Source organism: Agromyces sp. NPDC057679 (assembly GCF_042799635.1).
Taxonomy (GTDB): domain Bacteria; phylum Actinomycetota; class Actinomycetes; order Actinomycetales; family Microbacteriaceae; genus Agromyces.
Map to the genome: position 1 here is coordinate 162487 of NZ_JBHVIK010000001.1, position 57014 is coordinate 219500.

49 protein-coding genes and 1 pseudogene (1 of these 50 running past the window's edge) are annotated in these 57014 nt (G+C 72.2%); 9 read left to right on the top strand and 41 right to left on the bottom strand.

Features of this window, described 5'->3' with window-relative positions; genetic code table 11:
• The 3 genes and pseudogenes from ACFVAJ_RS00785 to ACFVAJ_RS00795 all read right to left on the bottom strand — a co-directional run.
• Positions 1-1378: pseudogene (locus ACFVAJ_RS00785) on the bottom strand (hypothetical protein); the annotation flags it as partial.
• Between the two features lie 417 nt (positions 1379-1795).
• A complete protein-coding gene (locus tag ACFVAJ_RS00790) occupies positions 1796-3523 on the bottom strand; it encodes a hypothetical protein (protein ID WP_376940900.1) in 1728 nt (575 codons plus the stop codon).
• 328 nt (positions 3524-3851) lie between these two features.
• A complete protein-coding gene (locus ACFVAJ_RS00795; protein ID WP_376940901.1) occupies positions 3852-4433 on the bottom strand; it encodes a hypothetical protein in 582 nt (193 codons plus the stop codon).
• A gap of 47 nt (positions 4434-4480) precedes the next feature.
• Between ACFVAJ_RS00795 and ACFVAJ_RS00800 the strand changes: the two genes are divergently transcribed.
• Positions 4481-5368: an A/G-specific adenine glycosylase gene (locus ACFVAJ_RS00800; RefSeq protein ID WP_376940902.1), complete on the top strand. Its 888-nt coding sequence runs from the start codon at positions 4481-4483 to the stop codon at positions 5366-5368.
• A 73-nt stretch (positions 5369-5441) separates the two neighbouring features.
• On the opposite strand, the gene rbfA is transcribed toward ACFVAJ_RS00800, so the two are convergent.
• The 7 genes from rbfA to ACFVAJ_RS00835 all read right to left on the bottom strand — a co-directional run bounded on the left by rbfA (position 5442) and on the right by ACFVAJ_RS00835 (position 15466).
• On the bottom strand, positions 5442-5906 hold the full coding sequence (gene rbfA, locus ACFVAJ_RS00805; protein ID WP_376940903.1) for a 30S ribosome-binding factor RbfA: 465 nt from the start codon (positions 5904-5906) through the stop codon (positions 5442-5444).
• A gap of 60 nt (positions 5907-5966) precedes the next feature.
• Positions 5967-8741, bottom strand: a complete 2775-nt coding sequence (gene infB / locus ACFVAJ_RS00810) for a translation initiation factor IF-2 (protein WP_376940904.1) — start codon at positions 8739-8741, stop codon at positions 5967-5969.
• An 83-nt stretch (positions 8742-8824) separates the two neighbouring features.
• The gene (locus tag ACFVAJ_RS00815; protein ID WP_376940905.1) at positions 8825-9106 is read right to left on the bottom strand and encodes a YlxR family protein; all 282 of its coding nucleotides are present in this window, start codon (positions 9104-9106) and stop codon (positions 8825-8827) included.
• Between the two features lie 46 nt (positions 9107-9152).
• On the bottom strand, positions 9153-10151 hold the full coding sequence (gene nusA / locus ACFVAJ_RS00820; protein ID WP_376940906.1) for a transcription termination factor NusA: 999 nt from the start codon (positions 10149-10151) through the stop codon (positions 9153-9155).
• Positions 10152-10250: 99 nt separating this feature from the next.
• Positions 10251-11342, bottom strand: coding sequence for a TIGR00730 family Rossman fold protein (locus ACFVAJ_RS00825; protein WP_376940907.1), 1092 nt, complete (start codon positions 11340-11342; stop codon positions 10251-10253).
• A gap of 167 nt (positions 11343-11509) precedes the next feature.
• On the bottom strand, positions 11510-13579 hold the full coding sequence (locus tag ACFVAJ_RS00830) for a PhoX family protein (RefSeq protein WP_376940908.1): 2070 nt from the start codon (positions 13577-13579) through the stop codon (positions 11510-11512).
• A 123-nt stretch (positions 13580-13702) separates the two neighbouring features.
• Positions 13703-15466 carry a proline--tRNA ligase gene (locus tag ACFVAJ_RS00835; RefSeq protein WP_376940909.1) on the bottom strand — a complete coding sequence of 588 codons (1764 nt, stop codon included), beginning with the start codon at positions 15464-15466 and terminating at the stop codon, positions 13703-13705.
• Between the two features lie 50 nt (positions 15467-15516).
• Between ACFVAJ_RS00835 and ACFVAJ_RS00840 the strand changes: the two genes are divergently transcribed.
• Both ACFVAJ_RS00840 and ACFVAJ_RS00845 read left to right on the top strand, forming a co-directional pair.
• Complete coding sequence (locus ACFVAJ_RS00840; protein ID WP_376940910.1) at positions 15517-16533, top strand: phosphotransferase family protein; 1017 nt, start codon at positions 15517-15519, stop codon at positions 16531-16533.
• 47 nt (positions 16534-16580) lie between these two features.
• The gene (locus ACFVAJ_RS00845) at positions 16581-18002 is read left to right on the top strand and encodes an RNB domain-containing ribonuclease (protein ID WP_376940911.1); all 1422 of its coding nucleotides are present in this window, start codon (positions 16581-16583) and stop codon (positions 18000-18002) included.
• 52 nt (positions 18003-18054) lie between these two features.
• Here the strand turns inward: ACFVAJ_RS00845 and ACFVAJ_RS00850 are convergent, their stop codons facing one another.
• The 15 genes from ACFVAJ_RS00850 to ACFVAJ_RS00920 form a co-directional block, all read right to left on the bottom strand.
• Positions 18055-18219, bottom strand: coding sequence for a hypothetical protein (locus ACFVAJ_RS00850; protein ID WP_376940912.1), 165 nt, complete (start codon positions 18217-18219; stop codon positions 18055-18057).
• 74 nt (positions 18220-18293) lie between these two features.
• Complete coding sequence (gene ispG, locus ACFVAJ_RS00855; protein WP_376940913.1) at positions 18294-19424, bottom strand: flavodoxin-dependent (E)-4-hydroxy-3-methylbut-2-enyl-diphosphate synthase; 1131 nt, start codon at positions 19422-19424, stop codon at positions 18294-18296.
• 73 nt (positions 19425-19497) lie between these two features.
• Positions 19498-19950: a GNAT family N-acetyltransferase gene (locus ACFVAJ_RS00860; protein WP_376940914.1), complete on the bottom strand. Its 453-nt coding sequence runs from the start codon at positions 19948-19950 to the stop codon at positions 19498-19500.
• Between the two features lie 98 nt (positions 19951-20048).
• Complete coding sequence (locus tag ACFVAJ_RS00865) at positions 20049-21101, bottom strand: alpha/beta fold hydrolase (RefSeq protein WP_376940915.1); 1053 nt, start codon at positions 21099-21101, stop codon at positions 20049-20051.
• Between the two features lie 90 nt (positions 21102-21191).
• On the bottom strand, positions 21192-21833 hold the full coding sequence (locus ACFVAJ_RS00870) for a CoA transferase subunit B (protein WP_376940916.1): 642 nt from the start codon (positions 21831-21833) through the stop codon (positions 21192-21194).
• Between the two features lies 1 nt (position 21834).
• The gene (locus ACFVAJ_RS00875; RefSeq protein WP_376940917.1) at positions 21835-22608 is read right to left on the bottom strand and encodes a CoA transferase subunit A; all 774 of its coding nucleotides are present in this window, start codon (positions 22606-22608) and stop codon (positions 21835-21837) included.
• Entirely contained in the window at positions 22605-23519 is a 915-nt protein-coding gene (locus tag ACFVAJ_RS00880) for an alpha/beta fold hydrolase (protein WP_376940918.1), read from the bottom strand. The genes ACFVAJ_RS00875 and ACFVAJ_RS00880 overlap by 4 nt, the downstream gene beginning before the upstream one ends.
• Positions 23516-24262, bottom strand: coding sequence for a 3-hydroxybutyrate dehydrogenase (locus tag ACFVAJ_RS00885; RefSeq protein WP_376940919.1), 747 nt, complete (start codon positions 24260-24262; stop codon positions 23516-23518). Before ACFVAJ_RS00885 ends, ACFVAJ_RS00880 begins: the two co-directional genes overlap by 4 nt.
• Positions 24259-25002: a TetR/AcrR family transcriptional regulator gene (locus ACFVAJ_RS00890; protein ID WP_376940920.1), complete on the bottom strand. Its 744-nt coding sequence runs from the start codon at positions 25000-25002 to the stop codon at positions 24259-24261. The genes ACFVAJ_RS00885 and ACFVAJ_RS00890 overlap by 4 nt, the downstream gene beginning before the upstream one ends.
• Complete coding sequence (locus ACFVAJ_RS00895) at positions 24999-26573, bottom strand: class I adenylate-forming enzyme family protein (RefSeq protein ID WP_376940921.1); 1575 nt, start codon at positions 26571-26573, stop codon at positions 24999-25001. Before ACFVAJ_RS00895 ends, ACFVAJ_RS00890 begins: the two co-directional genes overlap by 4 nt.
• Positions 26566-27657, bottom strand: coding sequence for a branched-chain amino acid ABC transporter permease (locus ACFVAJ_RS00900; protein WP_376940922.1), 1092 nt, complete (start codon positions 27655-27657; stop codon positions 26566-26568). Before ACFVAJ_RS00900 ends, ACFVAJ_RS00895 begins: the two co-directional genes overlap by 8 nt.
• Positions 27654-28529 carry a branched-chain amino acid ABC transporter permease gene (locus ACFVAJ_RS00905; protein WP_376940923.1) on the bottom strand — a complete coding sequence of 292 codons (876 nt, stop codon included), beginning with the start codon at positions 28527-28529 and terminating at the stop codon, positions 27654-27656. The genes ACFVAJ_RS00900 and ACFVAJ_RS00905 overlap by 4 nt, the downstream gene beginning before the upstream one ends.
• Positions 28529-29272, bottom strand: a complete 744-nt coding sequence (locus ACFVAJ_RS00910) for an ABC transporter ATP-binding protein (RefSeq protein ID WP_376940924.1) — start codon at positions 29270-29272, stop codon at positions 28529-28531. Before ACFVAJ_RS00910 ends, ACFVAJ_RS00905 begins: the two co-directional genes overlap by 1 nt.
• Positions 29269-30024: an ABC transporter ATP-binding protein gene (locus tag ACFVAJ_RS00915; RefSeq protein WP_376940925.1), complete on the bottom strand. Its 756-nt coding sequence runs from the start codon at positions 30022-30024 to the stop codon at positions 29269-29271. The genes ACFVAJ_RS00910 and ACFVAJ_RS00915 overlap by 4 nt, the downstream gene beginning before the upstream one ends.
• Before the next feature lie 77 nt (positions 30025-30101).
• Complete coding sequence (locus ACFVAJ_RS00920) at positions 30102-31298, bottom strand: substrate-binding domain-containing protein (RefSeq protein WP_376940926.1); 1197 nt, start codon at positions 31296-31298, stop codon at positions 30102-30104.
• 136 nt (positions 31299-31434) lie between these two features.
• Between ACFVAJ_RS00920 and ACFVAJ_RS00925 the strand changes: the two genes are divergently transcribed.
• Both ACFVAJ_RS00925 and ACFVAJ_RS00930 read left to right on the top strand, forming a co-directional pair.
• Positions 31435-32619, top strand: a complete 1185-nt coding sequence (locus tag ACFVAJ_RS00925) for an acetyl-CoA C-acetyltransferase (RefSeq protein ID WP_376940927.1) — start codon at positions 31435-31437, stop codon at positions 32617-32619.
• A 133-nt stretch (positions 32620-32752) separates the two neighbouring features.
• A complete protein-coding gene (locus ACFVAJ_RS00930; protein WP_376940928.1) occupies positions 32753-34003 on the top strand; it encodes a low temperature requirement protein A in 1251 nt (416 codons plus the stop codon).
• Positions 34004-34061: 58 nt separating this feature from the next.
• On the opposite strand, the gene ACFVAJ_RS00935 is transcribed toward ACFVAJ_RS00930, so the two are convergent.
• The 6 genes from ACFVAJ_RS00935 to ACFVAJ_RS00960 all read right to left on the bottom strand — a co-directional run bounded on the left by ACFVAJ_RS00935 (position 34062) and on the right by ACFVAJ_RS00960 (position 39708).
• Complete coding sequence (locus ACFVAJ_RS00935; RefSeq protein ID WP_376940929.1) at positions 34062-34364, bottom strand: SHOCT domain-containing protein; 303 nt, start codon at positions 34362-34364, stop codon at positions 34062-34064.
• A 231-nt stretch (positions 34365-34595) separates the two neighbouring features.
• Positions 34596-35261, bottom strand: a complete 666-nt coding sequence (locus tag ACFVAJ_RS00940) for a response regulator (protein ID WP_376942442.1) — start codon at positions 35259-35261, stop codon at positions 34596-34598.
• The gene (locus ACFVAJ_RS00945; protein WP_376940930.1) at positions 35258-36475 is read right to left on the bottom strand and encodes a sensor histidine kinase; all 1218 of its coding nucleotides are present in this window, start codon (positions 36473-36475) and stop codon (positions 35258-35260) included. Before ACFVAJ_RS00945 ends, ACFVAJ_RS00940 begins: the two co-directional genes overlap by 4 nt.
• A 91-nt stretch (positions 36476-36566) precedes the next feature.
• Positions 36567-37892 carry a M50 family metallopeptidase gene (locus ACFVAJ_RS00950; RefSeq protein WP_376940931.1) on the bottom strand — a complete coding sequence of 442 codons (1326 nt, stop codon included), beginning with the start codon at positions 37890-37892 and terminating at the stop codon, positions 36567-36569.
• A 45-nt stretch (positions 37893-37937) separates the two neighbouring features.
• Positions 37938-39032 (bottom strand): 1-deoxy-D-xylulose-5-phosphate reductoisomerase, encoded by a 1095-nt coding sequence (gene dxr, locus ACFVAJ_RS00955; RefSeq protein ID WP_376940932.1) that lies wholly within the window; start codon positions 39030-39032, stop codon positions 37938-37940.
• 37 nt (positions 39033-39069) lie between these two features.
• Positions 39070-39708, bottom strand: coding sequence for a 4'-phosphopantetheinyl transferase family protein (locus tag ACFVAJ_RS00960; protein WP_376940933.1), 639 nt, complete (start codon positions 39706-39708; stop codon positions 39070-39072).
• A gap of 85 nt (positions 39709-39793) precedes the next feature.
• Here ACFVAJ_RS00960 and ACFVAJ_RS00965 point away from each other — a divergent pair, with 85 nt between their 5' ends.
• Positions 39794-40555 carry a lysophospholipid acyltransferase family protein gene (locus tag ACFVAJ_RS00965; RefSeq protein ID WP_376940934.1) on the top strand — a complete coding sequence of 254 codons (762 nt, stop codon included), beginning with the start codon at positions 39794-39796 and terminating at the stop codon, positions 40553-40555.
• A gap of 46 nt (positions 40556-40601) precedes the next feature.
• Positions 40602-41543, top strand: a complete 942-nt coding sequence (locus ACFVAJ_RS00970; protein WP_376940935.1) for a hypothetical protein — start codon at positions 40602-40604, stop codon at positions 41541-41543.
• 1 nt (position 41544) lies between these two features.
• On the opposite strand, the gene ACFVAJ_RS00975 is transcribed toward ACFVAJ_RS00970, so the two are convergent.
• Entirely contained in the window at positions 41545-42024 is a 480-nt protein-coding gene (locus tag ACFVAJ_RS00975) for an OsmC family protein (protein ID WP_376940936.1), read from the bottom strand.
• Positions 42025-42149: 125 nt separating this feature from the next.
• On the opposite strand from ACFVAJ_RS00975, the gene gabT reads away from it, so the two are divergent.
• Positions 42150-43523, top strand: a complete 1374-nt coding sequence (gabT, locus tag ACFVAJ_RS00980) for a 4-aminobutyrate--2-oxoglutarate transaminase (RefSeq protein WP_376940937.1) — start codon at positions 42150-42152, stop codon at positions 43521-43523.
• A gap of 3 nt (positions 43524-43526) precedes the next feature.
• A complete protein-coding gene (locus ACFVAJ_RS00985; RefSeq protein WP_376940938.1) occupies positions 43527-44516 on the top strand; it encodes an asparaginase in 990 nt (329 codons plus the stop codon).
• Positions 44517-44594: 78 nt separating this feature from the next.
• Here the strand turns inward: ACFVAJ_RS00985 and ACFVAJ_RS00990 are convergent, their stop codons facing one another.
• The 9 genes from ACFVAJ_RS00990 to ACFVAJ_RS01030 form a co-directional block, all read right to left on the bottom strand.
• The gene (locus ACFVAJ_RS00990; RefSeq protein ID WP_376942444.1) at positions 44595-45377 is read right to left on the bottom strand and encodes an ABC transporter permease; all 783 of its coding nucleotides are present in this window, start codon (positions 45375-45377) and stop codon (positions 44595-44597) included.
• A gap of 113 nt (positions 45378-45490) precedes the next feature.
• Positions 45491-46402 (bottom strand): ABC transporter permease, encoded by a 912-nt coding sequence (locus tag ACFVAJ_RS00995; RefSeq protein WP_376940939.1) that lies wholly within the window; start codon positions 46400-46402, stop codon positions 45491-45493.
• A 2-nt stretch (positions 46403-46404) separates the two neighbouring features.
• Positions 46405-47604, bottom strand: a complete 1200-nt coding sequence (locus tag ACFVAJ_RS01000) for an ABC transporter ATP-binding protein (protein ID WP_376940940.1) — start codon at positions 47602-47604, stop codon at positions 46405-46407.
• A 2-nt stretch (positions 47605-47606) separates the two neighbouring features.
• Positions 47607-48821: a PotD/PotF family extracellular solute-binding protein gene (locus ACFVAJ_RS01005; protein WP_376940941.1), complete on the bottom strand. Its 1215-nt coding sequence runs from the start codon at positions 48819-48821 to the stop codon at positions 47607-47609.
• Between the two features lie 136 nt (positions 48822-48957).
• The gene (locus ACFVAJ_RS01010; RefSeq protein ID WP_376940942.1) at positions 48958-52020 is read right to left on the bottom strand and encodes an FtsK/SpoIIIE domain-containing protein; all 3063 of its coding nucleotides are present in this window, start codon (positions 52018-52020) and stop codon (positions 48958-48960) included.
• 93 nt (positions 52021-52113) lie between these two features.
• Complete coding sequence (locus ACFVAJ_RS01015) at positions 52114-52713, bottom strand: hypothetical protein (protein ID WP_376940943.1); 600 nt, start codon at positions 52711-52713, stop codon at positions 52114-52116.
• The gene (locus ACFVAJ_RS01020; RefSeq protein WP_376940944.1) at positions 52710-55007 is read right to left on the bottom strand and encodes a transglutaminaseTgpA domain-containing protein; all 2298 of its coding nucleotides are present in this window, start codon (positions 55005-55007) and stop codon (positions 52710-52712) included. The genes ACFVAJ_RS01015 and ACFVAJ_RS01020 overlap by 4 nt, the downstream gene beginning before the upstream one ends.
• Positions 55004-56317 carry a DUF58 domain-containing protein gene (locus tag ACFVAJ_RS01025; RefSeq protein ID WP_376940945.1) on the bottom strand — a complete coding sequence of 438 codons (1314 nt, stop codon included), beginning with the start codon at positions 56315-56317 and terminating at the stop codon, positions 55004-55006. Before ACFVAJ_RS01025 ends, ACFVAJ_RS01020 begins: the two co-directional genes overlap by 4 nt.
• Positions 56314-57014: the 3' portion of an AAA family ATPase gene (locus ACFVAJ_RS01030; RefSeq protein ID WP_376940946.1), read on the bottom strand. 271 nt of this gene lie beyond the right edge of the window; only the last 701 of its 972 coding nucleotides appear in the window; the start codon falls outside the window, past its right edge; the stop codon is at positions 56314-56316. The genes ACFVAJ_RS01025 and ACFVAJ_RS01030 overlap by 4 nt, the downstream gene beginning before the upstream one ends.

The following is a 57014-nucleotide window of genomic DNA, read 5'->3' on the forward strand; positions in this document are numbered from 1 at the left end:
GGCCGAACACGACCTCCGTCTTGCCGCCCTCGAACACGTAGCCCTTCGCCGGCTTCGCCGTCAGGGTGACCTTGCCGTCGGCGACCGACTCGGTCCACACGACGCCGGTGAGCTCCTCGTCGTAGCTCAGCACGTAGTTGTCGACACCGCACTCATCCGCGAAGGAGGCCTGGGTCGGCACCGGGATCAGGACATCGCACCGCGTCTGGTTGAGCGTCCACGGGCCGAACACGACCTCCGTCTTGCCGCCCTCGAACACGTAGCCCTTCGCCGGCTTCGCCGTCAGGGTGACCTTGCCGTCGGCGACCGACTCGGTCCAGACGACGCCGGTGAGCTCCTCGTCGTAGCTCAGCACGTAGTTGTCGACACCGCACTCATCCGCGAACGACGCGGTCGGGACCGGGATCTTCACGTCGCACGGAGCCTGGTTGAGCGTCCACGGGCCGAACACGACCTCCGTCTTGCCGCCCTCGAACACGTAGCCCTTCGCCGGCTTCGCCGTCAGGGTGACCTTGCCGCCCGCGACCGACTCGGTCCAGACGACGCCCTCGAGCTTCTTGTCGTAGCTCAGCACGTAGTTGTCGACACCGCACTCATCCGCGAACGAGGCCGTCGGGACGGCGATCTTCGTGGGCGGCTTGGTGCAGTCCCCGAATTCCAGCAGGCTCTGGTCGCCCTGCGCGGGCACCGAGATGAGCTGACCGTTCTTGCCGGGCTTCTTGTAGGTGAAGGCGGGGTAGATGTCACCGCGGTTCTGGTGGTCGATGTGCCCGGCGTTCAGGAACGCACTCACCGACGTGGTGAGCCGGACGTACGGGTTCGTGGCGCTGCCCGTCGCGTGGCAGAAGGTGATCTTCTTGACGGTGGTCTCGTTGCCGCAGTCGCCCTTCAGGCCTTCGATGCGACCGTCGGAACCCTTCTTGTTGTTCTTGTCCCAGCTCGTGAAGGCGTAGACCCAGGGGCCGTTGCCCACGGTGTCGCCGGGCAGGCTCTCGGTGCCGAGCACGAGGGTCGTGTTGCCCTTCGACGGGAGGGGGCCGCGGTCCATGCCGTCGGCGCTCGTCGGCGTGCCGTCGAACTTCGAGGTGCCGACCTTCCACATCGTGGTGCCGGCCTTGTCCTTGGGCACGTTCGAGAGCTTCAGCGTGTAGGTGACGTCGTACTCGCCGGTCTCGACGTTGCACACCGCGGAGGCCTTGAGGTCGCCCGTGTGGGCCGACGCGGGGGCCGCGATGCCGACGACGGCGAGACCGGCGCCCAACGCGAGCGCGGCGACCGCCGCCGCGAAGCGGCGGATCGGGCTCGAAATCGATGATCGGCTGCGCGGACGGGCATCGCCGTGGGCAGCGTGCGCCAGGCCGGCGCGGGGCTTGCTCATTCGGGTTCTCTCCAGAGATCGGCCCGGCACGGCGGCGGAACGGAGAACTCGAACGCGCGGCGAAGGCGCGCACGATGGCGGGACTTCGCCGGGGCGCTCGCCCCCGCCTCACGGGTGCGCAGGTGCGCACCTGCGTGGCCAGGTCGAGCGCACACAGCGGTGATCGTCACGGACGGGTGTCCGTGACGATCAACTTCGGGTTTCGGGTGTTGCGGGTGTTGCTTCGGGTTCCGCTACTGCCGGGGGCTTTGGCAATGTCCCCCATTATGTCCTCGAAATGGGGGACTTGTCAGCCCCTTTTCGCGACGAGGTACGAGATGTCCCCCGAAATGGGGGACAGAGTCTCTTTTTCGAGCCGCAGTGGAGCCCTCGAGCACGAGAGGAGCCCGGTGGACCGGGCCCCTCTCATGTGCTGCGTCAGGACTGCTTGCGACGCAGGCGGGCGACCACGAGGAACGCGATTCCTGCGAGGGCCACGACGCCCGCGACGATCGCGATCGTCGAGCCGGCGAAGCCGGTGTCCGCGAGCCCGTCACCGGCGCCGGCCGGCGCCGACGGCGATTCGCCGCCGCCACCGCCGGGCTCACCAGGCGTCTCGGGCGCGGGCGGCGCCGCGATGCAGTCGGGCGTGGCCGGCGGGTACGCCAGCTCGACCTGGAGCTCGGGGTTCACGACGAACGTGGCGCTCGTGAGGTCGCGGGTCCAGGCGAAGTTCTCCTCGGTCTCGACCCACGTGCCGTCGTCGAGTTGCTTCCAACCGGGCCACGCGATGGCGTTGCCCTCGTCATCGACCGCCGCACCGGGCCAGAGCACCTCGTCCTCGAGCACCCCCTCGTCGTTCAGCGTGCCGAGCTCGATCGTCTCGGTGTGCTCGCCGTCGCTCAGGACGAGCGAGACCTCGCGCGACACGACGGTGCCTGCGGGGTCGGTCAAGGCGACGTGGAAGAAGATCCACGGTGCGTTCGCGAGGCAGACGCCGGCGGCGATGCTGCCGTCGAGGGTCGGCTGGGCCAGTTCGGTGGGCTTCAGGCCGAAGGTGTACTCCACGCAGCCGAGCGTGATCTTGGTGATGACGCCGTCGCCGTGCACGCCCGAGCCGAGCGAGTAGCCGACCGCCTCGACGATCGCGTCGGGGAACGCCGCGACCCATTCCGCGGCCGTGCCGAACCACTCGGAGCCGTTGCCGCCGCCCGTGTTCGGCGCGCCGTCCTTGAGCGACTGCGTCGATCCGCCGCTCAGCCACCAGTTCTCGCCGTAGACGGCCTCACCGACGAGGGTGCCGTCGCCCTCGCCGTCGCCGTCGACGTCGATGACGAGCTGCAGGCCGGGCTCGGGGCCGGTGGTCGCCGTGTACTCGAGCGCATCGGCGATGGAGGTGACGCCGACGGCGCTCAGCGGGAAGTTGGTGTCGTAGTAGCCGGCGGCCTTGTCGGTCGAGCTCGCGCCCTCGGTCCAGACGCGGAGGCCGCTCGCGACGAGCTCGTTATGACCGGTCGATCGGGTCTGGCCGAGATCCCACTTCGAGAGATCGGTCGAGTGGTTCGCCGAGAACGTCTCGCACTGCGCGAGTTGCGGGGTCTCGCACTCCTCGTCCGTGAAGACGTGCGAGAACTCGACCGTCGACCCACCGCCGACGAAGGTCCTCTCGTTCTGCGCGGTCGCCGTGACCGTCTCCCGCCCCTCGGCGTTGCGACCGCTCGTGGTCCAGACGACGTCGGCGGTGTCGTCGGGCAGCACGTAGCCGTCGCCCTCCACCCCGCACTCGTCGACCCATGCGGGCTCGGCCGGGACCGGCAGACCCTCGGGGTCCTCGGGCTCGTTCGGCACATCGACGTAGCTCACGGAGTAGTGGCTCACCGAGTCCTTCGTCGGGTGGTCGATCACGACGGTCGCCTGGGGCGGCTCGACCGGGACGAAGTACTTCGTCGTGCCGGCCTTGACGCAGTAGCCGTCGATGAGCCGGCCCTCGGGAGCCGTCACCGTCACGGTGGCGGGGCTGCCGCTCGTGTCGATCTTGCCCGAGTCGAGCGGTTCGCAGATGAACGACGGCTGCGTCGCCTGCGCGGGCAGCGCACCGGCGCCGAGCGTCAGCGCGAGCGCGCCCACGACGGTCGCCGCGATGCGGAGTGCACGGGTGGTCCTCATCGGATGGGTCTCCTGGGGTCGGGTCGGCCGGTCGAGCACGAGACCGTGTGCTCGCGCGCACACGCGAACACCGACCTGCGGCCCCCGATCGAGCGATGCTCGAACCGGGCGCCGTCGGGCGTCGCCGACGGACGCGGGGCGGGTGGTCCGCGTCGATCGACTTCAGGCTGTTCGTGGTGCGGGTGATGCGTCGGGTGTCGCTACTGCCGGGGGCTGGCAATCAGCCAATTATGGAGAGCGATCAGGCCCCTCACCGGGCGATTCTGCCGAATGGGGTACAAAATGACCCTCGGAATGGGGAGTCCGACCGGGGTACAAACGCCGGGATTCAGCGCGGTGCCGAGGGATCCTCGAGGTCGACGATGGCATCGGCAACGCTCCGCGGGTCGCGCTCGGCGTAGGCGAGTCGATCGGCCGGGTCCACGGGCTCGCCGTCGATCGCGATGCGGTAGTCCCAGAGCTCGTCGAGGCGCTCGCGGAGCACGAAGCGCCCGTCCAGCACGAGGATCGCATCGGCCGGGCCGGTGATCCACTTGGGCTCGACCCATGCGTCGCGCGCAGGGTCGAACACACGGATGACGAACGCGGTGGACCCGCCGAGGCGGAACGGCTCGACCAGCACGCGTCGGAGGGCGGACTCGTCGAAGCCGTATCGGTAGTAGCGCTCGGCGGTGTCGTCGCCGAACACCGCCTGCGCCGAGCGGGAACGGTGGAAGTCCTCCATGCTCGCCCGGAACACCGTGCAGCCCGCCTCCCCGAGCACCGCCGCGAGATCGTCGGCGAACGCCGTCTTGCCGCTCCGCACGGGTCCGTCGACCGCGACGATCATGCGCCCGCGCCCGGAGTGGGCGATGACCTCGCCCGAGAGCTCGCGGAGGAACGTGACCCGAGGCGTCGTGACGAGGCGCATGCTGCGAGCATAACCCCGGGCCGTCCGCGGCGGCCTAGGCTGGTCGGATGCCTCGTCCGGCCGCTCACGACCTCGCCACCGCCGTCAACGCATGGTTCGCGGATGCCGCACGGCCGCTGCCCTGGCGCGCCGCCGAGGTGTCGCCGTGGGCGGTGCTCGTGAGCGAGTTCATGCTGCAGCAGACGCAGGTCGATCGGGTGATCCCGCGGTGGGAGGCCTGGATCCGCCGCTGGCCGACTCCGGCGAGCCTCGCTGCCGAACCGGCCGCCGAGGCGGTGCGCGCCTGGGACCGGCTGGGCTACCCGCGCCGTGCACTCTGGCTGCATCGCGCCGCCGTCGAAATCGTCGAACGTCACGGCGGCGAGGTGCCGCACGAGCTCGACGAACTGCTCGCCCTGCAGGGGGTCGGCCCGTACACCGCACGCGCCGTCGCGGCATTCGCGTTCGGCGCGCGCGTGCCCGTCGTCGACACCAACACCCGGCGGGTGATCGCCCGGGCGGTCGACGGCAACGCCGAGCCCGCTCCCCCGTCGACCGCGCGGGATCTCGCCGCGATGTCGGCGCTCCTGCCGGAGTCGCCGCACGAGGCGCGCGTCTTCAACGCCGGTGCGATGGAGCTCGGGGCGATCGTCTGCACCGCGCGCGCCCCGCGGTGCGCCGCGTGCCCGGTCAATGATCGGTGCGCCTGGCTCCTCGCGGGCTCGCCCGCCTACGACGGGCCGCGCAAGTCGAAGCAGGCGCGGTTCGAGGGCTCCGACCGGCAGGTGCGCGGACTCGTCATGCGCGAGCTCAGAGCCGCCCACCGCCCCGTGACCCGGGCCGAGATCGTGCGCGTCTGGGCCGACGCCGGTCAGCTCGAACGCGCGATCTCAGGACTCGTCGCCGACGGCCTCGCGGTCGAGACGCCGGAGGGAATGACGCTGCCCGAGGCCTGACGGCCCCGGGCAGCGGTGGATCGATCTGCTCGATCGATGCTGGTGCGGAGTGCTTCGCGAGACGGCTCGCGACTCAGCGGACCTCGACGTCGTCGAAGTCGTCCTCGTCGTCGTCGAGCTCGCGCGGCTTCACGTACGGGTCGGGATCGCCGGCGTACTCGGCGTTCGCCGCCAGCGCGACCGTCTCCGCGTCGCGCGTCCGGGCCTCGTGCAGCAGATCTGCGATGTGCTGCGCGTTCTCGGGCACCGCGTCCGCGATGAACTCGAGGCTCGGCGTGAGCCGGGCCGTGATGTTGCGGCCGACCTCGCTGCGAAGCATCCCGGTCGCGGCCTTGAGCGCGAGCGCCGAATCGCGACGCTCCTCGTCGGTGCCGTAGACCGTGTAGAAGATGCTCGCGTGCTGGAGGTCGCCCGTGACGCGCACATCGGTGATCGTCACGAAGCCGAGACGCGGGTCGCGAAGGCCCTTGTCGAGGCGCCGGGCGACGATCTCCTTGATGCGGTCGGCCATCTTCCTGGCGCGTGCCGGATCAGCCATGGGTAGTCAGTGCTCCTTCCGAGCGAAGCCCGGGGCGGCGAGCCGCCCCGGGCCGTTCGGTCACGCGCGAGGCTTCTCGCGCATCTCGATGGTCTCGATCTCGTCGCCGACCTGGATGTCGTTGAACTTGCCGAGGCCGATGCCGGCCTCGAAGTCCGTACGGACCTCGGTGACGTCGTCCTTGAAGCGACGCAGCGACTCGATCGCGAGGTTGTCGCCGACGACGACGCCCTCGCGGATGACGCGAGCCTTCGCGTTGCGCGTGATCGTGCCGGAGCGCACGATGACACCGGCGATGTTGCCGAACTTCGAGGAGCGGAACACCTCGCGGATCTCGGCGACGCCCGACTGGACCTCTTCGTACTCGGGCTTGAGCATGCCCTTCAGCGAGTCCTCGATCTCGTCGATCGCGTTGTAGATCACCGAGTAGAAGCGGATGTCGACGCCCTCGCGAGCGGCGCGCTCGCGCGCCTTCGTGTCGGGACGCACGTTGAAGCCCACGATGATCGCGTTGTCGATCGTCGCGAGGTTGACGTCGCTCTCGGTGATGGCGCCCACACCGCGGTGGAGGATGCGCAGCTGCACCGAGTCGTCGACCTCGATCTTCATGAGCGACTCTTCGAGCGCCTCGACGGCACCCGACACGTCGCCCTTGATGATGAGGTTGAGCGACTCGACCTTGCCCTCTTCGAGGGCACGCGTGAAGTCCTCGAGCGAGATGCGCTTGCGTGCCTTCGCGAGCTGCGCGTTGCGCTCGGCGGCCTCGCGCTTCTCGGCGATCTGGCGGGCGGTGCGGTCCTCGTCGGTGACGAGGAACGTGTCGCCGGCGCGCGGGACGCTCGAGAGGCCCTGCACCTGCACCGGACGCGACGGGGTCGCAGCGGTGACGGCGTCGCCGTTCTCGTCGGCCATGGCACGAACGCGGCCGTAGGCCGTGCCCGCGACGATCGCGTCGCCGACCTTCAGCGTGCCCGACTGGATGAGCACGGTCGCCACGGCGCCGCGTCCCTTGTCGAGCTTCGCCTCGATCGCGACACCGCGAGCCGCCTTGTTCGGGTTCGCACGCAGGTCGAGACCCGCGTCGGCCGTGAGGAGGACCGCGTCGAGCAGCTCCTGGATGCCGATGTTGTTGCGCGCCGACACGTCGACGAACATGACGTCGCCGCCGTACTCCTCGGCGACGAGGCCGAACTCGGTGAGCTGCTGGCGCACCTTCGCCGGGTTGGCGTCCTCCTTGTCGATCTTGTTGACCGCGACCACGATCGGCACGTTCGCCGACTGGGCGTGGTTCAGCGCCTCGATCGTCTGGGGCATGATGCCGTCGTCGGCCGCGACCACGAGGATCGCGATGTCGGTTACCTGCGCACCACGGGCACGCATGGCGGTGAACGCCTCGTGGCCCGGGGTGTCGATGAAGGTGATCGCGCGGTCGACGCCCTCGTGCTCGGTGTGCACCTGGTAGGCACCGATGTGCTGCGTGATGCCGCCGGCCTCACCGGCGACGACGTTCGCGTTGCGGATCGCGTCGAGGAGTCGGGTCTTACCGTGGTCGACGTGGCCCATGACGGTGACGACCGGGGGTCGCTGCGCGAGGTCCTCGTCGGTCTCGTCCTCGAGCTCCTGGTCGAGGTCGATGTCGAAGCCCTCGAGGAGCTCGCGGTCCTCGTCTTCGGGCGAGACGACCTGGATCTTGTAGCCGAGCTCTGCGCCGAGGACCTCGAAGGTCGCCTCGTCGAGCGACTCGGTCGCGGTCGCCATCTCACCGAGGTGGAACAGCACCGTGACGAGCGAACCGGGGTTCGCGTCGATCTTGTCGGCGAAGTCGGAGATCGAGGAGCCGCGACGCAGGCGGATGACGGTGTTGCCGTCGCCGCGGGGAACGCTCACGCCGCCGAGCGACGGGGCCTCCCGCATCTCGAACTCGGCCCGCTTCGTCCGCTTCGACTTGCGCGCCTTCGACTTGCCGCCACCGCGACCGAAGGCACCTGCCGTGCCGCCGCCGGGGCCGCGACCACGGCCGCCGCCGCCCGCGGGACGCGGGCCGCCGAAGCCGGTGCCCGGTGCGCCGCCGGGGCGCTGGAAGCCACCGCCGCCGCCGGGACGAGCGCCTGCACCGGCGCCGCCGGGACGCTGGAAGCCGCCGCCGGGACGACCGCCTGCGCCGGCCGGACGCGGGGCGCCGGGGCGCGGCGAACCGGGACGCGGAGCCTGCGGGCGCGGGATGTTGCCGGGGCTCGGGCGCTGGCCCATGCCCTGCGAGCTCGAGAACGGGTTGTTGCCCGGGCGCGGCTGGGCGGGGCGCGAGCCCATGCCCTGCGAGCTCGAGAACGGGTTGTTGCCGGGGCGCGGCGCGCCGGGCTTCGGAGCGCCGGGGCGCGGAGCCGCGCCGCCGGGCTTCGGGGCGGAGGCACCGGGCTTGACGGCGTCGCTCGAGGCGGCGGGCGCCTCGGCGGCCTTCTCGGCGGCGGCCTGGGCCGCCTTCTCCTCGGCCTGTGCCTGGCGCTCGGCGACCGTGAGCGGCGCGTCGGCCGGGGCCGCGGGCGCCGGAGCGGGGGTCGGAGCCGCCGGAGCGGGCTCGGCGACGGGCTTCGGAGCCGGCTTGGGGCCGGGCTTGGCAGCGGGCTTCGCCGGCGCGGCGGGGGTCGCCGCGGGCGCGGCCTGCGCGGCGGCGCCGGCGGCCTCGAGCGCCGCCTTCAGGCGACGTGCGACGGGGGGTTCGATGGACGACGAGGGTCCCTTGACGTACTCGCCCATCTCCTTGAGCTTCTCAAGGGCGATCTTGCTGTCGACACCGAGTTCGGATGCGATCTCGTGTACGCGTGGTTTGGCAGCCACTTCTCTCCTGTTCCGGGCCTGCGCCCGGACAGGGGCAGACCATCAATGGCGGACGGGACTCATTTCGAGCCGCTCATTAGTTGTCACTCATTGGTCATCACTTGTGGGTTCAGCCTGTTCTCTACGTTTCCGGTGTCCACCTCGCCGCGAATGCGGAGCGCTCGCCCGAAGGCGCGCTTCCGAACGGCGAGCCGGTAGCACTCGGGTGTCGGATGCAGCCACGCACCCCTGCCCGGAAGCACGGCCATGACATCGGCCACGACGTGGGAGTTCTGGGAGACGACCCTCAGAAGCGAGGATCGCGGGGCGCGCGAACGGCAACCGATGCACGTTCTGACAGGTTCCATCTTACACTCTGCGCTCATGCCCGCCGACGCGGCGGGCGGTCGGGCGCTGACGACCCTCGGTGGATCAGCCCTGTTCGAGGATCGAATCGGGCTGGATGTCGATCTTCGCCCCGGTCAGCTTGGCGGCCAGACGGGCGTTCTGGCCCTCCTTGCCGATCGCGAGCGAGAGCTGGTAGTCGGGAACGAGCGCACGGACCGCGCGCGTCGCCTCGTCGATGATGTAGGCGCTCGTCACCTTCGCGGGGCTCAACGCGCTCGCGACGAAGGTCGCGAGGTCGTCGGACCAGTCGACGATGTCGATCTTCTCGGCGCCGAGCTCGGCGGTGACCGCCCGCACGCGCTGGCCGAGCTCGCCGATGGCGGCGCCCTTGGCGTTCACGCCGGGCTGGTTCGCCCGAACTGCGATCTTCGTACGGTGGCCGGCCTCGCGAGCGAGCGAGACGATCTCGACCACGCCGTTCGCGATCTCGGGCACCTCGAGCGCGAAGAGCTTGCGCACGAGCGCGGGGTGCGTGCGCGAGACCGTGATCGACGGGCCCTTCGTGCCCTTCGAGACGCTCGTCACGTACACGCGGATGCGCTGGCCGTGCGGGTACTCCTCGCCCGGGACCTGCTCTTCGGGCGGCAGCATCGCCTCGACCGTGCCGAGGTCGACGTGCACCATGCGCGGGTTCGGTCCCTGCTGGATGATGCCGGCGACGATGTCGCCCTCGCGGCCTCGGAACTCGCCGAGCACCGCGTCGTCGGCGATGTCGCGGAGGCGCTGCATGATGACCTGCTTCGCCGCGAAGGCGGCGATGCGGCCGAAGTCGCTCGGGGTGTCCTCGGCTTCGCCGATGACCTCGCCCTCCTCGTCGAGCTCGGGCACGAAGATCGAGACGTGACCGGTCTTGCGATCGAGCTCGGCGCGCGCACCCGTGGGGTTCGCGTGGCCGTGCAGGGTCGGGTTCTGGTGCTTGAGGTAGGCCATCAGGATCGCCTGCTCGATGATCTGCACCAGTTCTTCGAACGGGATCTCTTTCTCGCGCTCCACCATGCGAAGCATGCTGAGGTCGATGTCCATCGCCGGCCTCCTCTATTCAGCTCTCATGCCGCCACCCCTCGGAGCGGACACTCTACGGTACCGGATGCCGGGGCCTCCGAGTACCCGTCGGGCGCGGGTTCAGCCGCCGACGGCCGGCACCGCCGGCGGCGTCGCATCGGCCGGCGCCGACGGCAGCGCGTTGAGCGCTCGGATGAGCCGGTGCAGCTCCCCCACCCGGTGCTGGTCGGGCTCGAGGATGACGCGCGGCAGCTCGAGCGCGTCGCGGGTCTCGCGCTCGGGCCGGAGGGGCTCGGTCCGCTCGATGCGGCCTGCGGCGAGGAGGTCGCCGAACCGGTCGTTCAGCTCGTCGATCTCGTCGTCGCCCGGCTGCGCGTTGAGCCGCAGCACGAGCCGGTTGCCCACCCAGCGCAACGAGTCGTAGTTGCGCCAGAAGCCGGTGATCTCTGCGGCGGCGGCCTCGACGGAGTCGGTGATGAGCACGCGATCCAGGTCGTTGCGGTTGATGAGCCCCGCAGGCACGAGCGAGTCGTCGACGAAGCGCTCGAGCCCCTCCCAGAAGCCGACACCCGGCGCATCGAGCAGCACGATCGGCATGGGTTCGGCCTTGCCCGTCTGCTGCAGCGTCAGGAGTTCGAACGTCTCGTCGAGCGTGCCGAAGCCGCCCGGCAGGCACACGAAGCCGCGCGACTCCTTCACGAGCATGAGCTTGCGGGTGAAGAAGTACTTCATCGCCACCCGGCTCGCCTCGGCGATCGCCTCGTTCGGCTCTTCCTCGAAGGGCAGCCGGATCGACACCCCGAGCGCGCGCCCGGGGCCCGCCCCCGTCGTCGCGGCCTCCATGATGCCGGGCCCGGCCCCGGTCACGACCATCCAGCCGTCGTCGGCGAGCGCGGCCGCCACGTCCTGGGCCTGCCGGTAGAGCGGGTCGCTCGGCGAGGTGCGGGCGGATCCGAACACGGTGACCTTCGGCACCCGCGCGTACGGCGCGAACAGCCGGAACGCGGCGCGCATCTCCTCGAGCGCCGAGGCGGTGATCTTCAGGTCGAGTCGCCGCGTGCCGTCGGCGCCGAGCCGGAGCCCCGTGAGCAGGATGCGTTCGATGAGCCCGCGGTTCTCGCGGATGCCGGCCTCGTCGAGCAGGGCGTCGACGCTCTCGAGGAGTTCTGCTGGGAGGGTCTCTTCGACTCGGCGAGCGGGCTGCATGGTCATGGCTCCAGCCTCGCATGCATCCGATCGACGTGGGCGAGCGGATGCCGCGCGGCTCGTGCCGCGCGGCATCCGTTCTCATCGCCGCGTCCCCACGCGGCGGAGTCGGTGCCGCGCCCCCACGCGGCATCCGACGGCTTCGCCGTGCACGACGGCGGAGTCGGGCGCACCTACCCGCGCCACACCTGCACGACCGAGGGCCGCGGGGCGGCGACCGCGCCGGGCGCGGTCGAGCCGTAGTCGGGGAACAACGACGTCGGGGCGGCGAACGCCCCCTCCTCGCCGGGGTGCTGCACGGCGACGAACACGACGCCCTCCTCGGCGCGGATCACGGGGCCGCAGGTCTCGGCGTCGCGGGGCACCGAGAGGAACTGCTGCACGTGCCCCCGCTCGGGGCCCTCGAGCGGCACCTTGAAGAGGCCGTCGTTCTTGCGGATCGTCGACGGCTGGCCGTCGGTCGAGATCCACAGGTTGCCCTCGGCGTCGAACGCGACGTTGTCGGGGCACGAGATCGGCGAGACCTTGTCCTTCGGGTAGCCCGCGAAGTAGGTCTGCGTGATCGAGGCGGGGTCGCCGCAGAGCAGCAGGATGCTCCACGCGAAGCGCTCGCCCGACTGGCCGCGCAGCTCGGTGAGCTCGATGACGTGCCCGTCGCGGTTCGTCGCGCGCGGGTTCGGCTCGTCGACCGGCGGCCGTCCCGCCGTGCCGCGCTGCGTGTTGTTCGTGCAGGCGACGTAGACGCGCCCGCTCGTCGGGTGCGGCTCGACGTCCTCGCAGCGGTCCATCTTCGTCGCGCCGACGAGGTCGGCTGCGAGGCGGGTGTTCACGAGCACCTCCTCGATGCTCATGCCGGGCACGACGCTCGCTCCCTTGCGGGTGAGCGCGACCCACTCCCCCGAACCGTCGAAGGCGCCGTCGCTCGGCAGCTTGCCCGTGCCGTCGATCTCGGCGGCGGGCGAGTTGCCCGAGAAGCGGGCGACGAACAGGTCGCCCTCGCTCAGCAGGCGACGGTTCTGCTTGCGCGCACCCGGGTTGTCCTTCGGGTTGAACTTGTGCTTCGAGACGAACTTGTAGAGGTAGTCGCCGCGCTCGTCGTCGCCCATGTAGGCGACGGCCCGGCCGTCCTCGGCGATGCGCACGTTCGCGCCCTCGTGCTTGAAGCGCCCCATCGCGGTGTGCTTGACCGGCGTCGACGTCGGGTCCTGCGGGTCGATCTCGACGATGTAGCCGAACCGGTTGCCCTCGTTCTCGTAGCCGGGCGCCGAGCCGTCGAAGCGGGGGTCCCAGGTCTCCCACCCGGTCGAGGTCGCGGCGTCGGCGAAGCCGTAGCGCTTGCGCGCCGCGGTGTCGGGCGCCGCGCGGAAGTAGCCGTTGAAGTTCTCCTCGCCGCTCAGCACCGTGCCCCACGGGGTCGTGCCGCCGGCGCAGTTGCCGAGCGTGCCGTTGACGACGGTGCCGCTCGGGTCGCCGGCCGTCTGCAGCAGCGCCGATCCTGCGGCCGGTCCGGTGAAGGCGAACTCGCTCTCGACCGTGATGCGACGGTTGCGTGCGCCGCCCGTGACGATGCGCCACGGTCCGCCGATGCGGTCGCGTGCGACCTCGACGACCGTCATGCCCTGCGCGACCTTGTAGATCTCGCTTCGGCGACGGAGCTCGGCCGGGTCGCTCGACGGCGGGAACATGATGCCGGGGTTCACGTACTCGTGGTTCGTGACGAGCACACCGGTGAGCCCGCCGCGGTCGGCGATCACGTCGAGGTAGTCGTTGTTGTACCCGAACTGGCGGGCCTGCGCCGCGGCGCTCTGGTGGTGCAGGTCGAAGGCCGGCGCGTCGGCGAAGATCGGGTCGCCCCAGCGCACGAGCGCCTGCCATCGGTACCCCGCCGGCACCGTGAACTCGTCGACGAGGTGCGAGACGGGGGCGATCGGCTCGAACGGCAGGCCGGATGCCGCGGCGGCACGCGCGCCCGCGGGGCCGAACGCGGCCGCCTGCGCGGGAGCGGGCTTCAGCGCGCCGCCCGCCGCGACGAGCGTGAACGCGCCGGCCGCGCCGAAGCCGAGGAGGGCCCGCCGGCTGAGGGCCGCCGAGGCGAGCGAGCGGAACTCGGGGTTGCCCGAGGTGTTGCACTCGGGCCCGAGGCAGGCGTCGGCGCACTTCAGGCGGCAGGTCACGGGCGAGCGCTTGCCGCGTGCGTGGTCGACGATCGGCAGCGATCGGCGGTTCGGTTCGGCCAGGGTCATCGGGGGCGTCCTCACTCTCGGCGGCGTACGCGTCGAGCGTCGTGCCGCCGGGAGAAGCGCGCGGGTCGCCTCGGTGAACGGGAGGTGTCGCGCGCGGGAACGATGGCCCGCGCGCGACCCCGGTCAGCCCTGGAGCGCCGCGACCACGCCGTCGAGCGGCACCTGCGTGCGCTCGCCGGTCGCGCGGTCCCAGACTTCGACGACGCCGTCGGCGACGCCGCGGCCCGCGATCACGATCTTCGGCACGCCGATGAGCTCGGCGTCACCGAACTTCACGCCGGGCGAGACCTTCGGGCGGTCGTCGTAGAGCACCTCGTAGCGGGCGGCCTCGAGCTCGGCGACGATCCGCTCGGCGGCGTCGAACACCGCCTCGTCCTTGCCGGTCGCGACGACGTGCACGTCGAACGGGGCGACCGACGCCGGCCAGATGAGGCCCTTGTCGTCGTTGTGCAGCTCGGCGATGATCGCGAGGATGCGGGTGATGCCGATGCCGTACGAGCCCATCGTGACGGTCGCGAGCTTGCCGTGCTCGTCGAGCACCTTGAGCCCGAGCGCTTCGGCGTACTTGCGGCCGAGCTGGAACACGTGCCCGATCTCCATGCCGCGGGCGAGCTCGACCGGTCCTGAGCCGTCGGGCGCGGGGTCGCCGGCACGCACGTCGGCGAGGTCGACGACGCCGTCGGCGGTGAAGTCGCGGCCCGCGACGAGCGAGAGCACATGCTTCTCGTGGATGTTGGCGCCGGTGACCCACGCGGTGCCGTCGACGACGCGGGGGTCGACGAGGAAGCGGATGCCGCTCGCCGACTGCTCCCCGAGCACCGGGCCCTCGGGCGACCAGGGCCCGATGTAGCCCTTGACGAGCGCGGGGTGCTTCGCGAAGTCGGACTCGGTGGCGGCCTCGACCTCGGCCGGGGCGAACGCCACCTCGGCGCGCTTCATCTCCACGTCGCGGTCGCCGGGCATGCCGACGACGACGAGCTCGCGCGTGCCGTCGAGGTGCGTGAGGGCGAGCACGACGTTCTTCAGCGTGTCGGCCGCGTGCCACGGGCGGTCGGTGCGGGCCTCGTGCTCGTTGACGTGGTCGACGAGGCTCAGGATCGTGGGCGTGTTCGGCGAGTCGAACACGATCGGCGCGGGCTGACCCTCGATGGGCAGGGCCTCGGGCACGAGGGTCTGGAACGCCTCGACGTTCGCGGCGTAGCCGCCGGCCGAGCGCACGAAGGTGTCCTCGCCGACGGGCGTCGGGTGCAGGAACTCCTCGCTCTTCGAGCCGCCCATGGCGCCGGCGTCGGCCTGGACGATGACGTACTCGAGCCCGAGGCGCGTGAAGATGCGCTCGTAGGCGTCGCGCTGCGCCTGGTACGAGGCATCCAGCCCTTCGTCGGAGATGTCGAAGGAGTACGCGTCCTTCATGGTGAACTCACGACCGCGCAGGAGGCCCGCGCGGGGGCGCGCCTCGTCGCGGTACTTGTCCTGGATCTGGTAGATCGAGAGCGGGAGGTCCTTGTACGACGAGTACAGGTCCTTCACGAGCAGCGTGAAGACCTCCTCGTGCGTCGGCGCGAGCAGGTAGTCGGCGCCCTTGCGGTCCTGGAGGCGGAAGAGCGCCTCGCCGTACTCGGTCCAGCGGTTCGTGACCTCGTAGGGCTCGCGCGGCAGCAGCGCCGGGAAGTGCACCTCGTGCGCTCCGGCGTTCTCCATCTCCTCGCGGACGATGCGCTCGATCTTCGCCTTCACCCGGAGGCCGAGCGGCAGCCACGCGAACACGCCCGGCGCCTGGCGGCGGATGTAGCCGGCGCGCACGAGCAGCTTGTGGCTCGCGACCTCGGCGTCGGCGGGGTCTTCGCGGAGCGTACGGAGGAAGTAGTTCGAGAGGCGTGTGGGCACCCGACGATTCTACTGAGCGCGGTGGATGCCTCCTGCCCTATCGTGCTGACATGGATCAGCGCCGGCCGTTCTCCGCCGAAGTGACGTCGAGCGATTGGCTGGAGGTCGCGACCGCGTGGGCGTCGTCGGCGCTCGCCCCGCTCGGCGCCCGCATCACCGCCGTCGCCCAGCCGCGAGTGCGCCCGTGGTCGACGCAGCTCGTGATCGACGCCGAGCAGGGCGGGGCCACGGCGCGGTTCTGGTTCAAGGCGAACTGCCGCGCCCAGAGATTCGAGCCGGGGCTCCAGGCCTTCCTCGCGAGCACCCTGCCCGACGCGGTCACCGGCCCGATCGCCGTCGACCGCGAGCGCGGCTGGATGCTCGCCGCCGACCACGGCGACACGCTCCGCGATGCGCGCGGCGACGCGGGCGCCACCGCCGAGGACTGGCTCGCCGTCGTCGGCGAATGGGCGCGGGTGCAGCGCGCGCTCGTCGACCGCGCCGAGGAGATCACGGCGCTCGGGGTGCCGGACTGCTCGCCCGGGACTGTGCCCGATCGCTTCGAGCTCATGCTCGCCCGGGTGCTCGGGCTTCCCCCGGGGCATCCCTCGGCCCCCGACGACGCGACGGCGTCGGCACTCCGCGGCGCGCGATCCCGGGTCGACGAGGCGGTCGCGACCCTCGCTGCGAGCGGCCTGCCCACGACGCTCCAGCACGGCGACCTGCACCCGGGCAACGTCTTCGCCACCACCGCGGGCGAGACGGGACGGCTGCGCGTGTTCGACTTCGGCGACGCCCAGTGGGCGCACCCCGTCGAGGCGATCCTCATCCCGATGGCGGTCATGGAGTACGCGGGGCTCGACGCGGCGCCGGTCGAGGCGGTGTTCCGCGAGGCGTGGTCCGAGTCCGGCGCACTCGACGACGACCGCTGGACCGGGCTCGTCGCCGCCGCCGAGATCACCCAGGCGGTGAATCGCTCGCTCACCTGGTGGGACTGCCTCGCCGAGGCGGACGAGTCGGAGACCGACGAGTGGGGCGAGGCCGTGCTGCGGCACCTCGTGCGGGTGCTCGGCCGCCGCGACGGCTGACGACGCCGTCGAGGCATCCATCGTGGTGCGCCTCGTAGGCTGGGCGCATGCCAGCCCGCCGCCCGCACCTCACGGAGTCCGTCGCGCAGAGCGAGCTGGCCGAGTCGCTCGCGGCGCTCCGCGCCTCGCTCGACCTGCCCGAGGAGTTCTCGCCCGAGGTGCTCGCCGCGGCCGAGGCCGCCTCGGCGGCGGCGCCCGGCACCGACCTCCGCGACCTCGCGTTCGCGACGATCGATCCCGCGGGCTCGACCGACCTCGACCAGGCGATGCACCTCGCCCGGCTGGGCGACGGCTACCTCGTGCACTACGCGATCGCGGACGTCCCGGCGTTCGTCGCCCCCGGCGGGGCCGTGGACCTCGCGGCGCGCGAGCGCGGGCAGACGCTCTACGCCGCCGACGGCCGCATCCCCCTGCACCCGGCCGTCATCGGCGACGACCGCGCATCGCTCCTGCCGGGCGCCGACCGAACGGCCTTCGTCTGGCGGTTCGAACTGGCCGGCGACGGCGCGATCACGGACGCACGCCTCGAGCGCGCACTCATCCGCTCGCACGCCCGGCTCGACTATCCCGGCGCCCAGGCGCTCATCGACGCCGGCGATGCCGACGCACCCGTCGCCCTGCTCGGCGAGATCGGCCGCGCCCGCATCGAGCAGGAGCGGCTGCGCGGCGGCGCGAGCCTCAACACCCCCGACGAGGAGATCGTGCGGCGTGACGGCGGCTACGACCTGCTTCGCCGCACGCCCCTGCCCGTCGAGGACTGGAACGCCCAGCTGTCGCTCATGACCGGCATGGCCGCGGCCTCGATCATGCTCGACGCGCGCGTCGGGGTGCTGCGCACCATGCCCGCCCCCGACGACGAGCAGCTCACCGCGTTCCGACGCCAGACCGAGGCGCTCGGATGTCCCTGGCCCGACGGCCTCTCGTACGGCGAGTACCTTCGCGGCCTCGACCGCACGGAGCCGCTCGCCCTCGCCGTGCTGCAGATCGCGGGCGGGCTGTTCCGCGGAGCCGGCTACGTCGCCTTCGACGGAACGCCGCCCGCCGAGACCGTGCAGGCCGCCCTCGCCGCGCCGTACGCGCACGTCACCGCCCCCATCCGCCGACTCGTCGACCGCTGGGGCCTCGTGATCTGCGAGGCGGTCGCCGCCGGACGCGAGGCGCCCGGCTGGGCGCGCGACTCCCTCGGCGAGCTCCCGCGCATCATGGGTGTCGCCGGGCAGCGCGCGTCCCAGCTCGACTCGGGGTCGATCTCCCGGGTGGAGGCGGCCCTCCTCCACGACCGGGTCGGCGAGCGCTTCACGGCGACGGTGCTCGAGCTGCGCGGCGAACGCGCGATGTTCCAGCTCGAGACGCCCGCCGTCACGGCGAGCTGCCCGGCGCCCGCCGGTGCGCGGGCCGGGGGCACGATCGAGGTCGCGCTCGAGGCGGCCGACATCGCGGCGGGCTCCGTGCGCTTCAGCGCGGTGTGAACGTCACGCGCGCTTCGCCTCCTGCCGGAGACGTCGTGCCGCCGCGAAGAGCTCAGACGCCCTCGACGTCCTCCTCGTCGTCGAGCGCGAACCGCTCGAGGTCGCCCTCGGCCGCCGTCGCGACCTCGTCCTCGTCGGTGCCCTCGTGCAGGGTCCCCATGCCGTCGGGATAGCCGGCCGTGTCGGGGTACTCGAACTCGCTGCCGTCGCCGCTCATCGCGGTCTCCTCTCGCGATCGGATGCCTCGGGGCACCCGCTGCCGCCCACCCTACGCTCGGGCGGCCGAGGCGACTACGGGGTGACGACCGTCGGCGTGCCGACCGGGGCGTCCACGCCCATCTCGTCGGCGATGCGGTTCGCCTCGGCGATGAGCGTCGCGACGATCTCGGACTCGGGCACCGTCTTGATGACCTCGCCCTTCACGAAGATCTGACCCTTGCCGTTGCCCGAGGCGACGCCGAGGTCGGCCTCGCGCGCCTCGCCCGGACCGTTGACGACGCAGCCCATGACGGCGACGCGCAGCGGCACGCTCATGCCCTCGAGCCCGTCGGTGACATCGTTGGCGAGCTTGTACACGTCGACCTGCGCCCGGCCGCACGACGGGCAGGAGACGATCTCGAGCTTGCGTTCGCGGAGGTTCAGCGACTGCAGGATCTGGAGGCCGACCTTCACCTCTTCGACCGGCGGAGCGCTCAGGGAGACGCGGATCGTGTCGCCGATGCCCTCGCCGAGGAGGATGCCGAACGCGGTCGCCGACTTGATCGTGCCCTGGAACGCGGGGCCGGCCTCGGTCACGCCGAGGTGCAGGGGCCAGTCGCCGCGCTCGGCGAGCATGCGGTACGCCTTCACCATGACGATGGGGTCGTTGTGCTTGACCGAGATCTTGAAGTCGTGGAAGTCGTGCTCCTCGAAGAGCGACGCCTCCCACACGGCCGACTCGACGAGCGCCTCGGGCGTCGCCTTGCCGTACTTCTGCAGCAGGCGCGGGTCGAGCGAACCGGCGTTCACGCCGATGCGGAGCGAGACACCGGCCTCCTTCGCGCGACGTGCGATCTCGCCGACCTGGTCGTCGAACTTGCGGATGTTGCCCGGGTTCACTCGCACCGCCGCGCACCCCGCATCGATCGCGGCGTACACGTAGTTCGGCTGGAAGTGGATGTCGGCGATCACCGGGATCTGGCTCTTCTTCGCGATGATCGGCAGCGCCTCGGCGTCGTCGCGGCTCGGCACGGCGACGCGCACGATGTCGCAGCCCGAGGCCGTGAGCTCGGCGATCTGCTGCAGGGTCGCGTTGATGTTCGTCGTCGGCGTGGTCGTCATCGACTGCACGCTCACCTGCGCGTCGCCGCCGACCAGGACCTTGCCCACCTTGATCTGGCGCGACTTGCGTCGCGGGGCCAGGACTTCGGGGATTTTCGGCATTCCGAGATTCACAGCAGGCACGACTCAAGTGTAGTTGCGCGCGGCCGGGTGCCGGCTGCGATCACGGGATGCCTCAGGCTGCAGCCGGCCGGACCATGATCACGTCGATCGGGTCCTGCGACTCGAGCACGAACCCGTGACGCTCGTAGAGACGCCGTGCGGGGCTGCCCTGCACCACGTCGAGGCGGAACGGCCTGGGGCCGCCGTCGGGTCGCGGGTCGGGCTCGTCGAGCACGTGCCGCAGCACCGCGCCGCCGAGCCCGCGACCGTGGAACGCCGCATCCAGGTAGAAGTGCTCGATCCAGCGCGCTTCGGGTTCGGGACGCACCGCGATCGAGCCGATCGCCGCGCCGTCGACGACGACGACTCGGGTGAACGCCGGCTCGAATGCGTCGAGGAACCGCCGTCGCACGCGAACCTCGTCGAATCGGCCGAGGCGCTCGAGATCGGGCCGCATGACCTGCGCCTTCACTTCGGCGATCCAGGCGGCGTCGTCCGCGGTGCTCGGGCGCAGGCTCCAGTCCATGCCTTCAGGCTACGGTGCTCGAGGCACCCGCGGTCGGCGACCGCGGTTCGGACGAGCGCGAGCGAGCCGGCGTCGTCGCTCGGCACGCCCCCGACGATTCACCCGATCAGCTCGACGAGCGCCCTCAGGAACGCCTCGGGGTGCTCGAGGTGCGGCGAGTGGCCGCAGTCCTCGAGCTCGAGCTCGGTCACGGCGCCGCCGCCCGCCGCGTAGCGGGCGAGCACGGCGCGGGTCTGCGAGACCATCGGCTGCGGCGGGGCGACCTCGTCGCCCGGCCAGCCGGGGATGATGCCGGCTTTGCCGAGCTGGTTGAGGTCGAAGAACGAGGCGTCGCCGACGATCGCGTCCTGTGCGCCGTGGACCCAGAGCACGGGCGGCTTCGTATCGAGGTCGACGATGGCCGAGGTGTCGAAGTTCGTCGGCGCCATCGTGTTCAGCACGCCGCGCCCGCTTGGCGCGAACCCGGGCCAGTTCGACGACTCGGTCGCATCGCCGGGGTAGTTGTCGACCCCCGTCGCCGTCGAGAGCATCGACTCGACCCAGATCGCCTCGTACTGCGACGAGAATCCGGGTGCGACGTAGCTCGAGCGGTAGACGGCGAGCGGCGAGGCGCCGGCCTCCTCGGTGCGGTCGCCGCCCTCGAGGCGGGCCACGAAGTCGGGGTTCGCTCCCCCGCCGCCGGTGCCGGCGGCATCCGCGACGAGCAGCGAGCCGTCGGCCGCGGTGCCGCCGAAGCCGTACGGCGACACCGTCGACTGCAGGGTGAGGCTCGCGACGAGCTCGGGCCGGTCGAGGAGGAGCTGCATGGCGACCCCGCCGCCCATGCTCCAGCCGACGAGGTGCACGGCGCCGAGCCCGAGCGCATCGATCACCGAGGACACGTCGTCGGAGAAGTCGCGGACACCTCGGGTCGCGTCGACCGGCAGCGTCTCGCTCGCGCCGAAGCCGCGGAGATCGATCGCGACCGCGTCGACGTCGGCGGGCAGGGCGAGCATGATCGGCTGCCAGAACAGCGACGAGGACACGTTGCCGTGCACGAACACGACGGTCTTCGCGACGTCGGCGGATGCCCGCCGGCGCAGCACTCCCGCGCGCAGGCGGGGCGTGTCGACGGTTCCGGACTCGATGCCCGGGAGGATGGTGTCGGTCATTGCGGGCTCATTTCGGGGACGGCGCCGCGCCGGCACGGCCCTCGGGGCCGTACCGGGCAGCGGACGGATCGGTGACGGGCGGGCCTCGGACTAGGCGAGCCGGGTGGTGTCGAGCGGCGGCTCGGTGGCCGCGACCACCTCGTCGACGGTGACGCCCGGCGCGCACTCGACGAGCACGAGCCCGTCGGGCGTGACGTCGATGACGGCGAGGTCGGTGATGATGCGGTGCACGACGCGGCGGCCGGTGAGCGGCAGCGAGCACTCGTTCACGATCTTCGGCGTGCCGTCCTTCGCGACGTGTTCCATGAGCACGACGACCTTGCGGGCGCCGTGCACGAGGTCCATCGCGCCGCCGGGGCCCTTCACCATCTTGCCGGGGATCATCCAGTTGGCGAGGTCGCCCGAGGCCGACACCTGCATCGCCCCGAGGATGGCGGCGTCGATCTTGCCGCCGCGGATCATGCCGAAGCTCGTCGCCGAGTCGAAGTAGGCGGCGCCGGGCAGCACGGTCACCGTCTCCTTGCCGGCGTTGATGAGGTCGGGGTCGACCTCGGCCTCGCTCGGGTACGGACCGACGCCGAGGATGCCGTTCTCGGACTGGAGCACGACGGTCACCCCGTCGGGCACGTAGTTCGGCACGAGCGTGGGCAGGCCGATGCCGAGGTTCACGTACGAGCCGTCGGCGAGTTCGCGGGCCGCGCGCGCGGCCATCTCGAGTCTCGTGAGTGCCATCTCAGTTCCCCTCTCGCACGGTGCGGCGTTCGATGCGCTTCTCGATGTCGCGGCCGACGACGACGACGCGGTCGACGTAGACGCCCGGCAGGTGCACGCGGTCGGGGTCGAGCTCACCGGGTTCGACGAGCTCCTCGACCTGGGCGATGCAGACGCGCCCCGCCATCGCCGCGAGGGGCGAGAAGTTGCGGGCCGACTTGTCGAAGACGAGGTTGCCGTGCCGGTCGCCCTGGAGGGCGTGCACGAGGGCGAAGTCGGTGGTGATCGCCTCCTCGAGCACGAACTCGCGGGGCTCGCCCGCGAACTCGAAGGTCTGCACGGGCTTCTCGGGGCTCGCGACCGCGATCGTGCCGTCGGCGTGGTACCGCCGGGGCAGCCCGCCTTCGGCGACCTGGGTGCCGACGCCGGTCTGAGTGAAGAACGCGGCGATGCCCGAGCCGCCGGCGCGGAGCTTCTCGGCCAGGGTGCCCTGCGGGGTGAGCTCGAGCTCGAGCTCACCCGTGAGGTACTGGCGTTCGAACTCCTTGTTCTCGCCGACGTACGAGGAGGTCATCTTGGCGATGCGCTGCTTCGCGAGCAGCACGCCGAGCCCCCAGTCGTCGACGCCGCAGTTGTTCGAGACGACGGCGAGCCCGTCGACGCCGGCATCGAGCAGTGCCTGGATGAGCACCATCGGGATGCCGCAGAGTCCGAACCCGCCGACGGCGAGACTGGCTCCTGAGGGGATGTCGGCGACCGCTTCTTGGGCGGACCCGACGACTTTGTCGAGTGTCACGTTGCACCTTCCTGTGTGTCGGCGGCCTCGATGCGGGCGCGGATCACAGGGATCACGCTACCCGTGCCGCCCTCGGTCATGAGGATCGTGTAGTGGTTGACGTCGGCGACCTCGTGGGTGACGAGCGCAGGCACCCGCGCGGCCCACTCGGCGACGAGCGCCTCGGGGTAGAGGGGCGCCGCGTCGAGGAGTCCGCGCGGCGCCCGGAAGACGTCGACCGGCCCCGGCAGCGCCTCGAGGGCGGCCGTGTAGCCGCCGCGACCGTCGAGCTCGACGGCGTTCACGGCGACGGCCTCGGCGTTCGCCGAGCTGCGGAGTTCGGGCTCGCGCCCGTCGAGGTCGTAGTCGACGTACGCTTCGACCGCGTCGTTCCAGTACGGGCCGAGGGCCGGATGCCGCCGCCAGAAGGCGAGGTAGGCCGCTCGGTCGGCGAAGGTCATCGAGAGCCGCTCGAGCGCGGGTCCGAGCAGCACCTTCGGCAGCTCCTCGGGGGCGACCCCCTCGGGGCTCGGAACGGGCAGCCCGCCGTCGACGAGCGCGAGGCCCGCGACCCGCTCGGGGTGGCGCTCGGCGAGCCGCACCGAGACGAAGGCGCCCATCGAGTGGCCGACGACGTACGCCCGCTCGATGCCGAGCGCGTCGAGCATCGCGGCGAGGTCGTCGGCGTGCTGTTCGAGGCCGTAGGGCCCCGGCAAGCCGTTGCTGCGACCCCGCCCACGGAGGTCGGGTGCGACGATGCGGCGCTCGGGCATGGCCTCCGCGAAGAGGTCCCAGTTGCGGTGGCTCGCGGTGATGCCGTGCACCGCGAGCACGGGCAGCCCGGTGGCATCCGCATGCCACTGGCCGCCGGCGAGCGCGCCGCCCGCGACGGGCGCCGAGAACGCGGACGCGGCGAGGGAGGCGGTGGTCATCGTGCGCTCCATCCGCCGTCCATCGTGTAGCTCGCGCCCGTCACCATGCCCGCGTCGGGCCCGGCGAGCCAGAGCGCGAGGCTCGCGACCTCGGCGGGTTCGACGAGCCGCTTGATCGCCGACTCGGTGAGCATGATCTTCGGCAGCACCTCCGACTCGGGGATGCCGTGCACCCGCGCCTGGTCGGCGACCTGCCTCTCGACGAGCGGCGTGCGCACGTAGCCCGGGTTGATGCAGTTCGAGGTGACCCCGTGCGGACCGCCCTCGAGCGCGGTCACCTTCGACAGCCCCTCGAGGCCGTGCTTCGCGGCGACGTAGGCCGACTTGAACGGCGAGGCGCGCAGCCCGTGCACGCTCGAGACGTTGATGACGCGGCCGAAGCCGCGCTCGTACATGCCGGGCAGCGCCGCCCTGATGAGGAGGAAGGGCGACTCGAGCATGAGCCGCATGATGAGCGAGAACCGCTCGGGCTCGAACTCCTCGATGGGTCGCACGTGCTGGATGCCGGCGTTGTTCACGAGGATGTCGGCGTCGAGCGAGAGCTCGGCGAGCGCGGCGGTGTCGCCGAGGTCGACCGGCCAGGCCTCGCCGCCGAGCTCGCCGGCGACCCGCTCGGCGGCCTCCGCGTTGAGGTCGGCGATGACGACGTGCGCGCCCGCGCCGGCGAAGGCGCGGGCACAGGCCTCGCCGATGCCGCTCGCTCCCCCGGTGACGACCGCGCGTCGTCCTGAAAGGTCGGTCACGATTCCTCCATGTGGTCTGGGTCGTCCGCGGCGGGGCGCGGGTCGGTTGCGGATGCGGTGCTCGGGGTCGGAGCCGGGGGCGCCGGCGTCGGGCTCTCGGCGAGCGCGGGCCGCCCGAGCGCCCCCGCGATGAATCGCATCATCTCGTCGAGCACGTGCTGCGGCACCTCGCGGGTGCCGCTCGCCGTGGGGTCGGCCGGGTCGCCGGGCGCGGCGTCGCCGTCGCCCCAGAGCACCCAGCGCATGCCGATCATCTCGCCGACGCCCATGAGCGCCCAGGCGGCGACGGTCGGATCGATGTCGCCGATCTCGCCCTCCTCGGCGGCGTCGCGGAGCCCGTCGATGTAGCCCTCGACGATGCGCGAGTAGTGCAGACGGAGTGCCTCGGGCGAGACGAGCTCGGCCTCGCGCACGACGCGGTACAGCGCCGGGTGCTCTGCGGTGAAGCGGAAGAACGCCGCGAAGCCCGCGCGCTCGGCCTCGATGCGGCTCGTCGCCCCGCGCGAGCCCTCGCTCATCGCCTGCCGCACCCGGTGGTTCAGGTCTTCGACGAGCTCGTTGAACACGTCGAGCTTCGTGTCGAAGTACAGGTAGAAGGTGCCCTGGCCGACGCCGGCCCGCTCGGTGATGCGCGAGACGGATGCCTCGTGGTAGCCGTGGGCGGCGAACACGTGCTCGGCCGCCTCGAGGAGGCGCCGCCTCGTCTTCTCGCCGCGGGCGGTGCGGGGTGCCGCGCTCATCGGGTCTCCTCCAGTTCGGGTCGTGCGGGCCCCGCCGCAGGGTCGGGGCCCGCGCGTTCGGCGAGCGACCGCCGCAGCACCTTGCCCGCTGCCGAGCGGGGCAGCTCGTCGATGAACCGCACCTCGCGCGGCGCCTTGAAGTGGGCGAGCGACTCTCGGGCGAAGGCGATCAGCTCCGAGGCATCCGTGACGCGGCCGCGCGCGGTGACCACCCACGCGACGCCGGCCTCGCCCCAGCGGTCGTCGGGGACGCCGACGACCGCGACGTCGGCGACGGCCGGGTGCGCCACGAGCGCCGCCTCGACCTCGGCGGGCGCGACGCCCTCGCCGCCCGTGATGTAGAGGTCCTTCAGGCGGTCGACGATCGTGAAGTAGCCGTCCGCGTCGCGGCGCACGAGATCGCCCGTGCGCAGCCAGCCGTCGCCGAGCGCTGCGGCGGTGGCCGCCGCGTCGCGGAAGTACCCGGCGAAGACCCCCGGCCCCTGCACGAGCAGCTCGCCCTCGGCCTCGCCCTCGAAGTGCTCGCCCGTCACCGGGTCGGCGACCGCGACGTCGACGTGCGGGTAGGGTTTGCCGGCCGACCCGGCGCGGCTGAGCGCGTCGTCGTCGGGCAGGCACAGCACGTTCGGCGAGGCCTCGGTGAGCCCGTAGCCCTGCGTGAGCGCGATGCCGCGGGCGTGCCAGGCCCGCAGCAGTGCGGGCGGCATCGGCGCCCCGCCGACGATCGCGTGCTCGAGGCTCGACAGGTCGGTGTCGCCGAAGGCGGGATGCTGGGCGAGGAAGAGGTAGTTCGCGGGCACGCCCATCATGGTCGTGATGCGCCGCTCCTGGATGAGGTGGAGCACCCGCCCCGGATCGAAGGTTCGCTCGAGCACGACCGTCGCGCCCGTCCACCAGGCGAGCAGGGGCTGGATGTTCCAGCCGCCGACGTGGTACTGCGGCATCACCGCGAGCACCGTGTCGGCCGCCCGCAGCTCGGCGATGCGCGAGAACGAGAGGTTGGTCCAGAAGCAGTTCGCGTGGGTCAGCACCGCCCCCTTCGGGGTCGCGGTGGTGCCCGAGGTGAAGATGATGAGCAGCGCGTCGTCGTCGTGCACCTCGGCGCGGTCGGATGCCGCGGGCCCGCCGTCGCGGGCGGGTGCGGGCACCTCGGCCTCCACCCCGTGCGCGCCGAGCGCGGTGCTCGGCACGCGCCGCGCGAGCCGCGCGAGGGTGGCCCGGCCGAGCGAGTCGAACTCGTTCTCGACGAGGAGGAGCGCGGGCTGCGCGATCTCGAGCTGGGCCGCGAGCTCGCGAGGCGCGAGCCGCCACGACAGCGGCACGAGCACGAGCCCGGCCTTCGCGCAGGCGAAGAAGAGCACGACCTGGTCGGCGCTGTTGCCGGTGATCGTCGCCACCCGGTCGCCGACGGCGTAGCCCCCGGCGCGGAACGCCGCCGCCAGCCGCTCGGCCCGTTCGTCGAGCTCGCGGTACTGGACGACCACGCCGCGATCGTCGATCGCGATGCGCTCGGGGGTCGCGCGCGCCCGATCGCGGGTCCAGCGCCCGAGTGTGTGCCGTCCGTCAGGCATCGACGACCTCTTCCGACTCGGCCGGGTGGCTCGCGCGCCCCGAGCGGATGCGCTGCGGGATGCCCGCGATCCCCCCGGGCAGGAACAGCACCACGAGGATGAAGAGCGTTCCCAGAATGAACAGCGGCTCGCTCAGCGGAACCCGGAGCACGGCCGGCAGCCCCGCGATGAAGTCGGAGCCCGCGAGCGCCGTGAGCCGCTGGTCGAGCAGTGTGTAGACGATACCGCCGACGATCGCACCCCAGCGATACCCCACTCCGCCGAGCACCACGATGACGAGGAGGGTCAGGGTGAAGTCGGCCGTCGCGACGCGCGGCGCCGCCCCCGACTGCAGCAGCAGGTAGCCCATGCCGGCGACGGCGGCGAGCACCGAGGCGACGATGAAGATGAGCAGCTTCACGCTATACGGCCGGAGGCCGAGCACCCGCACCCGCAGCTCGTTCTCGCGGGTCGCCTCGGCGACGTGGCCGGCGCGGCTCTGCTCGACCCAGAGCACCACGAGGTACACGAACACGAGCACGCCGAGCGCGACCCAGTAGAGGTTGCGCGTGTTGAGCACGCCGACGAGGGCGTCGGGCACGTGCTCGATGTCGAGCGCGAGGCCCTCGTCGCCGCCGGTCGCGCCACCCGGGTTGCGGCGGATGAGCACCGAACCGGCCTGGGCGAAGGCGAGGGTCACCATCGCGAAGGAGATGCCGGTCACCCGGAGCGCGAGCGCGCCGACGGTCGCGGCGAGCACGAAGCCCGCGACGAGGGTGACGACGATCGAGCCGAGGAAGATGAGCTCGCTCGGCCACTCGGCGGGGCCGAAGGCGTCGAGGGTCATGCCGAGCCCGTACGCGCCCGCCGCGAAGAACAGGGCGTGCCCGAACGAGAGGAGCCCGGCGAGGCCGAACATCATGCGGTAGCTGAGCGCGAGGGCGGCGATGAGCATCGCGTAGGCGATGAGCTGCAGCGTGCCCGGCGTGTAGGTCGGCCCGGGCAGGACGCCCGGGATCTCGATGGCGAGGAGCGGCAGCACCGCGAGCAGCACCACGAGCAGCACGCCGCCGACGGCGAGCCAGAGGGTCTTGTTCCGGGTCATGCGATCTTCCCCATGAGTCCTCGCGGGCGGATGAGCAGCACCGCGGCGAGCGCGACGACGACGACGAGGTCGCCGGTGCCGCCGAGGTAGTAGTTGGCGAACTGCTGGAGCACGGCCACGAGCACCGAGGCGACGGCGGCGCCCGTGAGCGAGCCGAGCCCGCCGATGACGGTCACGATGAACGCGAAGATGAGCAGCACCGAGCCGAGGTGCGCCGAGACGTAGCCGTAGTAGACCGAGGCGAGCACCCCGCCGAGGCCGGCTGCGGCCCCGCCGATCGCGAACACGAGGGTGAACGAGCGCCGCACGTCGATGCCGAGCGCGGTGACCATCTGCCGGTTCTCGACGCCTGCGCGGATGATGAGGCCGTAGCGGGTGCGCTTGAGGAACAGCACGATGCCGCCGAGCACGATGACGGCGCAGGCGATGAGCAGGAACCGGTCGTTCGGGATCTTCGCGCCGAGGATCTCGGTGGTCTGCGTGAGCCAGTCGGGCCGGGCCGTGTAGATCGGATCGGTGCCCCAGATGCCCTCGAAGAGGGCGACGGTCGCGAGCGAGAGGCCCACGGTGACGAGGGCCTGCTCGATGTGCCGTTCGTAGAGCCGGCGGATGAGCAGGTACTCGGTGAGGGCGGCGACGATCGCGCCGACGGCCATGCCGACGATCGCCGAGATCGCGAGCCCCCACCAGGTGCCGTCGGAGACCCGGCGGCCGACCTCCCAGCCGAGGAAGGCCGAGATCGTGAGGAACGAGCCGTGGGCGAAGTTGAGGACGCCCATGAGCCCGTAGATGAGCGAGAGTCCGCTCGCGACGAGGAAGTAGAGGGCGCCGAGTCCGAGACCGGTGATGAGGAGCAGGACGATCGTCGACATCAGGCGGCCTCACTCGCGTCGTGGACGCCGAGGTGGCGGTGGACGAGCTCCTCGTCGTCGAGGAACTCGGCGGCGCCGCCGATGAAGACGACGCGACCGCCCGAGAGCACGACGACGCGTTCGGCGAGGCGTCGGACGACGCGCAGGTTCTGCTCGACGAGGAGGATGGGCGCGGTCTGCGCCGCCTCGGCGAGCGCGACGGCGACCTCGTCGACGATGCGCGGGGCGAGCCCCTTCGTCGGCTCGTCGACGAGCAGCAGCCGGTTCTCGTTCACGAGGGCCCGCGCCAGGGAGACCATCTGCTGCTGGCCGCCGGAGAGGGTGCCGGCCCGTTGCGCGCGACGCGCGGTGAGGTCGGGGAAGAGCCGTTCGACGAGCTCGCGCCGCGGCGAGGCGTCGCGTTCGGCGAGCCGGAGGTTCTCGGCGACGGTGAGCTGGCCGAAGACCTCGCGGTCCTCGGGCACGTAGCCGACGCCGCGCGACACGATGCGGTGGGTGGGCAGCGTCTCGATCCGCTCGCCCGCGAGGCGCACCTCGCCCGTGCGCTCGATGAGCCCGAGGATCGACTTGATCGTCGAGGTCTTGCCGACGCCGTTGCGTCCGAGGAGGGCGGTGACGCCCGTGGCGGGCACCTCGAAGGCGACGTCCTCGATGACCTGCTGGCCGGCGATCCGCCCCGAGAGGCGGTCGACGACGAGGATGGGCTCGCTGCGGGTGGGTTCGCGGCGGGTGGTCTCGCTCACATCGCCTCCCCGAGGTAGGCGGACTGCACGGTCGGGTTCGCCATCACGGCCTCCGGGGTGTCGACGGCGAGGAGTTCGCCGTGGTGCATGACCGCGACGCGGTCGACGAGGCCGAGGACGACCTCCATGTGGTGCTCGACCATGAGCACCGTTCGCCCGCCGCGATGGAGCCCGCGGATGACCTCGGTGAGCGCGGGCACGTCGCCGGAGGCGACGCCCGCCATGGGCTCGTCGAGGAGGATCACCTTCGGGTCGGTGGCGAGCAGCATGGCGATCTCGACCTTGCGCTTCTCGCCGTGGGCGAGTCCGGATGCCTCGGCGCCGGCGCGGTGCTCGAGGCCGACCTCGGCCAGGCACTCGAGGGCGCGCTCGCTCGCGGCGTCGCTCGCCCGGGGGATGCGGAAGAGGCTCGTCGCCCCGCCCGCGTGCGCCTGCGCCGCGAGCCGCACGTTCTCGAGCACGGTGAGCGCGGGGAACAGGCTCGAGGTCTGGAACGTGCGCCCGAGCCCGGCCGCGGCGCGGCGGTGGATCGGGTCGCGGGTGACGTCGGCGCCGTCGAGGAGGACGCGTCCGGACGTCGGCCGGACGACGCCCGAGACGACGTTGAAGAGGGTCGTCTTGCCGGCGCCGTTCGGTCCGATGACGCCGAGCATCTGCCCGGCCGGCACGTCGAGCGAGACGCCCTCGAGGATGCGGGCGCCGCCGATGCGGAAGCCGATCTGCTCGAGGCTGAGCATCGCGTGGTCGGTCATTGCTGCCTTCGGTCGGGGTTTCGGTCGAGGGGTGGGAACGGCGGCCGCCGGGTCGGGCGACCGCCGATCCCGGAGTGTCACTCGCCGGCGACCGGCGGTGCGACCTCGTCCGCGTCGATCGTGTCGACGAGCTCGGGCTTCCAGGCGTCGCCGTCCTGCACGAGCTTCGCCTGGTACATCGGCTGGATCATGGCGTGGTCCTCGGCGCGGACGGTGATCTCGCCCTTGACCGAGTCGAAGGTCCACCCCTCGAGGGCGTCGATCATGCCGTCGACGGTGTCGCCGCCCTCGCGCACGGCCTGCACGATCATCTGCGCCGCGACGAAGCCGTCGGGCGAGAAGAGGTCGGGGGTCGCGCCCGCGGCCTCGAGGTGCTCGATCATCGCGGCCTCGGCGTCGGTGCCGGCCGCTCCGCCGAAGTAGTGGTTGAGGAACGAGATGTCGGAGGACGCCTCGCCGTACGCGCCGTAGGTCGCGACGTCGCCGAGGCCGGTGACCACCGGGACGGCGTCGAAGACACCCTGCTGCGAGAGCGCGGTCCACATGGCTCCCGAGGAGGCGCCCGCCCAGGCCACGAACACGAGGTCGGGCGAGGCGCTGACGAGCTGCTGCGCGAAGGGCGTGAACTCGGTGGCGTCCTCGGCGACGAGCACGCCCTCGACCGTCGCGCCCTTGCTGCCGAGCACGGCCTGGACGCCGGCGAGGTTGCCCTGCCCGAACGCGTTGTCCTGCGCGAAGACGACGACCTTCTTGCCGGCCGGGTCGCCGATGAAGGTGCCGGCGGTCGCGACGTCCTGGAAGGTCTGGCGGCCCGAGCGGAACGTGTACTCGTTGATGCCGGTGAGGGCGTCGGCGGCCGCGGGGCCCGAGATGTAGAGGATCTTGTTCTGCGCGGCCTGCTCGGCGAGCGCGGTCGCGATGCCCGACGCGGCGGTGCCCGCGAGGATCTGGTAGCCCTGGCCGATGAAGTCCTTCGCCTTGGCGACGGCGGTGTCGGGGTTGCCCTGGTCGTCGCCCCACTCGATCTCGAGCTCGCGGCCGTCGACGGTGCCGGTGCCGTCGGTCGCGTAGTCGAGGCCCGCCTCGAACCCGGCCGTGTAGGCCTCGCCGTACGCGGCGAGCGGACCGGTCTGCGAGGTCAGCATGGCGACCTTGACCGGGGCGCCGGCGTCGCTCGCGGCCGGGTCGGCGCCGGCGGTCGGCGCGCAGCCGACGAGAGCGAGGGAAGCGGCGGCGATGACGGCCGTCGCGAGGTACTTCTTCGTAGCCCGCATGGGTTCTGCCTCTCAACAGTGAATGGCTGGGAATGTGATGCTTCTCGGCAAACCTGACAGCTGGTTCAGGTCTCAGGAAAGTACAATAGGCTGCGAAGCGCAACGCTCGCAACCCGTACGAAGGAGTCCAGGAGACATGAGCATCCCCGACGTCGTCATCATCGCGGGGGCACGCACCCCGTTCGCCCGCATCAACGGCAATCTCGCCGGGCAGAGCGCGGTCGAACTCGGCACGGTCGCCATCCGCGGCGCGCTCGCGAAGGCCGGCGTCTCGCCCGACGACGTCGACGCCGTCATCATGGGCCAGGTCCTCCAGGCGGGCGCGGGGCAGAACCCCGCCAAGCAGTCCGCCGTCGCCGCCGGCATCCCCTGGCGGGTGCCCGCCACCACCCTCAACAAGGTCTGCCTCTCGGGCCTCGTCGCGATCACCGACGCCGCGCGGCTCATCCGCCTCGGCGAGGCCGACGTCGTCGTCGCCGGCGGCCAGGAGTCCATGACCAACGCACCGCACCTCCTGCCCGGCTCACGCGCCGGCCACGTCTACGGCAGCGTCGAACTCCTCGACCACGCCGCCCACGACGGCCTCACCGACGCCTTCGACCGCGAGTCGATGGGCGCCTCGACCGAGCGGTTCAACGGCCGCTACGGCATCGGCCGCACCGAGCAGGACGAAGTGGCCGCCGCCTCCCACGTGCGCGCAGGAGCGGCCCAGGCCGCCGGCGTCTTCGCCGACGAGATCGTCCCGGTCGAGATCCCCCAGCGCAAGGGCGATCCCGTCGTCGTCGCCGAAGACCAGGGCGTGCGCCCCGACTCGACCGTCGAGGTGCTCGCGAAGCTCCGCCCCGCGTTCGAAGCCTCGGGCACGATCACCGCGGGCAACTCCTCGCCGCTCTCCGACGGCGCCGCGGCGGTCGTCGTCGCGAGCCGCGAGTGGGCCGAGTCGCGCGGGCTCCCCTGGCTCGCCCTCGTCGGTGCTGCCGGCCAGGTGGCCGGCCCCGACAACTCGCTGCACTCGCAGCCCTCGAACGCCATCGCGGCAGCCCTCCAGAAGGGCGGGCTCGAGGCATCCGCCCTCGACGTCGTCGAGATCAACGAGGCCTTCGCCGCCGTCTCGCTGCAGTCGGCGCGCGACCTCGAGCTCGACCTCGAGCGGGTGAACGCGCACGGCGGCGCCATCGCGCTCGGCCACCCGATCGGCGCCTCGGGCGCGCGCCTCGCGCTGCACGCGGCCCTCGAGCTCAGCCGCCGCGGCGGCGGCAACGCGGCGGTCGCGCTCTGCGGCGGCGGCGGACAGGGCGAGGCGCTCCTGCTCAGCCGCTGACCGGCCTCACGGATGCCTCGGCCCCGCGCCGAGGCATCCGATCGAGCCACCGTCTCAGGAGAACGCACGGGGCTCAGGACCATCTCGAGGGAATCGTCCTGACGAGCGGGCGAAATCCTGAAACGATATGCGCATGACGACGTCAGCGCACCCCCCGCTCGACCACCGGCTGCGCCGGATGGTGGGACGCGACCCGAGCGAGTCGCACCGCCCGGCCACGCCGCTCGAGCTGCTCTTCGACCTCACCTTCGTCGTCGCGTTCAGCCAGGCGGGCACCCAGGCGGCGCACCTGCTCGAGATCGGGCACTTCGGCTCGGCGCTGATCGCCTTCTCGCTCGCGGTGTTCGCGATCTGCTGGGCGTGGATCAACTACACGTGGCTCGCGAGCGCCTACGACAACGACGACGTCTACGTGCGCGTCGCCACCATGGTGCAGATGGTCGGCGTGCTCGTGATGGCGCTCGGCATGCCCGAGTTCTTCCACTCGATCGACGGCGGCGAGCACGTCGACAACGCCGTCATCATCGCGGGCTACGTCATCATGCGCCTCTCGACGATCGCCCTCTGGCTGCGCATCGCCCGGCACGACCCGGCGTCCCGCCGAACGGCGCTCCGTTACGCCGGCTACCTCGGCATCGTGCAGCTCGCCTGGATCGTGCTCATCTTCGTCAACCTGCCGTTCGCGCTCACGCTCTGGATCTGGCTGGTGCTCGGCATCTGCGAGATGGCGGTGCCGCCGCTCGCCGAGCGGCGCGGCGGCACGACGCCGTGGCACCCGCACCACATCGCCGAACGCTACGGACTGCTCGTGATCATCACGCTCGGCGAGGTCGTGCTCGGCACCATCCTCGCGATCTCCGCGGTCGTCGAGGAGGAGCACTGGTCGATCGACGCCGGCCTCGTCGCGCTCGGCGGCACGCTGCTCGCGTTCGGCCTCTGGTGGACCTACTTCACGATGCCGTCGGGCAAGCTCCTCGCCAGGTTCCGCCGCCGCTCGTACGTGTGGGGCTACGGGCACATGATCGTGTTCGGCTCGCTCGCGGCGACGGGGGCGGGCCTGCACGTCGCGGCGAACGCGATCACGGACGACGCGCACATCGACGACGTCGCCGCCCTCGGCACGGTCGTCGTGCCCGTCGCGATCTTCCTCACGGCGCTCTTCACGCTCTACAGCTTCCTGATGGCTCGTTTCGACCCGTTCCACATCGGGCTCTTCCTCGGCAGCATCGCCGTGCTCGCGCTCGCGGTCGTGGCGGTCGCGGCGGGCGCGAGCCTGCCCGTCGGCATCGTCATCGCCGCCTGCTCGCCGATCGTCGTCGTGGTCGGCTACGAGACCGTCGGGCATCGGCACCAGAAGGCCGCGCTGGACGAGATCCTCGGCTGACGACGGCGGTGCGGGATGTCGCGGCGCCATGCCGCGGCATCCCGCACCGTGGCGCGGATCAGGCGTTCGGCCGGTTCGCGCGCAGCACCTCGAGGCGTGCGCGGTACTCGGTCTCGTCGATGTCGCCGTTCGCGAAGCGCTGGCCGAGCGTCTGCTCGGCGCTCGCGCCCCGAGCCCACGGCGGGCCGTAGCCCTCGGGGCCGCCGTTCGCCCAGTAGCGGCGTCGGTTGCGGCTCACGAGGAAGACGATGAGCCCGATGACGAGGAACCAGAAGATCGGGATGAGGAAGAAGACCCATCCGAATCCGGCGGCCCAGGGGCCGGCGTGGGTGGCCGCGGTGGCGGCGAGGGTCGTGAACATGAGGTGCTCCCGGTGTGTTCCGTGCGGTCGCGTCTCGACCGTCGGATCGAGTCTCGCCGGGGTCTCCCGCGGGCGAATCCGCCCGTCGGAGGCACTTCGCCTGCTCCCCCGGGAGCAGTGGCGACCTGCCTTCCCCTCCCTGCGATCTCCTCCCGAAGGACGACGCGGAGGAGCGGGGGCAGCGGGAGACAGCGGAGGGAGCGCGGGCGGCGCGCGTGACGCGGGTTGCGCCTACTCCTGCCAGCCGGGCGCGACCAGGCCCGACTCGTAGGCGACGACGACGAGGTGCACCCGGTCGCGGGCGTGCAGCTTCTGCATGATGCGCGAGACGTGCGTCTTCGCGGTGAGGGGGCTCAGCACGAGCCGCCCCGCGATCTCGTCGTTCGTGAGCCCCTGCCCGACGAGGCGCAGCACCTCGCGCTCGCGCTCCGTGAGGGCGGCGAGCGCGGCCTCGTCGGGAGCGTCGCGGAGGCCGCTCGCCATCCGTTCGAGCAACCGCTTGGTGACGCCCGGCGAGAGCAGCGCCTCGCCCGCCGCGACCACGCGCACGGCCCGCAGGAGGTCGACGGGCTCGGTGTCCTTCACGAGGAATCCGGCGGCGCCGGCGCGCACGGCCCGGGCAACGTACTCGTCGAGCTCGAAGGTCGTCACGATGACGACGTGCACGCCCTCGAGCGCCGGGTCGGCGGCGATCTGCTCGGTCGCCCACAGCCCGTCGCCGCCCGGCATGCGGATGTCCATCAGCACGACGTCGACCGGGCGGTCGCGGACGAGCTCGAGCAGCTCCTCACCGGTCGACGCCTCGCCGACGACCTCGAGGTCGTCCTCGGCGTCGAGGAGCGCTCGGAACCCCGCCCGCACGAGCAGCTGGTCGTCGGCGAGCGCCACGCGGATCATACGGCGTCGCTCCACGGGAGCCGCGCCGTGACGCGGGTGCCGCCGAGCGACGATCCGCCGAGCTCGACGGAGCCGCCGAGCAGGGCGGCGCGCTCGCGCATGCCGAGGATGCCGCGGCCCTCCGCCGCGGCGTCGGCCCCGTCGCCGGCGAGCCCGCCGCCGTCGTCGTCGATCGTGACGAGCAGCTCGTCGCCGGGGCGCTCGAGCACCACGACGGCGCGGCTCGCGTCGGCGTGCCGCACCACGTTCGTGAGCGCCTCCTGCACGATGCGGTAGGCGGCGAACTGCACGGCCCGGCCGGGCGGCGCCGCGAGCCGGTCGTCGAGCTCGACCGCGAACTCCGGTGCCGCGAGCCCGCGCACGAGCCGCGGGAGCTCGGCGAGCTCGGCCTGCGGGACGAGCGGCGCCTCGCCGTCGCGGATGACGCCGAGCACGCTCCGCACCTCCTCGAGGGCGGTCTTCGAGGTCTCCTTGATGTGCGCGAGGGCCGTGCGCGCCTGCTCGGCATCGCGGTCCATGAGGTGGAGGCCGACGCTCGCCTGCACGTTGATCTGCGAGAGCGCATGGCCGATGACGTCGTGGAGCTCGCGGGCGATGCGCACCCGTTCGCGCTCCTCGGCCGTCTGCCTGCGACGCATCGCCTCGGCGCGCGCGGCGGCGAAGCGCGCCCGGCGCGAGCGCGCGAACCACCCGATGCCGAAGCACACGGCGAGCGCGAGCGTCGTGAACGCGATGCGAGGCGGCGACCAGGAGACCCCGACCAGGGGCCCGACGACGACGGCGACCAGCCACGCCGCGATGACCGAGACCGCAGCCCAGACGACGGCGCCGCGCGCCACGGCGAGCACGATCGCGAACAGCAGCGCGACGTAGGGCGGGCCCGCGTCCGGTGCGAGGAGGAAGTCCGCGAGCGCCGCGAGCGCGACCACGGCGACGGTGGGGCCCGGGAACCGGCGGGAGCCGAGGAGGGCGAGCGGCCCGATCGCGGCGAGCGCGAACTGCGCGAGCCCGGCCGGCCAGCCGACGTCGTGCCAGATCGCGAGCCCGATCGCGGCCGGCACCTGCACGATGAGGCTGATCACGACGGGGGCGAGCAGCACGAAGGCCGCGGGAGGCCGGCGGCGCTCCTCCCCGTCGAGACCGGCCCAGGCGGGCGGGCCCGCCCACGGCGGTCCGCCCCACCGGCTCGGCTCGGGACTGCGTCGATCAGGCACGGCCCGATCGTACCCCCGGCGGACTGCGCGGCCGTCGGCCCGGCGACGACTCATCGCCTACTCCCACGGGAGTACGGCCGTGCCCGTGGCATCAGAACAGCGACACCGGCTTCACGATGTCGGCGTAGATGAGCAGTGCGCTCATCGCGCCGAAGATGACGACCACGCCGAGCGTGATGGGCATGAGCTTCGCGAGGTCGACGGGGCCCGGGTCGGGGCGGCGGAAGAGCTTCGCCACGCCTCGGCGGATCGCCTCCCACAGGGCGCCCGCGATGTGACCGCCGTCGAGCGGCAGCAGCGGGATCAGGTTGAAGACGAACAGGGCGATGTTGAGGCTCGCGATCAGGCCGATCAGACCGGCCGCCTTCGACGCCATCGGGATCTCGTCGAGGCTCGCGATCTCACCCGCGACCCGGCCCACGCCGACGACCGACATCGGGCCGTTCGGGTCGCGCTCCTCGGGCCCGAACGCCGCGTTCGCGATGTCGACCATGCGCTGCGGCAGGTTGAAGATGATGCCCGTGACCCCGCTGATCTGCTGGCCCACGGCCGGCAGCACCGCCGTGGCGGGCTGCTGCACCGTCTCGGTCGCCGCCGCGATGCCGACGAAGCCCGCCTGCACGGTCCGCGGCTCGCCCGAGGCATCCGTGACGACCTGGCCCTTCTCGTCGAGCACGTACCGCTCGCTGAGCATCGGCGTGACCTTGAGCGTGAGCTCCTCGCCGTCGCGCTCGACGACGAAGGCGACGGGCTCGTCGGCGTGCTCGCGGATGATCTCGGTCGACTCGTTCCAACTGTCGATGGGCTCGCCCGCGACCGAGACGATGCGGTCGCCGGGAGCGATGCCGGCCGCGGCCCCCGGTGCCGCCGGGTCGCCGGGCTCGCAGGTCTGGCGCTCGCTCGTCGCCGGCAGCGCGCACGCCGAGACCGAACCGACGGTCGTCGAGGCCTGCGCCGTGCCGAAGCCCATGAGCAGCACGCCGAACAGCACGACGGCGAGCAGCAGGTTCATGAACGGGCCGCCGAACATGATGATGATGCGCTTCCACACCGGCAGCCGGTAGAAGGCGCGATCCTCGTCGCCGGGGGTGATCGAGTCGGCGCTCGAGTCGCGCGCATCCTGCACGAGGCCGCGGAAGAAGCCCGTCGAGTCCTCGTGCGCGTGCTCGCCCTTGGCCGGCGGGAACATGCCGATCATGGCGATGTAGCCGCCGAGCGGGATCGCCTTGAGACCGTACTCGGTCTCGCCCCTTCGGCGCGACCAGATCGTCGGGCCGAACCCGATCATGTACTGGGTGACCTTGACGCCGAACAGCTTCGCCGGAACGAGGTGGCCGATCTCGTGCAGGCCGATCGAGACGGCGAGGCCGATCACGATGATGACGACGCCGATCACGAATGCGAGCACGGATTCCACGTCGGACAGCGTACTGCCGCTCGCTCGGTGCCTGCTGGGTGCGGGCTATCGATCGGCTGAGCGGCGCCCGATGCGCGCATCGGCGGTGCGACGGGCCGCCGACTCGGCGGCGGCGAGCGATTCGAGGGTCACGGGGCCGGATGCCTCGTGCTGCTCGACCACCTCGCGCACCGTGTCGACGATGTCGAGGAACCCGATGCGCCCCGCATGGAAGGCGGCCACCGCCTGCTCGTTCGCGGCGTTGAACACCGCGGGGTACTCGCCGCCCGCGCGGCCGACCTGCTTGGCGAGGGCGACGGCGGGGAACGCGGCGTCGTCGAGCGGTTCGAAGGTCCAGCTCTGCGCCTGCGTCCAGTCGAGCGGGCGGCCGGCGGCCGCGACCCGGTTCGGCCAGTCGAGGCCGAGCGAGATCGGCAGCCGCATGTCGGGCGGCGAGGCCTGCGCGATCGTCGAGCCGTCGACGAACTCGACCATCGAGTGCACGATCGACTGCGGGTGCACGACGACGTCGATGCGGTCGTAGTCGACGTCGAAGAGCAGGTGCGCCTCGATGACCTCGAGGCCCTTGTTCACGAGCGTCGCCGAGTTCGTGGTGACGACGAGCCCCATGTCCCAGGTGGGGTGGGCGAGGGCCTCGGCGGGGGTGACCCCGGTGAGCGAGTCCCTCGTGCGGCCGCGGAACGGCCCGCCCGACGCGGTGAGCACCAACCGGCGCACCTCGTCGTCGGTGCCCGAGCGCAGCGCCTGCGCGATCGCCGAGTGCTCGGAGTCGACGGGGACGATCTGCCCGGGCTTCGCGAGCCGGGTGACCAGGTCGCCGCCGACGATGAGCGACTCCTTGTTCGCGAGCGCGAGGGTCGTGCCCCGCTCGAGCGTCGCGAGCGTCGGCCCGAGGCCGACCGAGCCGGTGATGCCGTTCAGCACGACGTCGGCGTCGACGCTCTGCACGAGCTGCACGGCCTCCTCGATGCCGACGGCCGTGTGCTCGACGCCGAACTCGGCCGCCTGTTCGTCGAGCAGGGTGCGGTTCGAGCCGACGGCGAGCCCCACGACCTCGAACCGCCTCGGGTTCGCCCGGATGACGTCGAGGGCCTGCGTGCCGATGGAACCGGATGAGCCGAGGATGATGACGTTGCGCACGAGACCACTGTATGGTGCCGAGCACCGTGGCATCCGGTCAGGCGAGCACCGCGACCGAGGCGACGACCTCGCCGGGCACGGCGAGATCGTGGAAGCGGACGCCCCGCCAGCCCGGCCCGAGCTCGGCGACGGTGCGCTCGATGCGCCCGATCCCCTCGTCGTCGCCCGGCAGCGTCAGGGCGAGGTTCGCGGGCTCGGTGAACCCGGTGTGCCCGATCGCGCGCAGGAGGGCGGACTTGCGGGCCCAGAGCGTCGCCCGCGCGCGGGCCCGCTCGGGCGGCTCGAGCTCGGCGAGCGCGGCACGCTCGCTCGCGTGGAGCGCCGCCTCGTCGACGCCCTCGAGCGCAGCGGCGCTCACGAGCTCGACCCCGACGCCCACTCGGCGTCTCGTCGCCGCCGCCGCGACGACGAGTTCGCCCGCCGCGCCCGCGTCGACGAACCACGGCGCACCGGACGGGGTCGTCGGGTACCCGACGCTCGGCCGGCCGTGGCGTCCGCCGCACGTCTCGCAGACCTGCACGAGCTCGACGTCGTCCGCGGGCACGCCCGCCGACGCGGCGACGAGTCGACGCAGCAGCAGCTCGGGGCCGATCCCCCGACGCCCGCGCGCAGCCGTCACCGCCCGGGCGTCCCCGCCCGGCAACTCGACGATCTCACCGTCGGCGACCGCGTCCATGCCGTCAATCCTCCCCCATCCGGCCCGTGCGCGGCAGGCCGCGGATATTCCGCCCGTCGCATACCCGCACTCGTAGGGTCGGAAGGTGAGTGAGATCGAGGCCGACGCCGTTCCCGCCCCCGCGGTCAAGCGGGGTCCCGCCTACCGCATCTTCCGCGGCATGCTGAAGCCGATCGCCCTCCTCGTGTACCGGCCCACGATCACCGGCCGCGAGAACGTGCCGAAGCACGGGCCCGTCATCCTCGCCTCGAACCACCTGTCGTTCGTCGACAGCGTCGTGATCCCGCTCGCCTCCCCGCGGCCCGTGCAGTTCCTCGCGAAGTCGAGCTACTTCACCGGCACGGGATTCTCGGGATGGCTCTCGCGCACCTTCTTCGGTGCGATCGGCGCCGTGCCGGTCGAACGGGGCGCGGGGGCGGCGGCGCAGGAGGCGCTCGACGCCGGACGCCGCATCCTCGAGCAGTCCGAGGCGTTCGCCCTCTACCCCGAGGGCACCCGGTCCACCGACGGACGCCTCTACCGGGGCCGCACCGGCGTCGCGTGGCTCGCTCTCACGACCGGTGCGAAGGTCGTGCCGGTCGGGCTCGTCGGCACCCAGGAGATCCAGCCGATCGGCGCGAAGATGCCCCGCGTGCGCCCCGTCACGGTCCGCTTCGGCGAGCCGCTCGACCTCAGCCACCACGGCCCGGCCACGAGCGGGCGTGCCCGCCGTGCCGCGACCGACGAGATCATGTCGGCGATCCACGCGCTCACCGGGCAGGAGCTCGCGGGCCAGTACAACGAGGTGCCGCCGCAGAGCGCCCTCGCCCGGCTCGCCGACAAGGTCGTGCCGCGCGAGCGCGTCTGACGCGGTTCCCAGCAGCCCTCGATCCGCACCCGCTATGGTCGCTTCGATGACTCCCGCGAAGCTCGCCGCCGCCGCCGCACTCGCGACGGCCGCGCTCCTCGGCCTCGCCGCCTGCGCCCCCGGTTCCGTCGATTCCGCATCCGAGGGCGCACGGTGGCAGGGCGGCGCCGCAGTGCGCGCCGTCCCCACCCCCGAGTTCGAGATCCCCTCGGCGACCGCGGAGTTCGACCCGGGGCTCATCGTCAGCGATGACGCCTTCTACGACGCGAGCGCGATGAACGCGGCCGAGATCCAGGACTTCCTCGAGGGCCTCGACTGCCGTCCGGCCGACGACGTGCCGTGCCTGGCCGACTACCGCCAGACGACCGAGTCGCAGCCCGCCGTCGGCGGCCGGCACTGCGCCGCCTACGCGGGCGCCACCCGCGAACGGGCCAGTCGCATCATCCAGAAGGTCTCGGAGGCCTGCGGCATCAGCCCGCGCACCCTGCTCGTGCTCCTGCAGAAGGAGCAGTCGCTGCTGACCCGTCCGAGCGAGTCGGGCTACCTGCGGGCGACCGGCTACGGCTGCCCCGACACGGCCGACTGCGACACGAAGTACTTCGGCTTCTTCAACCAGGTGTACAACGCGGCCTGGCAGTTCCGGCAGTACACCGAGGAGCCCGCGCGCCCGTACCGCATCGGCGAGGTGCGGGTGCAGTACCACCCCGATGCCGCGTGCGGGGCGACGAAGGTGGCGATCCGCAACCAGGCGACCGCGAACCTCTACAACTACACGCCCTATCAGCCGAGCGCGGCGACCCTCGCCGCCCCCGAGACCGGCGACGACTGCTCGGCATTCGGCAACCTCAACTTCTGGCGTCTGTGGCACCGCTGGTTCGGCGACCCGCAGGCCGAGCGCTACCCCGGGTTCCTGCCCGAGTGCAGTCGCCTGGTCGGCGGCCACACCTGCCCGCCGGGGCCGACCCTCCCCGCCCGCCCGGGCGCCTGACTCAGTCGCCCAGCACGACGACGGTCGCCTCGTGGCGCACCGGGAACGCCACCGAGGCGGCGATGAAGCACTTCTCGGATGCCTCGGCGTGCAGCCGCTCGGCGAGCTCGACCATCGAGGCGTCCGCGACGACGACCCGCGGGCGCAGCACCACCTCGGTGAAGGCGCCGCCACCGCGACCGTCCTCGACCATCGTGCCGCGCGGCGCGTCGGCGTAGCCGCGCACGATCACGCCGTGGTTCGTGGCGACGTGCAGGTACGAGAGCATGTGGCACTGCGCGAGCGCGGCGAGCAGCAGCTCCTCGGGGTTCCACCGCTCGCGGTCGCCGTGGAAGGTCCGATCGCTCGACCCCGCGATGTCGTGGTCCTTGCCCGCCGCGCGCACCACATGCCGGCGACGGTAGTCGCGGTAGCCGCTCGTGCCCGTGCCCTCATCGCCCTGCCAGTCGATCGCGACCTCGTAGTGGTGCGTCCCGAGCATTCCGCCTCCTCCTCGTCCGTGCCGGCGCGACCTCGTCGCAGCACCGTCCACCCTCCGATTCTGCCCCCTGCGCGCCGCCGCCGGCCCGGCGCCGACGACGCCCGCGGCGATAAGGTGGAGGCACCATGACTGACTCCCAGATTTCAGCCCGGGCCGACGCGCCCGTGTACTCCGTGCCGCAGGAGCGCAAGATCGTCACCGCCGTTCCCGGCCCCAAGTCGCAGGCGCTGCAGGCCCGACGCCTCGAGGTCGTGTCGGGCGGCGTCTCGAGCGCCCTGCCCGTGTTCATCGAGCGCGCGAACGGCGCCATCCTCGTGGACGTCGACGGCAATCAGTTCATCGACTTCGGCGCCGGCATCGGCGTCACCACGATCGGTCACACCGACGCGCGCGTGGTCGCCGCCGCGACCGAGCAGCTCGGCGACGTGATCCACACGCTCTTCACCGTCACGCCCTACGAGGAGTACGTGCGGGTCGCCGAACTCCTCGCCGAGCACACGCCCGGCAACTGGGCGAAGAAGTCGGTGCTCGTGAACTCGGGCGCCGAGGCCGTCGAGAACGGCGTGAAGATCGCGCGCAAGCACACCGGCCGCCGCGCCGTCGCCGTGCTCGACCACGCGTACCACGGTCGCACGAACCTCACCATGGCGATGAACTACAAGGCGATGCCCTACGGCACGGGCTTCGGCCCCTTCGCCGGCGACGTGTACCACGCGCCGAGCTCCTACCCCTATCGCGACGGCCTCTCGGGCGTCGACGCCGCGGCCCGCACGATCGCCTACCTCGAGAAGGTCGTCGGCGCGAGCGACCTCGCCTGCCTGGTCGTCGAGCCCATCCAGGGCGAGGGCGGCTTCATGGTGCCGGCCGAGGGCTTCCTCCAGACGCTGCAGGCCTGGTGCACCGCGCAGGGCGTCGTCATGATCGCCGACGAGATCCAGTCGGGCTTCGCCCGCACCGGCAAGTACTTCGCGAGCGAGCACTTCGGGTGGGAGCCCGACCTCGTGCTCAGCGCCAAGGGCATCGCCGGCGGCCTGCCGCTCGCGGCCGTCACCGGCCGGGCCGAGATCATGGACGCCGCGCACGCGGGCGGCCTCGGCGGCACCTTCGGCGGCAACCCGGTCGCGTGCGCCGCGGCGATCGCCGTGTTCGAGTCGATCGAGGAGCACGACCTCCTCGCCGAGGGCCGTCGCATCGAGGCCGCACTGCTCGCTGGGCTCGAGAAGCTCGCCGAGCGCTACGACGTCATCGGCGAGATCCGCGGCAAGGGCGCGATGATCGCGATCGAACTCGTCCAGCCCGGCACCGGCCGCACGACGAAGGCGCCGAACCCCGAGGCCGTCTCCGCGCTCGTCGCCTTCGCGGCGCAGCAGGGCGTGCTGTTCCTCAGCGCGGGCACCTACGGCAACGTGCTGCGGTTCCTGCCGAGCCTCGCGATGAGCGACTCGCTGATCGACGACGGCTTGCGCGTGCTCGACGACGGCCTCGCGGCCCTCGGCTGAGCCGTGGCCGAGACGTTCTCCGTCGAAGACTCCGTCCAGCTCGCAGTGGTCGAACGAAGTGGTTTCATCGAGTCCAGGCACGCCGGCTCCGCCGTCGTGCTCTCCCCCGAGGGCGAGGTCGTGCGCGCGCTCGGCGACGTCGCGACGCCCGTCTTCCCGCGATCGGCCCTGAAGCCGTTCCAAGCGGTCGCGGTGATGACGAGCGGCGTCACCCTCCGCGGCGAGGACGCGGCGATCGCGATGGCGAGCCACTCGGGCACCGCCGCGCACGTGGCGCTCGTCGACGGCCTCCTCGCCCGGGTCGGCCTCGCCGACGAGGCGCTCGGCTGCCCGACGTCGGCCCCCGGCGATCGGGTCGCCCGCGACGAGCTCATCCGCCGCGGGGGTCCCAAGCGCCGCGGCTACATGACGTGCTCCGGCAAGCACGCCGCGATGCTCAACGCCTGCGTCGCGAACGAGTGGCCGGTCGAGGGCTACCTCGACCCCGAGCACCCGCTGCAGAAACGCATCCTCGATGTGCTCGAGCGACTCACCGGCGAGCGGCCGGCCGCCTCGGCGATCGACGGCTGCGGCGCCCCGGTGCACGCGATCACGCTCACGGCGCTCGCCCGCGGCATCCACAAGATCACGACCGCGCAGGCCGGCTCGCCGTTCGCCCTCTACCGCGAGTCCGCGGCGCTCACCGCCGCGGCGCGCGAGCACGCCTGGGCGATCGCGGGGCCGGGCCAGCCCGACACGGTCGCCATCGACCGCCTCGGCGTGTTCGCGAAGTTCGGTGCAGAGGGCGTCATGGTGATGTCGGCGCCCGACGGCACGACGACCGCGCTCAAGGTGCTCGACGGCTCCTCGCGCGCATCGACGATCATCGGGCTCCGCCTGCTCGCCGCGGCCGGCGCCCTCGACGACGCCGCGATCGACGCGGTGCAGACCGAGCTCGACCTCTGGGTCATGGGCGGCGAGCGCCGCGTCGGCGAGATCCGCGCGACCGTCTGAACATTCGGCACGAACGACGGATGCCTCGGCGGGATCACTCCCGCCGAGGCATCCGTCTCGGTGCGAAACCCGTTCGGGTCAGCTGAGCTTCGCGAGTCGCCTCGCGCGTGCCGCGCGCGACACCTGGGCGCCGACGACGAGCACGAGTGCGAAGAGGAACACCGCCGACGCGATCACGTTCGCCTCAGCCGGGATGCCGCGCGACGCCGAGATGTAGATGTACTTCGGGAACGTCGAGACGGCGCCCGAGTTGAAGTTCGTGATGATGAAGTCGTCGAAGCTGAGCGCGAACGACAGCAGGGCCGCGGCGAGGATGCCGGGCATGAGCAGCGGGAACGTGACCCGCCAGAACACCTGCGCCGGCGAACCGTAGAGGTCGCGCCCCGCCTCCTCGAGCGCCGGGTCGAGGCTCGCGACGCGCGCCTTCACCGTCACCACCACGAAGCTGATGCAGAACATCGTGTGCGCCAGGATGATCGTCGTCATGTCCTTCGCGACGCCGACCGCGAGGAACTGCGCGGCGAGACCGGCACCGAGCACGACCTCGGGGGTCGCCATCGGCAGGAACAGCAGCAGGCTGATCGCGGAGCGGGCGCGGAACCGGTAGCGGACGAGCGCGATCGCGATCATCGTGCCGAGCGTCGTCGCGATGACCGTCGCGACGAGGCCGATCACGATGCTGTTGCCGAACGCCTGGCAGACCGCGCCGCCCTCGACGTTGCAGACGTTCAGCCACTTGTCGAAGGTGAACCCGCGCCAGGCGATGTTCGACTTGATCGAGTCGTTGAACGAGAACACGAAGGTGTACACGATCGGGATGAGGAGGAACACGAACGCGATCACGGTGTAGACCGGCAGCAGCCAGTCGCCGAGACCGAGCCGGCGCGGGCGGACCCGGCCGCCGGGGCGCCGATCGTCGAGCTGTTCGCTCTCGCTGAGGCCGCCGAGCACTGCGGCCGCCTGGACTTCTCCGCTCACAGCAGGTCCTCCGTTCCGGAGCGCTTCACGTAGATGCCGACGAGCACGAGGATCGCGGACATCAGGATGATCGACAGGGCCGCCGCCGCCGGGTAATTGAGCAGGACGAGGAAGTTCGCCTCGATCACGTTGCCCATCATCTGGGTGTCGGGCCCGCCGAGGAAGTCGCGGCTCGCGTTCACGTAGTCGCCCGCGGCGGGGATGAACGTGAGCAGCGTGCCGGCGACGATGCCCGGCATCGACAGCGGGATCGTGACCTTGCGGAACACCGTGAACGGGTTCGCGTAGAGGTCGCTGCCCGCCTCGAGGTAGCGCAGGTCGAGGCGCTCGAGCGTCGTGTAGAGCGGCAGGGTCATGAACGGGATGAAGTTGTACGTCAGACCGAAGATGACCGCGAACGGCGTACCCGTGAAGTGCGCGTCGGGCGCCATCAGCGACAGCGCCTTCAACGAGGTGATGACGAACGACTCGTCCGACAGGAGCTGCTTCCACGCGAGGGTGCGCAGGAGGAAGCTGATGAAGAACGGGGCGATCACGAGCACGAGCATGAGGCTCTGGAGGAGCGGCCAGCGCCGGGCCTTCACGCCGATGAAGTACGCGAGCGGATAGCTGAACGCCAGCGCGAGCACCGTCGCCGCCAGGGCGTAGCCGAACGACCGCAGGATGTGCGGCCAGTACGCCTCGACGACGTCGACGTAGTTCTGCCAGTTGAACGCGTAGTCGTACTGGCCGATGTCGCCGAACTCGGTCGGCGCCTGCAGCGACGTCAGCACGAGCGACACCAGCGGCGTCAGGAAGAAGAGCACGAGGTAGAGGATGCCGGGCAGCAGGAGGAAGAGCGCGATGCGGCTCTTCTTCCTGGGTGCCTGCGGCTGCGCCTCCGCCGTCGCGAACGCTGCGAAGGCCATGGTCAGTGCTCCTCGAGCTCCGCGACGAGCGCATCGCGCCGCTGCGCGGCGATCGACCTGGTGTCGGTGTCGGACGGGAACCGGCCGCTCTCGCCGGGCTCGTCCTCGAGGCCGAAGCCGTGCTCGATCTCCCAGCTGATCCAGACCTCCGCGCCCTCCGCGGCGACCGGCCCGAAGCCGATGTTCTGCGCGAAGACCGTGAGCGTGCCCATGCCGGGCACCGCGACGAGGTACTGCGTGCTCACCCCCGAGAACGAGACGTCGATCACCCGACCGGGGCCGACCAGGTTGCGCCCGGCGGAGGCGGCGGGCGCCTCGCGGTGCAGCGCCACCTTCTCGGGACGGACGCCGATGGTGATCTCGCCCTGGTGGCGCGCCGCGCGGGCCGTCGGCACGATCACCGGGGTGCCCTGCACGTCGACCGTGATCGCCGTGTCGGTCGTGCCGGCGACGGAGCCTGTGAAGAGGTTCGACTGCCCGAGGAAGTTCGCGACGAACGCGGTGCGCGGCAGCTCGTAGAGCTCTTCGGGAGCGCCCATCTGCTCGATCGCGCCCTTGTTCATCACCGCGACGGTGTCGGCCATGGTCATGGCCTCCTCCTGGTCGTGGGTGACGTGGAGGAAGGTCAGGCCGACCTCCTCCTGGATCGACTTCAGCTCGAGCTGCATCTGGCGGCGCAGCTTCAGGTCGAGCGCGCCGAGCGGCTCGTCGAGGAGCAGCAGGGCGGGGCGGTTCACGATCGCCCGTGCGAGCGCGACGCGCTGCTGCTGGCCGCCCGAGAGCTGGGCGGGGCGGCGCTGCGCGAGGTGGTCGAGCTCGACGAGCCGGAGCGCCTCGTGGGCGCGGGCCTCGGCGTCGGCGATGCGCCGGCGCTTCAGCCCGAAGCCCACGTTCTCGAGGATGGACATGTGCGGGAAGAGCGCGTAGCTCTGGAACACCGTGTTGACGGGGCGCTGGTGCGCCTTCGTCGAGGTGACGTCGGTGCCGCCGATGAGGATGCGGCCCTGCGTGGGCTCCTCGAGGCCGGCGACCAGCCGGAGCGTCGTCGTCTTGCCGCAGCCCGACGGGCCGAGCAGGGCGAAGAACGAACCGGCGGGGATCGTGAGGTCGAGCTCTTCGATCGCGGTGAAGCCGGGGAAGCGCTTCTGGATGCCGACGAGCTCGAGGTCTGCGCCGCGTTCGGCGAATTCTCGGATCGACACCGTCACGACCCCAGCAGGATGGACTGGAACTCCGCCTGGTACTTCTGCTCCTCCGCGCCCGAGAGCGTGCGGAAGATGTGAGCCTGCGACAGCGTCTCCTCGTTGGGGAAGATGAGCTGGTTCTCGGCCAGTTCGGGGTCGATGGCCGTCGCGGCCTCCTTCGCGCCGATGACCGGGGTGATGAAGTTCACCCAGGCGGCGACCTCTGCGGCGACCTCGGGCTCGTAGTAGTAGTTGATGAGCGTCTCGGCGTTCGTCTTGCGGGGCGAGCCGACCGGCACGAGGAAGTTGTCGTTCCACAGCGTTCCGCCCGCGGAGGGCAGGGCGAACTCCCACTTGTCGCCGGCTTCGGCGTTCAGCACCGTGATGTCGCCCGACCAGACGATCGCGGCGAGGGTGTCTTCGCTCTTCAGGTCTTCGAGGTACGAGTTGCCCTTGATGTTGCGGACCTGGCCGTCCTCGACCTGCTGGCGCAGGACCTCGATCGCGGCGGTGTACTCCTCGTCGCCCCAGTCGCCGGCGATGTCGACGCCCATGTCGAGCATGATGCACCCCATGGTGTCGCGCATCTCGGAGAGCACGCCGACGCGCCCCTTGAGCGAAGCGTCCCAGAGGTCGGACACGCTCGTGAGGCCGCCGGGGATGGCCTCCTTGTTCCAGGCGATGCCGGCGAAGCCGCCCTGCCACGGGACGGAGAACTTGCGACCGGGGTCGAAGTCGGGGTCGGCGAGCGCGGGCGTGAGGTTCGCCAGGTTGGGGATGTTGTCGTGGTTCAGCTCCTGCGTGTAGCCGAAGCGGATCCAGCGGCCGACCATCCAGTCGGTGAGGCAGACGGTGTCGGCGCCGATGTCCTTGCCGAGGGCGAGCTGGTCCTTGACCTTGCCGTAGTAGGTGTTGTTGTCGTCGACCGCGACCTCGTAGTTGACCTCGATGCCGGTCTCCTCGGTGAAGCGGACCAGCGTGGGGTAGTTGCCGTCCTCATCCTCGTCGATGTAGGCGGCCCAGTTGGCCCAGTTGAGGGTCTTGTCGGTCTCGGACGTGTCGGCCGCGGCGGTCGGCTTCGCCTGCCCTCCGCCGGTCGAACAGGCGGCGAGGGCGAGGGCGGTCGCGCCGGCACCGGCGCCGGCGAGGAGGGTACGACGATTCAGCTGCGACTGGCGCGCCTGTGCGATCAGCGAGCGGATCATCGGGTCTTGGGGCAGGGGCCGAGTGCTCACGAGGGACTCCATTTCGGTTGCAAGCGCATGCGGGGTGGGAAGATACTGACACACTGCAGGTCGATCACGCACCAATTGATGTCCGAATCGTTAATTTCTTGGAACGTTCTGCACGGAATCCGTTTTCATTCGCGTCTCACACGGCGGAATCGGTTGTCGCTTCGGCGATCGGCCACGTCCTCCGCACGGTCGCACCGCCGGGCGGCCGCAGCCACAGCTGGGCACCCCCTTCGTCGAGCAGGGGCGGCAGCGCGCGATCGGCGATGAGTGCGCGGTACTCGGATGCCCCGCCGCGCACGAGGATCGTCGCGGTCTCCCGGATCGTCGGGAGGAGGGACCACTGCGCCGCCCACGCCTCGGCGCTGCCGACCGCGACGATCGGCGCGTCTCGGCGACCGAGGGCCGCGAGGGTCGCTGCGTCGGCGTGCGGCCCGAGTACGACCGGCGAGCGCCCCGCCCTGCGGAGCGAATCGGCGTCGGTCATCGGGCTCGCGGTCACGAGCGCGATGCGCGCGCCGGGCTCGATCTCGAGCATCGGCACGTGCTCCGCGGGTCGAGTGGGACTCGGCGCCTGCGGGCGCGGCGCATCGACGACCTGCACCCGCCGCCCCCGCCATTGGCCCGAGCCCGGCACTTCGGCGGCCCGCCAGAGCTCGCCCGCTCCCCCGGCCTGCACGAGCTCGGCCCGGGTCGCGTGGCGGAGCAGGAGGCGGACGCCGAAGGCGTCGCGGAGGCCGTGCGGGACGCCGAGCCACTGGGTCGTCGCGGCGGCCACCGCCAGTCCGCGTGCGCGCCCCTCCCGCAGCACCGTCTCGAGCCGTTCGAGTGCGAGCGCCCGGTAGTCGTCGGGCCACGAGCGGAAGCGCGTGTCGAGCTCGTCGACGACGAGCAGCCGCGGCACGGGAACGCTCCCGCGCGCACCGCGGGCGAGCCGCTCGACGGTGTCCCAGACGGCACTCCGCGGCCCCTCGAGTCGCACGACCGACGACGCGCCGTGCCCGGCCCGCACGGCGGCGGCGATCGCCTCGAGGGCGGTCGAACGGCCGCTGCCCGGTGCGCCCGCCACCAGCAGGTGACCGTCGACCGCCGAGTCCCACACGGCCACGGAGCGTCGCTGGAGCTCGGGCTCGTCGACGAGCCCGAAGCCGCGCGACGCGCGGCCTGCCTGGACCCCGACGGCGGGCCGTGCACCCGCGCGAGCCGAGGCGCCCGCCGTCGGGCCCTCGGAGCCGGGGAGCCCGTCGAGCTCGTCGGGCGCGATGCGATGCGGAAGCGGGTCGGCCCAGGGCCGGCGGGCGCGCGGCAGCGATGCACTCGCCACCCGGGCGCCGAGCACGGCCGCCTCGTCGGCGATCGCCGACTGGAACCGAACCGGCCGACCGTCACCGCGATCGACGACCGCCCGCCCCGGCGCATCCGGCGGAATCTCCGCGGCCTCCTCGGTGCCGACGATCGCGAGGCTGTCGGCGCGCTGCATGACGCGGAGCGAGACCCGGATGGCGCAGTTGGCGGTGACCTGTTCGCGCACGACGCCGTTCGGCCGTTGCGAGGCGAGCACGAGGTGCACGCCGAGCGAACGGCCTCGGGCCGCGATGTCGGCGATGACCCCGCCGAGCTCGGGGAATCGCTCGATCATCGCCTGGAACTCGTCGACCACGATCACGAGCCGGGCGAGCGGCACCTCCTCGCCGAGCTCGCGGAGGTCTCGAGCGCCGACCCCGGCGAGCACGGCCTCGCGATGTCGCAGCTCGGCCCGCAGGCTCTCCACGGCACGCAGGGCCTCGGCCTCGTCGAGATCGGTCACGACGCCCACGGCATGGGGCAGCGATCGGATCGGCTCGAAGGCCGCGCCGCCCTTGAAGTCGACGAGCAGGAACGAGACGAGCGACGGCGGGTACGCCCGGGCGAGCGCCGCGAGCCATGCGAGGAGGAACTCGCTCTTGCCGCTGCCGGTGGTGCCGGCGACGAGCGCGTGCGGACCGTGCTCGACGAGGTCGAGCACGAGCGGCCCCGCCGAGGAGGCCCCGACGGCGACGGCGAGCGAGGTGCGGGCGTGCGCCCCCTCGATCGCGGCGGGCAGCTCGGCGAGCACCACCCGGCCCGGGATCCGGTCGTCGCCCACGAGGTCGATCCGCTCGGCGACGTCGGCCACGGCGTCGCTCCACCGGTTCGCCTCCACGAGCCCGACGAGCGCGGGCTCGATCGTCGCGGGCGCCGCGACCCCGTCGCGGTGCACCACGGCCGCGCGCGGTCCGGCGAGCCGGACGACGGTGGCCAGCCCGGGCGGCAGGTGCCGCAACTCCTCCGCGACGACGAGTCGGAACGGTTCCGCGGATCTCGCGCGGGATGCGCGCTGCGAACGCCCGATGGCCGCGGAGCCCGCGTGCGCCGTCGCCTCGACGGCCCCCGCACCGGCGCCCGACCCGTCCGCGGCGACCGCCCGCTCGGCCGCCGGGTCGATGACGACGATGCACGTCGCGCCGTCACCCTCGGCGGGCCCCGCGACGAGCCGGCCGTGCGGCAGGCGCCGAACCCACTCCCATTCGGGGCCGGGCGAAGCGGCCACCGCGACCGCTCGCGGGTCGACGCGCCCGGCGAGCTGGACGATCGCGGCGCGTGCGGCCGACCGCGCGAGCGCGAGCGGCCCGACGTAGCCGATGCCGGTCGACGGCTCGGCGAGCACCGGGGCCCCGGTGAGCCGGGCCGCGGCCTCGAGCACGGCACGGTCGCGCGCATCGCACGGCACCCCGTCGACGCGCACGGCACTCCGCCTGGCTCCGGAGCCCACCACGAACGGCGGCGGCGTCCGATCGGTCCACACGGGCCGCGCCGGGCTCGCCACGATCGACGAGGGCGACGGCGTCGACCGCCACGCCGCACGGCGCTCCTCGTCGTGGCGGGCCGAGATCTCCGCGCGGAGCTCGTCGAGGCGCGCCTCCCGCTCGGCCTCGTCGCGACGGAGCCGGCGTCGCGCCTGGCGGCGGGCGTCGAGCAACGAGGCGATCGCGACGACCGGACCGAGCACCGCGAAGACGAGGGAGAACGGCGACCCCGTGATCGCCCACAGTGCGAGCGCAGCGCCCACCGGGGCGAGGGTGGCGAGCACCGGGAATCCCGGTCGTTCGGGCCGGGGAGGCGCCTGGGGCAGCGTCAACGGCAGCAGCAGGGGGCTCGGGTCGGCGTGGTCGAAGGGGGGCACCGGGACATCCGATCACCCGACCGGCCCGGACTGCGCGGCACCTGGCCGCACGTGGACGGCGGGCGTCGCACGCCGTCTGTGGAGGAGCTGACGTCAGGCGACGACGAAGGACTGCTCGGCCAGCTCGACCCGACTGCCGCGCGGCACGAGGTAGCGTCGCCCCGGCTCGCAGCGGAGCGCCCCGTCGTCGGGCCGCCGCACGACGGTGCCGTTGCCGGAGAAGCGGTCGGCGACCCACAGCACACCGTCGTGCTCGCCGAACTCGAGGTGGGTCTTCGAGACCGAGAGGGTGCGATCGGCGATCTGCACGAGATGGTCGAACTCCTCGCCGGGCTGCGGCAGCGGCCGACGCCCGATGAGGCCGGTGCCGAAGACCGTCAGCGTCTCACCGGTGCTGAACCGCAGCGTGAACCGCGGTGCGGCGGGCTGTTCGGCGGCCGGCGGCGCGGCCTGCTCGGCCGGCGCGGCTGCGCCGGCATCGGGGATCGGCACGGCGGCGGCGAACCCCTCGACGGGCACGCTGATCACGCCGCTGTTGCGCTGGGAGGTGCGGATCCGGTCGACGACCGTCGTGTCGCCGGGCCGCGGGTCGGCGCGCCGCCGCGACTCGGGCGTCGCGCTCGTCGAACTGCCGCATTCGCCGCAGAACATCGCCTCGGCGGGCAGCTCGGCTCCGCAGATCCGACACCTCACGAACGTGCTCCTCTCCGCGTCACAGCGTACCCGCCGAGCGAGCGCAACGAGATCGCGGCCCGGAGCCGGTCGATCGGCCGGCGCGTCTCGCCGAGCCGTCGCAGCAGCTCGTCGACCGTGGCCCAGACCCGTCGATCGTCGCCGTCGTCGGGCCCGTCGGGGGCGAACACCGCCCGGTCGACCACCGAGGCGAGCACGAGCGGGCCCAGCCCTCCGACCATCGCCGCCTGCTCGGCGCGCGTCGCGTTCGGCACGATCGTGTAGCCGTAATCGCTCGCGGAGTCGGCGAACTCGCGCCAGCCGCCCTCGATGCGTTCGACGGCGGTGTCGGCGCGACGGCGCAGGCGACGCCGCCGCAGCTTCGCGACCATCACGGCGAGGAACGGGCTGAGGATCGCGGCGAGGCCGAGGAGCACCACCCCGGAGACCTCGAGCACCGCGAGCAGCGCCTCGAGCCAGCCGGCCGCGCCGTCGGACGGGTCGTCGGCGGTGGCATCCGGCTTCTTCGCGTCGTCGTCGACGGGCGTGAACTCCGCGGGCGGCGGGAGCGCGGACTGCGGGCGCGAGACGCTCTGCGGCTGATCGGGCTCCTTGTCGGGGATGGGGCGGAGCGGCGGGTTCGGGTCGATGGCGACCCACTCCCCGTCGGAGGTCTGCACCTCGATCCACGCCTGGCGGTCCTGGCTCCGGAAGCGCACGACGTCGGCCTCGACGTCGTACTCGGTGCCCGGCTGGCGGAGATACCCGACGACCACCCGTGCCGGGAACCCGATCCGGCGCACCATGAGCGCGGCGGCGACCGCGTACTGCTCGCCGTCGCCGACCATCGGCCGCTCCGCGGCGAGCTCGGCGATCCGGTCGAGCGCGTGCCCCGAACGGCTCCGCTCACCGTCGAGGCCGTGACTGACGTAGCCGTCGCGATGGAAGCCCTCGATGACGGCGGCGAGTCGCTGGCCCTCGGCGTCGGCGGGCGGCGCCCACTCGTCGAGGAGGTCCTCGAGCTCATCGGGCAGCTCGGGCATCGGCGGCAGGATGCTCGTGCCCGGGCGCAGCACCGAGACGTCGCGCGGCGGCGGCGGCACCATCGACACCGCGGTGTACCGGTCGCCGTCCCGGAGCCCTTGCTGGACCGCGGCCGTGCCGGTCACATCGTTGTAGAAGAACCCCTCGGCGAGCTCATCGCTGCGGGGACCGGCGAAGTCGATGCGTTCGAGCCGCCCGATGCCCGGCACCCAGACGTCGTCGTAGCCCAGGATCGAGACGTCGATCCGCTCGGCCTCGCCGTAGTCCTCGGGCTGGTCGAGCCGGTAGGGCACCCGGCTGAACCGGCCCGAGAGGCCGTTGCCGTCGTCGCCGCCCACGGTGTAGACGATGCCGTCGTAGGTGTCGAGCACCGCGATCCTGAGGCCTGCCCGGGCGGGGAGGCCGTGCACCTCGAGCATCGGCTCCTCGGCGACCTCCTCCCCGAAGGCGGTGCGGAACCCGGCGAGCGGGCTGTCGTGCTGCCGGGGCTCGAAGGGCGGCTGCAGTTCGGAGCGCACCACGGTGCGCGCCGGCAGCGGCAGCACGACGGCGGCCGCGGTCGCCCCCACGAGGGCGACCGCGATGAGGGCGGATGCCCCGACCACGCGCCGCGCATCGGCGAGCGTGGCCTCGACGGGCCGGCCGCTCGGGATGCGCCGTCGCTGCGCGATCCTGATCCGGGCGAGCCACGCGACGGCGGTCACGAAGAATGCGAGTCCTGCCTCGAGGGCGAAGGTCGCGTGCACGACGCCGAGCGCGATGCCGGCGAGGAGGAGCGCCGCGGGCGGCAGCACCGCGAAGGCCGGCCGACGAGACCGCAGCGCGATGGTCACGGCGCTCGTCGACGCGACGAGGCCGAGGAGGAAGGGCGGCACGAGGAGGGCCTGGTACGAGCCGACCGGGACGGCGATCGTGACGAGCTGCTTCCAGGAGAGCGCCGCCCCGGCCACGAGTTCGGCGAGGCCCTCGGGTGTGGGCAGCAGTCCGAACAGCGCACGATCGGGCACGGCGACGGCGACGCCGAGCACGAGGTACGCGGCGACGACCGCGAGCACGACCACCCACGCGGGGGCGCGGAATCGGGCCCCCGCCACGCCGATCGCCGCGCCGGCGACGATCGCGGCGCCCGCCGCGGTGAAGAACGCGGGGCTCTCGTACGTCGGCCACCAGGGGATCATCGCGGCGACGAGCATGGCGACGACGAGTGCGACGCTGAGCGCGGTCGACCATCCCCGCCCGGCGGCGGTGGCGCTCCCCTCGCGGGCCGTCATGCGACCGACGCCGATCTCGCGAGCATCGCACGGAGGTCCTCGAGGTAGCCGATGCCGAACACCGTGAGACCGGCGACGGCGCGGGCGGTCGGTTCGCCCTCGGGCGAGCACCGCACGGCGACGACGTCGACCCCGGCGGGCACCCGGCTCGCGGCGGAGCGCAACGGGCCCGTGCCCCGCGCCGTCCCGGTGACGAGCACGGCGAGCGAGAGCCCGTGGAGCGATTCGGCGGCGGCCCGGGCCACGTCGGGCAGCAGCGCGACGCGCTCCTCGCGTTCCACGACGCAGAGCGCGTCGACGAGCCGGTCGCGCGACACCGTCGGGAGTTCGCGCATCGAGCCGACGCGCCCGGACTGCCGACCGGAGACGACGAAGGAGACGCTGCGCGCGTCGCGGATCGCACGCGCACCCACCGATGCCGCGGCGCCCACCGCCAGCTCGAACTCCGCATCGCTCGCATACGCCCCGGGCTCGAGGTCGAGCACGATCATCAGCCGGCTGCGCCGGGACTCCTCGAACTGGCGCACCATGAAGGTGCCGGTCTTCGCCGAGCTCTTCCAGTGGATGTAGCGCCGGTCGTCGCCGGGGACGTACTCGCGCAGTGCGTGGAACGCGATGTCGCTCGACGTGAGGTCGCGGGTCGGCGAGCCCTCGAGATCGCGGATGAACCCGCTGCTGAGCGCTGCGATGGGGACGGTGCGGGGGTGCACCTTCAGCTCGGCGGTCTCGGACCAGACGATCTCCCGGCGCATCAGGCCGATCGGGTCGGCGCGCACCGTGCGGGCGGGGCCGATCGGGACGATGCCGCGACGATCGGTCGGGATGCGGAACTGCACCTCGTACTCGCCGCCCCGGGCCAGACCCGGCAGCACCCGTTCGACGACCGCGCCGCCGACGGGCAGCTCGAGCTGCACGCCGCCGAACCGTCGCCGGCCGGGGTTCACCGCGACGAGGCGCGCCTCCGCGTGCTCGCCGACGACGACCCTGGGGGTCGGCACGACGAGCCGCACCTGGCCCGCACCGCGCCCGACGAGCCAGAGGGCGGCGGCCGCGATCAGCACGAGGAGCGCCCAACCGAGCGCGACCACCTCGAGCAGGCCGAATCCGTAGCCGACGACGAGCGCGACGACGCCCGCGGCGAGCACGCACCAGCCGAGGGGGGTCACGACGCCCTGCACCGCCCGTGCCGACTCGGCGACGAACGCGGCGGCGGCCGCGGCCGCGCGCACCGCACGCCCGATGACGACCGCGAGCACCCCCTCCTTGCGGGCCTCCTCGGGGATCGTCGTGCGCGTCGGGCTGAGGGTCACATCGCCTGCCTCGTCGAAGGCGGCGGCGTCTCGATCAGCACCTGGGCGATCATGTTGGAGGCGGTGACGCCGTCGAACTCGGCCTCGGGATCGAGGATGAGCCGGTGCGCGAGGACGGGCTCGGCGAGCGCCTTGACGTCGTCGGGCACCACGTAGTGCCGCCCGCGGCCGGCCGCGTGGGTCTTCGCCGTGCGGATGAGGGCGAGTGCGCCGCGCACGCTCACGCCGAGGCGCACCTCGCGCGCGGTGCGGGTTGCGTCGACGAGCCTCGACACGTAGTCGTGGATGGTGGGGTCGACGAAGACCGTGCGGGCCAGCGCGGCGAGCTCGATCACCTCGGCGGCATCGACCTGCGGCTCGACGCGGTGGTCGTGGGCGCGCTGGTCGGCCCCCTCGAGGATCCGGATGGTGGAGGCGTGATCGGGATAGCCGATCGAGGTGCGCATGAGGAACCGGTCGAGCTGCGCCTCGGGCAGCCGGTAGGTGCCCGCCTGCTCGACCGGGTTCTGGGTCGCGATCACCATGAAGGGATGCCCGACCGGGTGCGACTGCCCGTCGACGGTGACCTGCCCCTCCTCCATCACCTCGAGCAGCGCCGACTGGGTCTTCGGGCTCGCACGGTTGATCTCGTCGGCGAGCACGACGTTCGCGAACACCGGCCCCGCGTGGAACTCGAACAGTCCGGAGCGCTGGTCGT

Coding starts and splice junctions, on each gene's coding strand:
- ACFVAJ_RS00790 (WP_376940900.1), bottom strand. CDS start 3,523: ATGAGGACCACCCGTGCACTCCGCATCGCGGCGACCGTCGTGGGCGCG.
- ACFVAJ_RS00795 (WP_376940901.1), bottom strand. CDS start 4,433: ATGCGCCTCGTCACGACGCCTCGGGTCACGTTCCTCCGCGAGCTCTCG.
- ACFVAJ_RS00800 (WP_376940902.1), top strand. CDS start 4,481: ATGCCTCGTCCGGCCGCTCACGACCTCGCCACCGCCGTCAACGCATGG.
- rbfA (WP_376940903.1), bottom strand. CDS start 5,906: ATGGCTGATCCGGCACGCGCCAGGAAGATGGCCGACCGCATCAAGGAG.
- ACFVAJ_RS00815 (WP_376940905.1), bottom strand. CDS start 9,106: ATGAGCGCAGAGTGTAAGATGGAACCTGTCAGAACGTGCATCGGTTGC.
- nusA (WP_376940906.1), bottom strand. CDS start 10,151: ATGGACATCGACCTCAGCATGCTTCGCATGGTGGAGCGCGAGAAAGAG.
- ACFVAJ_RS00825 (WP_376940907.1), bottom strand. CDS start 11,342: ATGACCATGCAGCCCGCTCGCCGAGTCGAAGAGACCCTCCCAGCAGAA.
- ACFVAJ_RS00830 (WP_376940908.1), bottom strand. CDS start 13,579: ATGACCCTGGCCGAACCGAACCGCCGATCGCTGCCGATCGTCGACCAC.
- ACFVAJ_RS00840 (WP_376940910.1), top strand. CDS start 15,517: ATGGATCAGCGCCGGCCGTTCTCCGCCGAAGTGACGTCGAGCGATTGG.
- ACFVAJ_RS00845 (WP_376940911.1), top strand. CDS start 16,581: ATGCCAGCCCGCCGCCCGCACCTCACGGAGTCCGTCGCGCAGAGCGAG.
- ACFVAJ_RS00850 (WP_376940912.1), bottom strand. CDS start 18,219: ATGAGCGGCGACGGCAGCGAGTTCGAGTACCCCGACACGGCCGGCTAT.
- ispG (WP_376940913.1), bottom strand. CDS start 19,424: ATGCCGAAAATCCCCGAAGTCCTGGCCCCGCGACGCAAGTCGCGCCAG.
- ACFVAJ_RS00860 (WP_376940914.1), bottom strand. CDS start 19,950: ATGGACTGGAGCCTGCGCCCGAGCACCGCGGACGACGCCGCCTGGATC.
- ACFVAJ_RS00865 (WP_376940915.1), bottom strand. CDS start 21,101: ATGACCGACACCATCCTCCCGGGCATCGAGTCCGGAACCGTCGACACG.
- ACFVAJ_RS00870 (WP_376940916.1), bottom strand. CDS start 21,833: ATGGCACTCACGAGACTCGAGATGGCCGCGCGCGCGGCCCGCGAACTC.
- ACFVAJ_RS00880 (WP_376940918.1), bottom strand. CDS start 23,519: ATGACCACCGCCTCCCTCGCCGCGTCCGCGTTCTCGGCGCCCGTCGCG.
- ACFVAJ_RS00890 (WP_376940920.1), bottom strand. CDS start 25,002: ATGAGCGCGGCACCCCGCACCGCCCGCGGCGAGAAGACGAGGCGGCGC.
- ACFVAJ_RS00895 (WP_376940921.1), bottom strand. CDS start 26,573: ATGCCTGACGGACGGCACACACTCGGGCGCTGGACCCGCGATCGGGCG.
- ACFVAJ_RS00900 (WP_376940922.1), bottom strand. CDS start 27,657: ATGACCCGGAACAAGACCCTCTGGCTCGCCGTCGGCGGCGTGCTGCTC.
- ACFVAJ_RS00905 (WP_376940923.1), bottom strand. CDS start 28,529: ATGTCGACGATCGTCCTGCTCCTCATCACCGGTCTCGGACTCGGCGCC.
- ACFVAJ_RS00915 (WP_376940925.1), bottom strand. CDS start 30,024: ATGACCGACCACGCGATGCTCAGCCTCGAGCAGATCGGCTTCCGCATC.
- ACFVAJ_RS00920 (WP_376940926.1), bottom strand. CDS start 31,298: ATGCGGGCTACGAAGAAGTACCTCGCGACGGCCGTCATCGCCGCCGCT.
- ACFVAJ_RS00925 (WP_376940927.1), top strand. CDS start 31,435: ATGAGCATCCCCGACGTCGTCATCATCGCGGGGGCACGCACCCCGTTC.
- ACFVAJ_RS00930 (WP_376940928.1), top strand. CDS start 32,753: ATGACGACGTCAGCGCACCCCCCGCTCGACCACCGGCTGCGCCGGATG.
- ACFVAJ_RS00935 (WP_376940929.1), bottom strand. CDS start 34,364: ATGTTCACGACCCTCGCCGCCACCGCGGCCACCCACGCCGGCCCCTGG.
- ACFVAJ_RS00940 (WP_376942442.1), bottom strand. CDS start 35,261: ATGATCCGCGTGGCGCTCGCCGACGACCAGCTGCTCGTGCGGGCGGGG.
- ACFVAJ_RS00960 (WP_376940933.1), bottom strand. CDS start 39,708: ATGGACGCGGTCGCCGACGGTGAGATCGTCGAGTTGCCGGGCGGGGAC.
- ACFVAJ_RS00970 (WP_376940935.1), top strand. CDS start 40,602: ATGACTCCCGCGAAGCTCGCCGCCGCCGCCGCACTCGCGACGGCCGCG.
- ACFVAJ_RS00975 (WP_376940936.1), bottom strand. CDS start 42,024: ATGCTCGGGACGCACCACTACGAGGTCGCGATCGACTGGCAGGGCGAT.
- gabT (WP_376940937.1), top strand. CDS start 42,150: ATGACTGACTCCCAGATTTCAGCCCGGGCCGACGCGCCCGTGTACTCC.
- ACFVAJ_RS00995 (WP_376940939.1), bottom strand. CDS start 46,402: ATGGCCTTCGCAGCGTTCGCGACGGCGGAGGCGCAGCCGCAGGCACCC.
- ACFVAJ_RS01020 (WP_376940944.1), bottom strand. CDS start 55,007: ATGACGGCCCGCGAGGGGAGCGCCACCGCCGCCGGGCGGGGATGGTCG.